We start from the raw sequence: 57671 nt of genomic DNA on the forward strand, positions 1-57671 counted from the left end.
TTCGGCAAGCCGACGGTAGTCAACAATGTCATTTCTCTCGCTTCGATCCCTGTGATCATGGATCGCGGCGCGGCGTTCTACCGGGATTTCGGCATTGGTCGTTCGCACGGCACGATCCCGATCCAGCTTGCCGGAAACATCAGACATGGCGGACTTTACGAGACCGCTTTCGGTCTGCCGCTCGGGCAATTGGTCAACGAAATCGGTGGTGGCACCATTACTGGCCGGCCGGTCAAGGCGGTTCAGGTCGGCGGCCCATTGGGCGCTTATTTCCCGGTGTCGCTGTTTGATACGCTGTTCGACTACGAAGCATTTACCGCTGCAGGCGGCCTGATCGGTCATGCCGGCATCGTCGTCTTTGACGACACCGCCGATATGCTGCGCCAGGCGCGTTTTGCCCTGGAATTCTGTGCCGTCGAAAGTTGCGGAAAGTGTACGCCATGCCGGATCGGTTCGACACGCGGTGTCGAGACGGTGGACAAGATTTCCCTTGGAATAGAAGCAGAGCGAAATACGGCGCTGCTTGAGGATCTCTGCGAAACCATGAAGTTCGGTTCGCTCTGCGCGCTAGGCGGTTTCACGCCTTATCCCGTGATGAGCGCGCTCAGGCACTTCCCGCAGGATTTTGCACCCATCCCACGTGTCGAAGCGGCGGAGTAAGACCATGGCCCTTATATCTGAAATCGACTACGGAACACCAAAATCCACCTCGACAGAGATGGTCACGCTAACCATCGACGGCCGCGAGATCACCGTGCCGGCGGGAACGTCCATCATGCGTGCTTCGAGAGAAGCGGGCATCGATGTTCCCAAACTCTGCGCCACCGATATGGTCGATGCCTTCGGTTCCTGTCGCCTCTGTCTCATCGAGGTGGAGGGCCGCAATGGCACCCCCGCCTCCTGCACCACGCCAGTGGCGGCCGGTCTTGTCGTCCACACCCAGACGGAACGCCTGAAGCAGATCCGCAAGGGTGTGATGGAGCTTTATATCTCCGACCACCCGCTCGACTGTCTCACCTGCGCCGCAAATGGCGACTGTGAATTGCAGGATATGGCTGGCGCCGTCGGCCTGCGTGACGTGCGTTACGGCTATGATGGTGACAACCATGTGAAGGCCCGTGCCGGCGATGGCGACCTCAACGCCAACTGGATGCCCAAGGACGAGAGCAACCCGTATTTCACCTACGATCCGTCAAAGTGCATCGTATGTTCCCGCTGCGTGCGCGCCTGTGAGGAAGTGCAGGGAACGTTTGCCCTGACGATCGAAGGGCGCGGCTTTGAAAGCCGTGTTTCGCCCGGCGCGCACGAGGCATTTCTTGATTCCGAATGCGTTTCCTGCGGTGCCTGCGTGCAGGCCTGTCCGACGGCGACGCTGACTGAAAAATCGGTGATCGACATCGGCCAGCCGGAACATTCGCTGGTCACCACCTGCGCTTATTGCGGTGTCGGCTGCTCGTTCAAGGCGGAGATGCGTGGCGAAGAGCTGGTTCGCATGGTGCCGTGGAAGGACGGTCAGGCAAACCGTGGCCATTCCTGCGTCAAGGGTCGCTTTGCTTATGGGTATGCCAGCCACCGCGACCGCATTCTCAACCCGATGGTCCGTGAAAAGATCAGCGACCCGTGGCGCGAAGTGACGTGGGACGAGGCATTTGCCCATGTCGCCTCCGAATTCCAGCGAATTCAGGGCAAGTATGGCCGCGAATCCATCGGCGGCATCACCTCTTCTCGCTGCACCAATGAAGAGACCTTTCTGGTCCAGAAGCTCATCCGTGCCGGTTTCGGCAACAACAATGTCGATACCTGCGCCCGCGTCTGTCATTCGCCGACGGGGTACGGGTTGGGGCAGGCGTTCGGCACCTCTGCCGGAACGCAGAATTTCGATTCCGTCGAACATTCGGATGTTGTCCTCGTCATCGGCGCCAACCCGACGGACGGGCACCCGGTGTTCGGCTCACGCTTGAAGAAGCGGCTGCGCCAGGGCGCCAAGCTGATCGTCATCGATCCGCGCCGCATCGATCTCGTTCGCACGCCGCATGTGGAGGCGTCGTTCCATTTGCCGCTGAAGCCTGGAACGAACGTCGCCGTGCTGACAGCCCTTGCCCATGTCATCGTTACCGAAGGATTGTTCGACGAGGCCTTCATCCGCGAGCGTTGCGACTGGTCGGAATTTGAGGACTGGGCCGCGTTCGTGGCCGAACCGCAGCATGGCCCGGAGGAAACAGAAAACTTTACCGGCGTTCCCGCCGAGGAGCTGCGCGGTGCCGCCAGGCTCTTCGCCAAGGGCGGCAATGGCGCAATCTATTACGGGCTTGGCGTTACCGAACACAGCCAGGGCTCCACGACCGTCATGGCGATTGCCAATCTGGCCATGGCGACCGGCAACATTGGTCGCCCCGGTGTCGGCGTCAATCCGTTGCGCGGCCAGAACAATGTGCAGGGCTCCTGCGACATGGGGTCTTTCCCGCATGAGCTTCCCGGTTATCGTCATATATCCGACGATGCCACCCGGGAAATATTCGAAAAGCTCTGGGGTGTTACCCTCAACAACGAGCCGGGGCTGCGCATCCCCAACATGCTGGATGCAGCCGTCGATGGCAGTTTCAAGGGCATCTACATTCAGGGCGAAGACATCCTCCAGTCGGACCCGGACACCAAGCATGTTTCAGCCGGTCTTGCCGCGATGGAATGTGTTGTCGTGCACGATCTGTTCCTGAACGAGACGGCGAACTACGCGCATGTCTTCCTGCCGGGTTCCACCTTCCTCGAAAAGGATGGCACGTTTACCAATGCTGAACGCCGCATCAATCGTGTGCGCAAGGTCATGTCGCCGAAAAACGGCTATTCGGATTGGGAGGTCACTCAGAAGCTGGCTCAGGCCATGGGGCTGAACTGGAACTATACGCACCCGTCGCAGATCATGGATGAAATCGCCGCGACGACACCGAGCTTTGCCGGCGTTTCCTATGACTATCTGGAGAGCAGAGGCTCGGTGCAGTGGCCGTGTAACGAAAAATTCCCGGAAGGCTCGCCGATCATGCATGTGGACGGGTTCGTGCGCGGCAAGGGCAAGTTCATCCGCACCGAATATGTTGCGACGGACGAGCGTACCGGCCCGCGCTTTCCGCTGCTGCTCACCACCGGCCGCATTCTGTCGCAGTACAATGTCGGCGCGCAGACACGGCGCACCGAAAACGTCGTCTGGCATGAGGAGGATCGTCTCGAAATCCATCCGCATGATGCCGAACAGCGTGGCGTCAAGGATGGTGACTGGATCAAGCTCGCCAGCCGCTCGGGCGATACAACGCTACGGGCGCTAATCACCGATCGCGTTGCGCCGGGGGTGGTCTATACCACCTTCCACCATCCGGGCACGCAGGCAAACGTCATCACCACCGACTACTCCGACTGGGCGACGAACTGTCCGGAATACAAGGTCACTGCAGTTCAGGTCTCGCCCTCGAACGGGCCGACCGAATGGCAGGAAGGATATGACGCGCTCAGCCGCCGTTCGCGGCGGATCGCAGGCAAGCTCGAGGCGGCCGAATAGTCGGGGCCGGGGCAATCCCGGCCTTTTGAAAACGTGAACGTCGTCCGTCAGGCGGCGCGGGGAAAACAGCCATGTTGCTTAATCACACCGACGAAAAACTGGTGAGAATGGCGAACCAGATCGCGACTTTTTTCCTTTCCCAGCCGGAGGATATCCGCGTTGAGGGGGTCGCCACGCACATTAACAAATTCTGGGAACCCCGTATGCGCAAACGGTTTTTCGAGATGTTTGATGCCGGTGCCGGGGAGTTTTTGCCGCTGGTGCTCGCAGCAGCGCTCAAGATCAAGAGGCCCGGGGTGCCCGCCGCCGATGCGGTCGGGCTTGGCAAGGATGCCACGGGAACGCCGGAGGGCAAGGGCGTTGCTGCGGGCGAGTCCTTGTCCGAACCGAGCATTCCCGAAACCACGTAAAGCCAGGCGGTAACACGCCGCAAACAGGTATTGCCGGATGGGGGACATCCGGCGATCTCGGTAACGCCCGGTCGATGCGGCCAATGGGGGCGTATCATGGTTGTCCAGACATTCACGAGGGAGGTAGTGTCGATGGCAGTAGCAGGCGTATCTGCGGGAGGGCCGGCGCAAGCCGGGGTTCTGGACCGCGAACGGATCATAGCAAAACCGGGCTTCAACCGCTGGCTGGTGCCGCCAGCGGCTCTGGCCATTCACTTGTGTATCGGCATGGCCTACGGCTTCAGCGTCTTCTGGCTGCCGCTGTCGAAGGCATTGCCGGCAACGGACCCCAGTTGCTCCAGCCTTACCCTTGTCGGGGCACTGTTCACCACGGAGTGCAACTGGCGTGTGGCCGATCTTGGCTGGATCTATACGCTCTTCTTCGTCTTGCTCGGATGCTCGGCGGCGATCTGGGGCGGTTGGTTGGAAAGGGTCGGGCCGCGCAAGGCCGGCTTCGTTTCCGCCTGCTGCTGGTGCGGCGGCATTCTGGTTGCAGCGCTTGGCGTGATGACGCACCAGCTCTGGCTGATGTGGGTCGGGGCAGGTGTCATCGGCGGCGTTGGTCTTGGCCTCGGTTACATCTCGCCGGTCTCGACATTGATCAAATGGTTTCCGGACCGGCGCGGCATGGCAACCGGCATGGCCATCATGGGCTTCGGCGGCGGTGCTATGATCGGCGCACCGCTTGCCAATCTGCTCATGAATACCTTCAAGACGGATACTTCAGTCGGTGTCTGGCAAACGTTCGTCGTCATGGCATTGATCTATTTCGTCTTCATGATGGCGGGTGCCTTCGGTTACCGCATTCCACCGGCGGGCTGGCGTCCGGAAGGCTGGACGGCCCCGGCGGCCAAAAGTGCCATGATCACCAATCGTCACGTTCATCTGCGTGATGCGCACAAGACGAAGCAGTTCTGGCTCATCTGGGCGGTTCTGTGCCTCAACGTGTCGGCGGGTATCGGCGTGATCGGCATGGCATCGCCAATGTTGCAGGAGATTTTCGCGGGTTCGTTGATCGGTCTGCCCGGCGTTGGTTTTGCGGACCTCAACATCGAGCAGAAAGCATCGATCGCCGCCATCGCGGCCGGGTTCACGGGCCTGCTGTCGCTGTTTAACATCGGTGGCCGCTTCTTCTGGGCTTCCATGTCCGACAAAATCGGCCGCAAGAACACTTACTTCTGCTTCTTCGTGCTTGGCATCATTCTTTATGCGCTGGCCCCGACGCTGGCAACGATGGGTTCCAAGGCGTTCTTCGTTCTTGCCCTCGGCATCATCCTGTCGATGTATGGCGGCGGCTTTGCAACCATTCCCGCCTATCTTGCCGACATCTTCGGCACACAGTTCGTCGGCGCGATCCATGGCCGTCTGCTGACGGCATGGGCAACGGCGGGTGTCGCCGGGCCTGTTGTCGTGAATTACATCCGCGAGGCACAGATTGCGGCCGGTGTCGCACCGGGTCCCGCACTCTATACCAGCACCATGTACATCCTGGCGGGGATGCTCGCGATCGGCCTCATCGCCAACGCGTTTGTCCGGCCGTTGCCGGAGAAATGGTTCATGTCGGATGCGGAGGTTGCGACACTTCAGGCCAAGACTGCAGCCGCCAATGCAGGGCCCACCGGTTCCTTCGGTATCGGCAGGGGTGGCTTGGACGCCAAGGCCGCACTCGCCTGGGCAGCCGTCGGCATACCACTTCTCTGGGGCGTGTGGGTCACGGTCAAAAGCAGCCTTGTGCTGTTTGGCTGATTGCAACAAACATCAGATGGTCCGGGCAGCCCTGTGGCTGCCCGGATTTGTTTTCAGGCCTTGATTGACAGGCGGGCATTCTCGAAGGGCAGGCCGTCATCGTCAGTCGACCTGCGCGAGACTTCAAGGAAGCCGTGCGAACGGTAAAACCGCATCGCCTGCTCATTGGCGGTATAGACCTCAAGCGACAATTCACCCTTGAGATCAAGCGCGTGGGCGATGAGCCTGCGCCCGATACCCTTGCCCTGTTGTGCCGGTGCGACGAACAGGCCTCCGATGAAACTGTCGAGCAGGCTGATGAAGCCGACAGGGTTACCGGCCTGCGCCGCGACGAAAGTCTCCGATAACGGCAGATAGGTATCTTCGATCAGTCTTTGCTGCTCGCGCAAACGCTGCGTGCCGATAAAGGGATGTGCCAGCAGCGAGGCATCGAGCCAGATGCGTGACAGGATTTGCGTATCCGCTGCCGCGTCAAAGGGCCGGATGTCGATAGATTTGATATTCATGGAAATTCCGCAGAATTAGACATGCCAAAGGGTCAGCTCCGTTTTCAGAGCCGGCTGAAACCGCGATGAGCGGTCAGATTTTCAACCTCTGCGCATAAATCTCCCTGCTTTCGAAACCTGTATTTACCGCTGCTGTGCAGCAGGGTCAACAAAGGGAAAGGCGGGCTTTCCTCAAGATCCTGCCGGCAGGGTCAGCGAACAGGTAAGTCCGCCATTTTCGCCGCGCTCCAGCCTGATGCTGCCGCCATGAAGCTCGACAAGTTCCTTGACGATGGTAAGACCGAAGCCGTCACCCGGAACGGTCTCGTCCATGCGTCTGCCCGGCTGGAAAGCCTCGGAAATGCGGGCATCCTCGATGCCCTGTCCATCGTCCGAGATCACGATCCAAACGTCGCGTCCGGTCTTTTTCGCGGAAATACAAACCGCGCTTTTGGCCCATTTGAATGCGTTGTCGATGATATTGCCAACGATCTCGTCCAGATCCTCAGGCGTGACCTGCAATAGAAACTCGGGGTCCACATCGACTGTAGCGACAATCCCCCGGTCGGCATGAATACGCGACATGATATCAACGATATCGTCTATCCTCGGTTTGAGGGCGGTCACCGTGGCCGTGCCGCCTGCTGCGGTCTTGCGGGCTCTTGCCAGATGGTGGCGGATGCGCTGGTCGATCCTGTCCACAAGCGCACGCATTTCGCGATCCGGGTCGTTGGTTTCGTTGAGCGCAAGGTAGAGGCTTGTCACAGGGGTTTTCAGACCATGGGCGAGATTTGCAAAGTGCAGACGTGTTTCCGCAAGCCTCTCGCTATTCTGCTCCACGAGACGGTTGATTTCGCCCGAGGCTGGACGCAGTTCCTCGACATCCGCCTCCGGCAACCTGTCGAGTGTGCCTGCCGCAATCGAGGAAATATCGGCGGTGAGTTGCCGCAGTGGTCGCAGACCATATCTGACCTGCAGGAAAATACCGCCGACGAGGCTCGCGCCCAAGAGGGTCATGGCAGGTATCAACCACAGAAGCGCGCTGCGGGCGGGTGCAACCAGCGCGAATTGCGGCGCAGTGGCAGTGATTTCGACGAGGCGCTGTCCGACCATGGTTTGAATGGATCTGAGATAGAGCTTCTCGCCGTGAAAATCGGCATTCGCGCCGGGACGAGGGCCGTGGCCCATCATTTTGCGCCATTCGAACGGGGAGGGCGGGTTGGTTATGGTTTGCCCCGCGAGCGACCGAGAGACGATAGCTACGCCCTCGCCGGTGATCTGCCAGTACCAGCCGGAGCCGCGCCTGTCGAATGGCGGGCCGTCCAGCGCGGCGTTGAGTGTCACGCCGCCGCTTGCGCTGCCGGAGAGCGCGCTCCGCAATCCCTCTATCTGCGTGTCGAGCCGTTGGTCGATCTGTTCACGCACCACGGCGGCAACGATGAGATAGAGTATGATGGAGGCGACGATCACGGTCGCGGTGACGAAAACCACGGAAAAAACCGTGAGGCGGCGCGAGATCGACGAACCCGGAATGGCCGAAAATTCCCTCATGGCTCTGCCTTCAGCATGTAACCGCGCCCGCGAACGGTCTCTATATGCCCGGCACCGATCTTGCGCCGCAGGCGGGCAATGATCACTTCGATGGAATTGGAATCCACTTCCGCATCGCCCTCATAGACCCGTTCGATGAGTTCGCGGCGGTCGACCACCACTTCCTTGCGCAGGATGAGGCAGGAGAGGACCCGCCACTCCAGCGCGGTCAGCTTCAACGGCAAGCCGTCCTGTTCGAAGGTTCCGAGCTGCGCATCGAAGATGAGCGAACCGCAGGTGATGGCGGAGGCGGCGTGGCCGGTGGCGCGGCGAACGAGTGCACGCAGCCGCAGCACCAGTTCTTCTACCTTGAACGGCTTGGTGAGAAAATCGTCTGCTCCAGCTTTGAAACTCGCCACCTTGTCCGGCCATCCGTCACGCGCGGTCAAAACGAGTACGGGCAGGTTCCGCTGCGCCGACCGCCATGATTTCAGAACCGATACGCCATCGATTTTCGGTAATCCCAGATCGAGAACGGCCACGTCGTAAAGTTCGGTAAGCCCGGCATGTTCGGCATCCTCGCCATTCTGCGCGATGTCGACGACAAAATTTTCCGCCCGCAGGCTGGCTGCGATGCGCCGGGAAAGATCGGTATCGTCTTCAACGAGAAGTATGCGCATGGTCCTGCCGTTTCGGTTTCGTGGGCGGTGTTTTAACTAGGCCCGGAAGGCTTAACTCAACCTGAACCACAAGGTTCAGGCTGCTGGTGGTGCCTGGCAGGTAAAAAGGCCCTGTCAATCAAACAGGAGACCATCATGTCCCACTCTGAAGAGAATAACGAAATCGCAGCACCGAAGGCCACTTCTGACACTCCCGTGCCGCCGCACCGGAAACATCGCCGTAAAACCGCCGCGTTCGCCTTTGCGGCCGTTGCCATGCTGGCCGTTGGAGCCGCTGCCGGAGCCGGTGCGGTGAAGCTGACACGCCCGACACCCGAGATGGCGCCGATGACACCCGTTGCCATTTCCACCGTCAAGGAAGGAAATCTCGTGACCCTGAAGGGCAAGGTCGCCGAGATTTTCGGCAACAAGTTCATCGTTCAGGATGATAGCGGCCGCGCACTCATCGATACCGGCCCCGAGGGCGATAATGGGAAGGTCGTGACTGTCGATGAAGCGGTCAGCGTTCAGGGCCGTTTCGACAGGGGTGTCCTGCGGGCAAGCTATGTCGTCCGTCAGGATGGCACTATCGAGGCACTTGGACCGGCAGGCCGTCCGCCGCATCATGGTCCTAAAGAGGATATGATGCGCGGGCCAAAAGGCGACGGCCCGATGGGCGAGATGATGCCTCACCCCAAACCCTGATATTGGGGCCTGATCTGCGCCAGACGGCGCGGGCTCGAAGACGATAACCGTCCCGAGCCCGCGCCGCCGGTTTTTTTAAGGTTTAGCCCGCACGCTTCAACTGCAGACGCGAGACACCCGCAGCGATGTTAACGCCGGTGCCGACTTCGGCGCTGAGCGGCTGAAGCGCGAAGTTCTTGGCATTGCCGCCGATCAGTGCATTGGCGCCCAAGCCCACGCCGACCGATGCGGCAGCGGAGGCACCAACATAGTTGCCGCTCAACGCACCGTCACCCACGCGGCTGGCTGCGGTGTTCAGCACGATCCAGCTCATATAGGTCTTGCCGGTTACGCCGATATCGAGACCGAGCTTGCCGATCGTGCCGGTATAACGCTCGGTCTTGCCGGAGCGCTGGCGAAACTCGCAGGCCACGCTCTTGCTGGAGCCGACCACAAGGCCGACGCCGCCGGCAATTTCGCACGACAGGGTGCCGACGCGTTCCTTCTGCGCGGTTTCCATGGGGCGCTTTGCATTGTGCTTCGTTTCGGCTGAAGCAATCGGGGCAAGGGCCAGGGTTGCAATCGCGGTTGCGAGAACGAATGTCTTCATTGTTTTTCACTCCTGTTGTTATTCGCTAGATGGATGCGCCGGGACGGCGTCTCCAGATAGGTGCAAGGCCGCTGCCGTATCGCCAGATCGGCGATGATGGGCCGCGACGCGAAACATTCTGCGATGATGACCGCATGTTCGAAGGCAGAGAGTGTTTCCACCTCGCCGGAGAGCACGATACGGCCCTCCACGGAGGTGACGGAGATCGAGCTTTTTTCCTGCCCGTCCGCATAGGCGATCACGGCTTGCAACGCGGCGCACAGGCTGATCTCCTGGGGATCGCAGCTTGACACCTGGTTTGCATCGCACGAGAGCATCATCGTGAAACCTCCTGCCTTGAACATAGATGGTTCACTTGAGAACTTTGTTGACGGCGTCCTTTGCCTGTCCGAGCTTCTCCTGCGCCTGGCCAGCCAGTTTCTCGGCCTTGCCTTCTGCCTGAAGCTTGTCGTTGCCGGTGATCTTGCCGGCTGCTTCCTTGATGGTGCCCTTGGCTTGACGGGCGATACCTTCGATACGGTTATTGTCCATGACGAACTCCTTCCATCGTTAGAGGGTGCCGCTGTTGGTAGCGGCATGATGGTAAGGTAGTTCGGAAAAATCACAGTTTGCAGAGCAATAGCTACTAGTTGAACTGGTACAAACTGACCTATTTTCGCGTTCGGCTGCGGTTATTTTTCCCTATGGCCGGTAAAACCGCGCTCGCGTGCCCAGATCACGGCGGCGGTGCGGCGGTTGACACCGATCTTGCCGTAGAGTGAGGCGATATGGTTGCGGATCGTATGCTTGGACAGGTTCAGCCTGTCGCTCATTTCCTTGTCGCTGCATCCATCGCAGATCAGTGACAGGATTTGCTCCTCGCGCTCGGTGAGATCCTTGAGGGAGGCTGAAGACGTTGTGCCGCGGGAGTTCTGCCGCAGCCCCGCCAGCCGCTCGACAACCGTCCGGCTGAACCACGATGTATCGGTCATGACGCTTTCGATCGCTTCAATCAGTTCGTTCTCGGTTCTACGCCGCTCAGTCACGTCCTGTATCGCCCAGATGACACAGAGCTGATCGTTGATCTCGGCGCGTTCGGCGGAAACGATGCATTCGGCCAAACCGCCACCGGAAAGATTCATGCGCATGTTCTCATCGCGGATGGGGATGTTGTCCTTCAGCCGCTTTTCGAGATCGCGGCGCGCGCCCGCGTCCTCCCACAGCCGCAATTCGCTGGCCGTCTTGCCCACGACTTCGGCCTCGTTGCGTCCGCACAGGACCAGAAAAGCGTCATTGACTTCCATCAGCACGAAGTCGTCCAGCCTCGAAATCGCTGCCGGGACAGGCGACAGGCGAAAGGACTTGAAGAAGCGCTCCTCGCTCTGTCGCAGGGCGTTCTGGGCTTTGCGGCGGCCGTCCAGATCGGCGAAGGTGAACAGCATGCAGGGTTCTTCGGCAACGGCGATCGTTTCGCCGGCCACGATAACCAGCCTGTCGCCGCCGGGGATGGGAATGAGCGCCTCGCGCTGACGGATGAGCCGGCCATCCTCCAGCTTTTTCAGGGCGTCCTCGCCTGTATCGCACTCGGAAAACAGTCCGAGTTCCTCGACACTGATGCCGATGATCTCTTCACGGCTGAACCCGGTCATCTCAAGGAAACCCTGATTGACGCGGATGAAACGCTTGTCCTCCAGCCGGCATATCAGTCCCGGCGCCGGATTGGCATTGAAGGCGCTCTCGAAGCGCGCCTCCGCCTCGAAACGCGGCGTTTCGTCCCGGATGATCAGGACCAGAACATCCGGTTTTGCGCCAGCATCTTCAAGAACGAGCCCGCGCACCGTGTGGACCCAGCATTCCGCTTCATCGCCGCTTGGCGATATCTCTACCGTCACATCTTCGAAGGTCTCGCCCGCCAGAAGCCGTTCAAGCGGATATTGCCCCTCGTCGAGCAGGTGGTTGTTGCGGTATCGAAGCGTGAAATTTCGCCGATAGGCAGCGGCATCCTCCCCAAGCTCAGGCATCGCTTCTATACGGTGCATCTGAAGGGCGGCCTTGTTGGCCCAGGCTATCGTTCCGTCGTTTTCGAGCAGGATCAACCCGTCGCTGAGGCCAGCTATGAGGTTTTGCAACACGAGCCGGTTGATCTTGGGAATGTTTACGTTGTCGTCCATGTTGCCCCCGGTATTTCAATGCTTTGTGCCCGCTATAACGCGCGGTTCCGCCAAGCGTTGCAGGGTAGGCGTGTCGCATGGCCTTCGCGCATGGTTTGCGATGCCGGTTGCTTGCTCTCAAGTCCATTTGAGCTACTATGCGCTGATGGCGGGGAGGCCATTCTACAGGAGGGTTCATGAATTACCGGTCTTTGAAACGGCGTATGGTGTTGAAACTTGCGGCTACGGCTGCTTCTTTTTGCATGATGGGACTGACGGCGAGCGCGCAGGGTTTTCCTGATCGAACGATTACGCTGGTCGTTCCCTTTGCGGCAGGTGGCTCAACCGATGTGGTTGCGCGCGTCATCGCACAGAAAATGGGTGATGAGCTTGGTCACCAGATCGTCGTTGAAAATGTTGCCGGTGCAGGCGGTAATCTCGGTGCCGACCGTGTCGCACGCGCAGAGCCTGACGGTTACACGATCCTGATGGGCACCGTTGCTACCCATGCCTTGAACCCGCTCATTCTCAAGACAAAGCCTTACGATCCGCAAAAGGATTTTGCCCCGGTCTCGCTTCTGGTCGTGGTTCCCAATGTGCTTGTTGTCAATCCGAAGCTGAACGTCAACAGCGTCGCGGAATTGATCGCGCTTCTGAAAGCCGAACCCGACAAATATGCCTATGCCTCGTCCGGCAATGGCACGCCGCTGCATCTTTCAGGGGAATTGTTCAAGAGCATGACCGGTGTGAGCATGCAGCACGTTCCCTATAAAGGTGCCGGCCCCGCGCTCAACGATCTTCTCGGCAACCAGATTTCGATCATGTTCGACAATCTGCCGTCGTCGTCCGGCCACATAAAATCCGGCACATTGCGGGCGCTTGGCGTAACGACTGCCGAGCGGGCGTCATCATTCCCGAATCTGCCGACCATTGCCGAAACCGTACCCGGTTATGAAACCTACACGTGGAACGCGCTGTTTGCGCCTGCCGGCACGCCGGCCGATGTGGTGGACACACTGAATGCGGCGGCCAAGAAAGCGCTTGCCGATCCGGGTGTGGCGGCCCGCATGGCCGAATTCAGCGCCAAGATCGTCGGCTCTTCGCCCGATGAGCTGAAAAGCCACGTTGCGGCCGAAATCGCCAAGTGGGAACCGGTCGTCAAGAACGCAAACGTCCAGATGGATTGACCAGATATGTTCTCGCCGCGCACCGGAGCCTGGGTGCGGCGGGAAGCGCCACTACGCAAAAAAAACGTGGCCGAAGCTTTCATTGGCATCGGCCACGTTCGTTGCCGTCACACCAGCTGATGTGTCGTTTTCGCATCACTTGCCATAAGGTTGCAATTACCCGGTTGGCAACGGCGAACAGCTCAGGTACAAATTTCTCACCGCGTCAGATCGAACATAGGGAGGCGTTGCATGACATCATCATTCATCAAGTTCCTCCCGCGTGGAATGAACCGACACTAGGTCATTTCCATTCGTGGCCCGCCCCGAGCGCGCCCCACATGCGGTTTTGTTTTCCTTCATAGCCCGATTGATCTGACGGGATCATTTTGTTTTCCGCCCGGGCTGTGCCATCCAACTTCCGTTTTTGAGGACCGGTTGCCGAACGCATGGCGCCGTGCTGGTTAAAATGTCTCGCAAGAAGCTCGATTTCCGCGCCGATGCCTATCGCCATGTGCTCGGCTTTGTTTTCCACCATTGGACCCACCGGCGGGCATTGGTGGGCTTTATTGTTGTGCTGGTGATTGCCAGCACGCTGGCCGAAGTCATGGTGCCGGTTTTCTCCGGCCAGATCGTCGATGCCATTGCCGGCGGCAACGGGGCTGACCGGGCGCTGCGCGCCTTTGTCGTCGTCGTGGCGCTGGGCTTGACCAGCGTAGTCCTGCGCTGGTTCGTGTTTAACGGCATCATCAGGCTGACGCTGAAAACCATGGCGGATGTGGCGAATAACGGTTTCTACCGGGTGCAGCGGTTCTCAACCGACTGGCACGCCAACAGCTTTGCCGGTTCAACGGTTCGAAAGATCACGCGTGGCATGTGGGCGCTTGATTCACTCAATGACGTGCTTCTTATCGCCCTGTTGCCCTCCATCGTCATGCTGGTGGGCGCCACCATCGTACTGGGCAGTTACTGGCCGATCATGGGCTTAATCGTGGGCACGGGGTCGCTGATCTATGTCGGCGTCACCGTGGTGCTCTCCATGGGCTTTGTATCGCCGGCGGCAAGACTTGCAAACGCCTGGGATACCAAGCTTGGTGGCGCGCTGGCAGATGCCGTCAGCTGCAATTCGGTGGTGAAAGCTTTTGGCGCCGAGACTCGCGAAGAGGCGCGGTTGCGCCATGTGCTGGCCAAATGGGACAACCGTACGCGAAGGACATGGAAACGCGGCACGCTGAACGGCACGATCCAGGGCTTCATGATGGTGTCCATGCAGGCCGGTATTCTGGGAACAGGCCTTGTCATGTGGCAGCAGGGACTGGCGACGCCGGGCGACATCACCTTCGTGCTGGCGATGTTCTTCGTCCTGCAGGGCTATCTGCGTGATGTCGGTCAACACATCCGTAACCTGCAACGCGCCGTCAACGACATGGAAGAGTTGGTGTTGCTCGACAAGATGCCTTTGGGTGTCGAAGACAGGCCGGATGCCAGGCCGATCAGGATAGAGAAGGGCGAAATCGTTTTTGACAACGTCACTTTTCAATATGGCGCGCATCCCAGCCCGCTCTATGAGGACTTTTCAGTCACCATCAGGTCGGGTGAGCGTGTGGGGCTGGTCGGGCATTCGGGGTCGGGAAAGACGACATTCGTCAAGCTTATCCAGCGGCTTTACGATGTGAATTCCGGCTCGATCCGCATTGACGGCCAGGACATCGCCAAGGCCAGGCAGGCAAACCTGCGCAGCCAGATCGCCATCGTGCAGCAGGAACCCATCCTGTTCCACCGCACGCTGGCGGAAAACATCGCCTATGGCCGGCCGAGCGCCTCGCGGCGTGAGATCGAGCAGGCGGCGAGGCAGGCAAGCGCCCATGACTTCATCAAGTCCCTTCCCAAGGGCTATGAGACGATGGTGGGTGAGCGCGGCGTGAAATTGTCTGGCGGGGAGCGGCAGCGTGTCGCCATTGCCCGTGCCTTCCTCGCAGATGCACCGGTGCTGATTCTGGACGAGGCGACATCGAGCCTCGACAGCGAAAGCGAAGTGCAGATCCAGGAGGCCATGGAACGCCTGATGGATGGCCGCACCACGCTGGTCATTGCGCACCGGCTTTCCACCGTGCGGGCGCTTGACCGTCTGCTGGTGTTCGACAAGGGCAAGATTGTCGAAGAGGGCGACCACCAGGCGCTGATCCGTCTGAACGACGGCATCTATCGCCGGCTATTCGAGCGGCAGGCGCTGGAACTGACCAAGGGTCTGGTGGCTTAAAAAATGAAACGCCGGGGCAATGCTCCGGCGTTTTTCTTTTGCGCGGCGGCCAACAAATGCTCACAGTCAAACACTTAGCTAATCGACGAAGTTTCCCTTGCGTTAGAGCCGTACTACATGATAGTTAGCAATATGACTAAGCATTCGCCCGAACTATCGCTGATCTTTCAGGCTCTGGCCGATCCGACGCGCCGGTCTGTTCTGACGAAGCTCGCGCAAGGGCCTGCCCGCGTCATGGAATTGTCCGCTCCCACGGGGCTGCGTCTGCCGACTGTGATGCGGCATCTTTCGGTACTGGAGGAGGCGGGGCTTATCCGCACCTCAAAGGATGGGCGGGTGCGCACCTGCGCTATCGTGCCCGAGGCTCTGGAGCCGGTGCGAACCTGGCTTGATGAACAGCGGGCCATTTGGGAGAGCCGGCTCGACCGGTTGGAGGCATTTGCAATGCAGGCTGCGAAGGAGCGCACGGAATGATGTCGAAACTCAATCAGGACGGCACCCGTGCTGAACCCCATCTTGGCGATGGCCGCTTTGCAACACTGAGCTTCGAAAGGGTGGTCGCTGTTCCATTGTCGGTCCTCTGGCAAGTGTGGACGTCGCCTGCCGCGCGGGCTGTCTGGGCAGCGCCCACGCCCGCCGTGACCGTGGAGTTTCTGGAAGCCGATACCAGAGTTGGCGGACGCGAAGTTTCGCTCTGCAAGGTCGATGGGCAGCCGGATATTCGCTGCGAATGCGGGTGGCTGGAATTGCAGCCAGCCTTGCGCAGCGTCAATTACGAGGTGGTGTCGTCCGGTGACGTGACGCAGTCTGCGGCGCTGGTGACCGCTGATTTTTCGGCGACGGAGCAGGGCAGTCGCGTTGTCGTAACCGTGCAGCTTTCCTCATTGGCTGCGGATATGCAGGCGGGTTACCGGCAGGGCTTCGGTGCCGGTCTTAACAATCTGGCCGAGGTGGCCAGACGAACAATGGTGCTGGAGCGAACGATAAGGGCGCCGCGCAACATCGTCTGGAAGGCCTGGATGAATTCCGAGACGCTGCCGCAATGGTGGGGACCGGAAGGGTTTTCGTGTCGCACGAAGAGGATCGATCTGCGAACCGGCGGCGAGTGGGTGTTCGACATGATCGGACCTGACGGCACTGTCTTCCCGAACCATCATCGATATATCGAGGTCAGGCCTGAGGAGAGGATCGGCTACACGCTGCTCTGGGGCGAAAACGGGCCGAAACATGCCGACGCCTGGGCTTCGTTCGAGGATCAGGACGGCGCGACGAAGGACGTGCTCGGCATGGTGTTCAGCACGGAAGCCGAGTTCCAGGACGCGAAGGGTTTTGGGGCTATCGAACTGGGTCAGCAGACGCTCGGCAAACTGGAACGCTTTGTTTTCGCATCGTAATCGCACCGGGACTGAACTTCAACAGGGGCCGCTTCCAACCGATGAATTCATCGCCTTTCACCGTAAGAACAAGTCGACACACGGCTCCGCTCCCGAGGTCATTCAGGTCGCGTCGGTCTAGGTTGAGCGAGACCTGAGCGTCTTGACGCTACCCGTCGCTATCCGGCCAGTTCTTCCGTAATGACTTCGAACCGCTTCAGGATAGCCGGCCCGAAGGCGGTGGACAGGGCGACGTCGGTCGCATCTCGTCCTGTCGCCATCAAGATGCGTCCGATGCGAGGCCTGTTGTGACGGGCATCGACCGTATACCAGCGGCCGCTGAGATAGACTTCGAACCAGGCGCTGAAATCCATCGGGTTGGGGTCTTTCGGCACGCCGATATCACCGAGATAGCCGGTGCAATAGCGAGCGGGGATATTCATGCAACGGCAGAGTGTGATCGCAAGATGTGCGAAATCGCGGCAAACCCCGGTCCGGTCGATGAAGCCGCCATATGCGGTCCTGAGCGGATCGGCTTTCTCGTAGTTGAAGACAATATGGGAATGCACAAAATCGAGGATCGCCTGCACACGGGGCCAGCCGAGCGGTGTTGCCGAGAAGTTTTTCCAGGCGAAGTCCGCCAGGCGGTCGGTATCGCAGTAACGGCTGCCCAGCAGAAATACTAGAACATCGTCTGGTAAATCCTTGATATCGTGCTGGAAAGCGTTTTCAGGAACGGGATCTGGCAGGCCGCCGTCATATATGTCGAACCGCGTCGAGATCGTCGTCACACCTGGCGGTGCGGTTATGCGGCTGCAGGCGTTCCCGAAGATATCCATATAACCCCAGGCCTCGATTGGCCTGTCGAAGGTCAGCACCTGTTCGGTGAGCAGGTCTGCGCGCCGGCTGGGGTGGAGATTGAGAACAAGCAGCATTGCCGTCTCATTCTCGCATTCATAAGCAATATCGAACCCGGCGCGAATCTTCATTCAGTACATCCTTTATGAGCCATCTTGATGTTGTTCACGCTGAAACGATTTCACGCCCTCGGGCGGGCGATCATGCATCATCAAGGCGCGGCATTGTAGCCGCGCCCGCCTGTGATTTCACTTTACTGGCGGTGACGCCTTGCCGAGTTTTACGGAAGGTTCCCGTCCCCAAACACGCAGCTTGCCAAGGTTCGACACGAAGCCAGCGAGGCCTTCCTCACCTGGGAGGATAATCGTGCCCTCGTCAAGATCGCCTGCGATACCGGCCTTTTCCAGCAATGGCAGCGCCGACTGGTCGTAACCTATGAACTTGCAGTGCTGGAAAGCGTCGGCCACGAAGTCACGCGCCGTCGCCTCGTTGACCAGATCGTCTATCCCCTCGGCAGAAGTCAACAGTGCAACTGCATCGAAGAGAACCGATGGCCCGCCGTCGATCATGTGATGGGCCGCAAACCAGCTCCCGTCTGAGGCGGTGACGCCACCGACCTTCGGGGCTATCAATTCGCAGACGGCTTTTTCCTTGGTAATCGCCGACATCAGGCCGTTCAGCAATTTAGGATCGACACCGTCGGTGACGAGTATACCAAGCTTGCGGCCTTCGAAGCGTTTCGGACCACGCTCAACGATGCTGAGCGCCGGCGAGGGTTCCAGATCCTGACGTGTCGGCATGGCGGCATCCGCCGGCTTCGGCATAGACTTGAAACCTAGCTTCTGCGCGACAGTGTTTGCCAGCGTTTCGTCGATGTTCAAGAGATGCGACACCATGCGTTCGCGGATCACGGCTGTTTCCACCTTGCTCAGTTCAAATGTCAGGGCTGCCGCGATATGACGCTGTTCTGGCGGGGTCTGGCTGATGTAGAATTGCCGTGCCTGGCTGTAGTGGTCGGCAAAGCTCTCGGGGCGCAGCCGCGCCTTGATCCCCTGTTCTTCTGCCGGAAAATGACGATAGCCCCGGCTCGGCGACTCTCTCGGGCCTTCACCGAACGAGTTCGGCTGGTAATTCACCCTGCCAACAGGATTGCGCATGGCCATGTGGCCATCCTGCTGGAAATGCGCGAAGGGACACTTCGGTGCATTGATCGGCAGATGGGTGAAGTTTGGCCCGCCAAGGCGTTTCAGCTGGGTGTCGAGATAGGAAAAGTTGCGACCCTGCAACAGCGGATCATTGCTGAAGTCGATACCCGGCGGCACGTTCTGCGTCATGAACGCAACCTGCTCGGTCTCGGCAAAGAAGTTGTCGGGCATACGGTCGAGCACCAGTCGTCCGACCGGCTGCGGCTTCAGGATTTCCTCGGGGATGATCTTTGTCGGATCGAGCACATCGAAATCGAAGCTGTCGGCAAACTCCTGATCGAAGAGCTGCACCTGCAATTCCCATTCCGGGAAGTTGCCGGACTGGATCGCCTGCCACAGATCGCGGCGATGGAAATCGGGATCGGCGCCATTGATCTTGACCGCCTCGTTCCAGGCGACCGATTGAAGCCCGAGCTTCGGCTTCCAGTGGAACTTGACGAAGGTCGATTCATCCTTGGCATTGACCAGACGGAAGGTATGAACGCCGAAACCCTCCATAAAGCGGAAAGACCGCGGTATCGTACGATCCGACATGGCCCACATGACCATGTGCATGCTTTCCGGCGTCAGGCTGATGAAGTCCCAGAAATTATCATGGGCCGTCTGCGCCTGCGGAAAAGCCCGGTCAGGTTCCTGCTTGGCGGCGTGGATCAGGTCGGGAAACTTGATGGCGTCCTGAATAAAGAAGACAGGAATATTATTGCCGACGAGATCCCAGTTGCCTTCCTGTGTATAGAGCTTCACTGCGAAACCGCGCACGTCGCGCGCAAGGTCAGCTGAGCCCTTGTTGCCCGCAACCGTCGAGAAACGGACGAAGGCTGGTGTCTTTTCCCCGGCGCGCTGCAGGAAATCCGCCTTTGTGTATGCGGAGAAGGACTCGTAGGTCTCGAAGAAGCCATGCGCGCCGTAACCGCGCGCATGCACGACGCGCTCGGGAATACGCTCATGGTCGAAATGAAAGATCTTTTCGCGGAAATGGAAATCATCAACGACGAGCGGCCCGCGCGGCCCGACCCTTAGAGAATTCTGGTCGTCCGCGACCGGCCCCCCTTGAGCGGTCGTCAGCACCGGCGCGTCGTTTTCGGCTGTCTGATGCAGCTCGCCGCCAGCACCGCGCTCCAGCTTCTGGTCATGGATCGTCACGGTTTCGGTCTTGTCGCTTGGTGATGTGGAGGTGGTCTTGGCCATGGTGTGGCTCCTGAATTGGAAGGGGCCTATCCGACCCGGAAATGAAAAAGCCGCCCTAAAAGGCGGCCTAAGCTTGGAAGGGTCCCCGCACGGTCCTCGGCAGAGCCTTCAGCACTTGTTGTTCGGCGAGACAGATGTCCTTGAGCGTATCGAGGAACAGGTCATGCAATGTAGTTTCCGCAGGCATGTGGGAATCCGATCAACTTTGAATGATGTAACTGGACAACCCCTGAGTGGAGACGATGTTCCTGCTCCCGGAAAAGAATTCACACTCCGGTCTGCGGTGGCATCGCAGCGATGCCAGTAACCGGTTGAATAGGCGGACGTTCCTCATCCGGCAGAGATAGTTCTGTGGCGTTTCGACGATGATGGAACTGCAAGGTCTGCAAATTCTATTTTCAGATTGGCGGAACCATGAGGCCCGACATGTTGTTTCCCTGTCGAGCCTGCACTGAAGGCTACAACGAGGAAAAATCATGAAAAAGCTTCTTTTAGCCGCCGCGCTTCTCGGCGCGTCGACCCTTGGCGCCTTCGCTCAGACGTCCACCGCTCCAGCCACCGATGGCAGCAAGCCTGCCGTCGCTACGCCAGACACCAAGAATGCGACTGCGCCTGTGGAAGGCGCAAACAGCTTTACCGAGGAACAGGCGAATAAACGCCTTATGGACGCCGGATATGCCGAAGTGACCGGTCTTACGCTCAACGACAAGGGCGTGTGGCAGGCCAAGGCCTCGAAGGACGGCAAGTCTGTAAACGTGGCGCTCGACTATCAGGGCAATATTGTCGCTAACTAATTCAATCTTTGGGAGAATCCTATGAAGACCGTTACCGGACTTTTCGACGACTACTCCGATGCCAGCGCCGCCGTTACTGCACTGGAACAACGCGGCGTCCCGTCTAAAGATATCAGCATTGTTTCCAACAATGCAGACGAACGCCATGGCAATGATTCAAAAGCTGCTGAAGGCGCAGGCACGGGTGCCGGCATCGGCGCTGCTGTCGGTGGTGTTGGCGGCCTGTTGACAGGCCTTGGCATCATGGCAATTCCCGGCGTCGGACCGGTGGTTGCGGCAGGCTGGCTTGCTGCGACGGCTGCAGGCGCTGTTGCCGGTGCAGTTGCAGGCGGTGCCGCCGGCGGCCTTATCGGCGCGCTGACGGACGCCGGCGTTTCTGAAGACCATGCCCATGTTTACGCAGAAGGCGTTCGCCGGGGTGGCACGCTCGTGACCGCGAAGGTCGAGGACAGCCTTTACACGGACGCCGAAGAAGTCCTGCGCCAGTCCAACTGGGTTGATCCGGACAAGCGGCGCGCGGCCTATGCCGAAGACGGTTGGTCACGGTTTGACGACACGCTCGATCCTTATGAGCCCACTGAAATAGAACAGGAACGTCTGCGTTACAGACGCTAAGCGTTAGAAACAGGGAAGGTCGGCATGTGCCGGCCTTCTCTTTGATAGCCTCGGGGCAGGTGAAAGTGCCGGTCATTGCAACAGCTGGATGGTCGATCCCCAAGACTGTGGCGCACCGTTTTCCCGAAACGGGAAGTGGGCTTAGCCGATATGCTGCCGTATTCAACGGCGTCGAGATCAACTCCACCTTTTATCGCCACCACCGGCCAACGACGTTCGAGCGTTGGGCAAATTCGGTGCCCGATGACTTCCGCTTCGCCGTGAAGCTGCCGCGCGAGATCACGCATGAGCGCCGGTTGCGGGAAATCGGACAAGTCTTCAAGGCATTTGTTGGGGAACTTGCGGCGCTGGATGGCAAGCTTGGACCCTTATTGTGCCAGTTGCCACCCAATCTCACATTTGATGTCTCCGACGCGGAGGCCGCGTTAGACGCTATGCGTCAGACCTTTTCCGGCATGCTCGTACTCGAACCGCGTCACACAAGTTGGGCTACGCATTCAGCGCAAGAGGTTCTGCAACGCTATGCCATTGATCGTGTGCTGGCCAATCCTGCACCGGTCTGGCCGGCCAGTGATTTCTCCGAGCCGCCCAAATATGTCCGGCTGCACGGCGCTCCCCGGATTTATTATTCCGACTACAGCGCCGCCGAAATCCTCTCGTTTAGAAAACGCCTTTCCGCCGAATCCTGGTGCGTTTTCGACAATACGGCCTCCGGTGCCGCAATAAAGAACGCGCTGGCAATGCTCGACTATTGCGCAACCACTAGACGGTGCGCAGACTGAAATCATGTTTCAGCAGTTGGCAAAAGCGCATGAAGGCGTGACGCCTTAAAGCTGCCTTCGTGCGGTGCCGATCGCGATAACAGGGCCGGTTGCCTGACCAGTTGGTGAGCCACCGAAGGGTTCCACGCTGATCGCGAAGGTCGTGCCTTCCGAAATGTTGTTACGCATATCCGCCGGGATAATGAGATCGCCATTCGTTCCGGGCTGGAAGACACCGAGCGAACGGGTCTTGCCGCCATCCATCACGAGCCACAGTTCCAGTGATTTCTCATCGGCCTTGCCGGTCGCAACCGGTATAATGTGCATCCTGCCGGTCTCTGCATCATAGGATGCAAGCAGGTTGACCTGGCTGTCCGTTGTCGAAAGTTCGGCTACCAGCGGAGCTGTGCCCTGCCATTTTTCGGGAAATGCGGCGTAAACGATTGCCGCAACGGCAGTCGCGCTCGTGACGACCGATATCCATCGCCAGAAGGATGCGGAACTCCACAGGCTGCCATTGGCGTTGCTGGTCTTGCTGCCGAACAGGCGTTCTTCAATGCGGGCGAGAATGGCCGCACTCGGCGCCTGTTCTTCATAATCCACGTTGAAGTCTGAAAATTCGCTTTCCCAACGGTGGACCAGCTGCGCGAAGACCCTGTCGTCCTGCATGCGCCGCTCGACCTCACGACGCTTTTCAAACGGCAGCACGCCGAGCACATATTCGCCAGCGAGGATTTCGTCGCGCGAATGCATGCCCTCGCTGTTTTCGCTCGTGGTCATCGCTGCATGCACTCTCTGAGTTTGAGAAGGCTTCGCCGCAGCCAGGTTCTGACCGTGTTGAGTGGCACCCGCAATTCTTTGGCGAGTTCGATATAGCTCAGCCCTTCGATATAGGCACGACGCACCGCCTGCGCATGAACCGTTTCAAGTTCCTGCATGCAATTGTCGATCCTGCGACCCTCATCGGCCAGAACGACCTGCTGCTCCGGATTGCGGATGCTGTCATCGGCAAGGTCATAGGCTTCGTCAATGTCGTCGCCCACGGGTTTGCGCGCCCTGATCGTATCGATCGCATGGTTGCGGGCGATTGCGGCGAGCCACGTCGACGGTGTGCCGGCGCTTGCTGCAAATGTGAGGGCTCTTTGCCAGATCTTGATATAGACTTCCTGAAGCGCTTCTTCGGCTTCGGTCCTGTCACGCAGGATTTTCAGGCAGATCGCATAAAGCTTCGGGCTGGTGGCTTGATAGAGGGAAACGAATGCCGAGCGGTCGCCCATGCCGACGCGGTTTATGAGCGTTGCTATCTCTGTACCCTGCATTCGAACATCCCTTCTTGCGCCTCCTATATAGGGTTGTCCTTTGTGGGAAGGCAAGGCATGCGCGAAATGAAGTTCACGTCTTCCCGGCCAAAAATTGGCCGGGTGGAAGCAGGCGGCAGGGATGGTCACTGTCATAACACACCTGCCGGATTTTGCAGTGGACCGACCAGCCGTACGGTGACGATGTAACCGATGATGGCAGCGGCTGCGGACACGAAGGTGCCCCACAGAAGATCTGCGATGGTCAATGTCGTGGACCAGCTTTTCAACGTTGCCTGATTGGTGAGATCATATGTGGCATAGGCCATGAAGCCGACGGCTGCACCATAAACCAACGCGGTCGTCCACTGGCCTGATATGAGGGCAGGACGAACCGCAAGAAAGGTCAGTCCTGCCGCGTAGATGAGATAAAAGATGATCGCCGGGGCCAGCCGGAAGTTCTCAGCCAGAAGATCGCCGATCGCCGGGCGATAAAGCCGCGACGCCATGGTGCTTAGCCAGATGAAGTCGATCACCAGAAAGGCGATGAGGGTGAAGAAGTAGGCTGAGATATAGGTCTTCATCGGTTTGTCCTTTCCAGAGTCTAGTTGATGCGGGCCCAGGTAATGCCTTTGCACAGGAGACCAGCGACGATGCAGCCCTTGGTGGTCATGCTGTTGCCATCAACCGTCACGGTTATCTTGTAGGATTTGTCGCGTTGCGGATCGAAGGCAGTGCCCGAATAGACGCCTGTTTCATCTGGCTTTATGGTCATGATCAGCCGGTCACCGGTCTTTTCCTCGGGCGTGCCCGGTTTGATCCAGGTATTGGTGGCGCATATATTGTCGCCGCAGGGCGCGATCAGCACTTTCGCGTTGCCGTCGCCGCGCGCCCAGTTTCCGTCGATGTCGGCTGCTCCGGCACCAGAGGCCGCAAGCATCGGACCCAGGACGGATGCGATTATCAAAGGATTGATTTTCATCGTCTTTCTCCGCAGTTGTTGCCCCGCCTCTTATTTGTGCTCGATCGTGTAGAAGCCAACATTGATGGTTCCCTCGGTAAAGCCGGCTTCGCAGTAGCAGAGGTAATAATCCCAGAGCCGCCTGAAGCGGTCATCGAAACCCAGCAGCGAGATTGTCTGCCAGCGCGCATGGAAACGCTGGCGCCATTCCGCCAGCGTGCGGGCATAGGACTGGCCGAAAAGCTCGGTATCGGTGAGGCTCAGACCCGCCCTGCCGATTGCTCTTTCAAGGGCTTCGTCAGATGGCAGGAAGCCTCCCGGAAAGATGTATTTCTGGATGAAGTCCGCGTTTCGCCGGTAGTTATCGAACCGGGCAGGTTCAATGGAGATGATTTGCAGTACCGCGCGCCCGCCGGGTTTCAGGCAGCGTTTCAGTGTTTCGAAATAGCTCGGCCAATAGGCCTCACCGACCGCTTCGAACATCTCGACGGAAACGATGCGGTCGAACTTGCCTTCGACATCGCGGTAGTCCTCGAGCCTGAGATCGATATGCTCAGCCTTGTCGGTTTTCTCCGCTGCCGCCTTTGCCCAATTCAACTGTGAGGGCGAAAGGGTGAGGCCGGTAACGTTGGCATCCGCCTGGGTCGCGAGGTGGATTGCAAGCGCGCCCCAGCCGCAGCCAATCTCCAATACGCTCTCACCGCCGTTCAATTGCAGTTTGTCGACGATGCGGTTGAGTTTTTTGAGTTGGGCCGACTCAAGCGTCGGCGTCGTATCGTCGAAAATCGCCGACGAATAGAGCATCGAGGAATCGAGCCATTGCCGGTAGAATTCGTTGCCGAGATCGTAATGGGCCTCGATGTTGCGGCGGCTGCCGCGCTTTGTATTGGCGTTCAGCCGGTGGCCAAGGCGATTGATGAGGCGCATGGGCAGGCTACCGCGCGTCGATCCCCCGAAAGCGTCGTTGTTCTGTGCCGCAAAACGGATCAGGGCGGTCAGATTCGGTGTGGACCAATCGTCTTCGATGTAACCCTCGGCAAAACCGATGTCGCCATTGAGGATGAGCCGCCGTAGCGCGCGCCAGCGATGGAGAACAAGCGTCGCCTCGGTGCCCTCATGTTCCCCGGATTTCTCAATCACGCCGCCACCGGGCAGCATGACGCGCAGTCTGCCTTTGGAGACGTTGTTCAAGAGCTTGGCCATGAGCCAGCCTTCGGGACCGGTGCGTTGCCGCATCTGCGTGTTTTCCAGCGATAGTTCGTTGAGATTATCAAACGGGGTCATGAAGTTTGGCCTCGATTTGCGATGGTGATGGGTGAATGAAGGAGACAGGGGCAGAAGGTGGACGCGGTCGTTTTCTCAACCGCACACCCTTGAGCCATATTTTAAGTGCTTCCCAATGGATGCCGGCAACAACCTTGAGGGTAAGAAAGGGGATGGTGACAAAAGCCTTCAGCAACGCGCCATCGGTCAGCTCGGCACGCCGCGCCAGATGCCTCGCAGTCAGGACTGGCCCCTCATCATCAAATGTATCGATAACGATCTTCAGCTTGTCGCCCGGTGGAATGACCCGGAATACATAACGGAGATCCATGTCCATGAAGGGCGAGACATAGAAGGCCTTGTCGCAGCGCTGGACGATCTCGGCCGCACCCTCGGTCTCCACCGGGATAAGGTAGGAATGCCGCTCGCCGAACGTGTTGTCGACTTCCCATAGAATGGCTTTGAGAGACCCGTTCCGGCCGTGGCAGAAAAACACGCTGAGTGGATTGAAGGCCCAGCCAAGGATGCGTGGCATGGTGAGCAGACGGATCGGACCACCATCGACGGTCATGCCTGCGGCCTTCATGGCGTTCTCGATCTGGTTGCGCAATTCCATCTTGCTCCCGTCGCCGCGGTCCCGGCGGTGAAAGGAAAACAGGTTGAAACGATCGACGGAGAACAGCCGCAGCTTACGGTCAAGCGCATCAAGTTCATCAAGGTCGAGAAGCAGCGAGTAAATGCGATAGGCGAGCCGGTGCGCTTTCGGCTTGAAGCGCGCATGCATGACATGTCCGGGAAAAAGGGCGGAGGAGAAATGAGGCGTCATGGGATCGCCTCAACGAGTTTGATCGTTCTTTTCCGCGAAGCCAAATTCAGACGGACGATCCGGCCGCTATCATCTGTAACCTTCCAGGGCCTCGACAGGCCGCCCAGATCCTCGGCGACGGCAAGCCCCGCCTGAATGCCGTCTTCATGAAAACCCGAGCCAAAATAGGCGCCGCAGAACCAGGTGTTTCGCAAACCCTGCAACGCCCACAGTTCCTGCCTCATTTGCTCGGTGCCGGCATCGAAAACAGGATGGTGGTAGGTTTCCTCGGTGATGATTTTTCCCTTTTCCGGTTCGCGTGTCGGGTTCAGCGTTACGAAAGTGTCAGGGATTGCGCCCAGAGGCTGAAGCTTGTTCATCCAGTAGGTGATGCTCGGCTGCCCCGTTTCAATGCGTGTATCGGCCACATAGTTCCAGCTTGACCAGGCGGTGCGCCTGCGGGGCATGAAACTGCTGTCCGTGTGCAGTACCGCCCTGTTTTTCGTATAGCCAAACGCGCCGAGAATGCGCCGTTCTGCCTGGGTCGCGTCAGTCAGCATCTCCAGCGCCTGATCTGCGTGTGTGGCAATCACCACATCGTCGAATCGTTCGAATTCGCCGTTAGTGTTGGCGATCTCGACCCCGTCCGCCAGGCGGTGGATGCGTGTCACGGGTGTCGAGAGCCGAATGCGATCGACGAATGGCGCAGTGAGGCGTTTCACATATTCCCGGCTGCCGCCGACAACGGTGCGCCAGACGGGCCGGTTGCGCAGCAACAGCAGGCCGTGATTGCTGCAGAACTTCACGAAATGTGCTGCCGGGTAACGGCCGACTTCCATGGCCGGGGTAGACCAGATGGCTGCTGCCATCGGGTAAAGATGATCGTTGCGAAAGGCGTCGCCATAGTTGTTTTGAGAAAGATACTCATCGAGCGACATGTCGCCCATCATCGGCAGATCGCGCGGGGCATTGCGATAAAAGCGCAAGAGGTCGGCAAGCATTGCCCAAAAGCGCGGTCTAACGGCATTTCTCTTTTGCGCCAAAAGGCCAAAGCCAGAGCCGCCGGAATATTCGAAACCGCCATCATCCAGTGAAACGGCAAAGGACATGTCGGATGCCGCGGTCGTCACTCCCAGCGTTTTGAAAAGTGCCGTCAGATTGGGATACGTCACCTCATTATAGACGATGAACCCCGTATCGACAGACACCACACCCTGTTCAGTTTTGAACGTCACGGTGTTGCTGTGGCCGCCGACGCGGTCCGCAGCCTCGAAAACCGTGACATCATGCCGTTTCGACAAAAGCCAGGCCGCAGACAGACCGGAAATGCCTGTTCCGATCACGGCGATGTTTCGCCGGCTGTCTTTTCTTTTGGCTTCGGTATCGAACATGGTTCCTCGCTATTGCATTCACAATTCAGTTTTACGGCCTGCGACAGATACGAAGGAGCGGATCGATAAGTTTCAGCGGCGCGCAAATTTTTCAGAATTTTGTCAGGCGCTTGAAACTCTTTTGCCGTCTCGCCCGTAGTTGCCACTGGAAACTTGGTCTGAAGTCCTTCGAATACAGTGAGCGGAATGGTGATGATGTCTGTTGTGGTGGCCCTTGCCGTGCTGATGTCGCTTCTGATGGCGGCAGCCTGGGCGTTGCAGCGTTACACAGGCTCGAGTGGCTGGATCGACACCGTCTGGTCTGCGAGTGTCGGGCTCGGCGGAGTGGTTGCCGTCTTGTTTTCCGATGGTGATCTCTGGCGCCGGGGAGCGGTTCTCTTTCTCGTATTGGTGTGGTCGCTTCGGCTCGCGGGACACATCGGCATGCGGACGAGGGGAGGTGGCGAAGATCCACGTTACGCGAAGCTTATAGAAGAATGGGGCAGCAATGCCTCGTTGCGGCTTTTCGCCTTTCTCCAGATCCAGGCCGTTGCCGCCTTTGTGCTGGTTCTCGCCGTCTATCTTGCCGCCAGCAATCCTCTGCCATTTCCAAGCATTATCGATTTGATAGCGTTGATCATCGCGGCTGGTGCGCTTGTCGGCGAAGCGACCTCTGATGCACAGCTTTCACAGTTCAGAAAAACCCCGGAGGCCAAAACCGGCGTCTGCGAGACTGGTCTGTGGCGTTACTCGCGTCATCCCAACTACTTTTTCGAGTGGCTTTTCTGGTGCGGCTTTCCGTTGTTGGCCATCCATGCGCAGCCGTGGTCATGGCTGTCGCTTGCTGCGCCAGCCATGATGTACTGGCTGCTCGTCCACGTCTCCGGCATTCCCCCGCTCGAAGAACACATGCTGAAATCACGCGGAGAGAAATTCCGCGCCCTGCAAAACCGCGTCAACGCCTTCTTTCCGGGGCCACGCAAGAATGAGGACACGCCATGAACATGCTCGCATTCGCCATCAACGCTGCCGAACGCGCACCGCTGAGTGACAGTATGACGCTTGCCGGCATCGACATGCTCTGCGCGCGCACCAAACGGCGACTTGCCGGCGTTCCGGCGGCGGAAGAAAACGCTTTTGTGTCTGATATGGCGAAATTTCCCGTCGCCACACACACTGACGAAGCGAACAGGCAGCACTACGAGGTGCCGGCTGAATTCTTTGCAATCGTCCTTGGCGCGCAAAGAAAATATTCCTGCTGCTTTTATCCCAATGCTCAGACAACGCTGGATGAGGCTGAAACATTGGCGCTGGAAGAGACCGTTTCCCATGCCCGATTGCAGGACGGGATGAATATTCTCGAACTCGGCTGTGGTTGGGGTTCGCTCTCCCTTTATATGGCCGGCCGGTTTCCTAATGCGCGGATTACGTCCGTTTCGAACTCGGCTTCGCAGCGCGAATATATAATCGAACGTGCAAATGAGCGTGGCCTGTCGAACATCTCGGTGGTGACCGCCGATATGAATGATTTCACAACTGACGAGCGTTTCGACCGTGTCGTATCGGTGGAAATGTTCGAGCACATGTCGAACTGGCAGGCATTGTTCGAACGCGTCCGCTCGTGGCTGACGCCCGAGGGCAAGTTTTTCCTTCACGTCTTCAATCACCGGGATCGATCCTATCGTTTCGACCATGGCAACCGGGCAGACTGGATCGCGCAGCATTTCTTCACCGGCGGCATCATGCCTGCCTTCGATCTTCCTCACCGTTTCCCGGCGCTTTTCACCGTGGAACAGGAGTGGCGCTGGTCGGGATCACATTATCGCCGGACGGCCCTCGACTGGCTTGGAAATTTCGACCGGGAGATCGACCGTATCCGACCGATCCTGCAGAGGGTCTATGGCAACGATGCGCGCTTGTGGGAACGTCGTTGGAGACTGTTCTTCCTCGCGACGGCAGGTCTTTTCGGGCACGAAGACGGCAAGGTCTGGGGCGTTGGACACTACCTCATGGCGCGCGTCTAGATCGCTGCAAACACGCGCATGCGAACCCAATCCGGCGCCGCTTCGCCCTTGGGTGAGATGCGGCGAAGGTGTCTCTTTGGTTGGTGCAGGCCGCTGACGCCCGAGAAGCGGGAACAAGGGATAAATGATCGATTTTGCATGATTTGATCGTGCAAAATTTGTTGATTTCATTCCTGTTTGCTTAACCCCGTTTTTTGAAATCTGCGAAGTTCGGCGACCTCGTCTAGCTTCCGTTCGGCTTTTGCATCAAGGAGCGGGCTCGCCCCGTAGTCCAAGCCAAGGGTCAGCATGCCTTTTCAGAAAACAAAAGACCGAGAGGAATATTCGCAGCATCTTCTTCTCCTGTGTCGAGTTGCAGCCTGGATGGGCGTGGCGCTGGCGACTGGCTGGTTCGTGTTTTTCATTCTCACGGAAAGATGGGGCATTGCGCTCAGCCTCCTCATTCTGGGGGTTGCAATCGTTCCGTGCTGGCTAACTTGTCTGATGGGCCACTTTTCCCTCGGACTCATTCTGGCACAGAGCGCCTGTATCCTGTTCGTCTGCTGGTATTCCGTCGCTATCGATGTCTCAGACGATACCATACCGAGGACGACGCATCTCTACCTGCTCGTCATCATCTTCGTCGGCTACATGAATTTTCAACGCCAGCGTTCCGCCGCCCAGTTTCTGGTCATCGCGGCAAGTCTCGTGGCCTTTGTTTATTTCTGCGCGTCGGCCGCGCGGTTTTCGTTCAGTACTCCCATGCCGCAGGATGTGCGCAGCATCAGCGCCTGGTTCAACAGCGTTTTCGCAGCGTTGATGCTGTGTGGCGGCGTCGCCGCCATGCAGGCGCAGTTTCGCAGTCATACAAAAAAAGCCCTGGAACTGCGCTCCGCGCTTTCGAATGGCCAGTTTGAACTTTTCTATCAGGCGCAGGTTCGCGCGGATGGCACGCTGCTTGGCGCAGAGGCGCTGTTGCGGTGGAACCACCCGAAACGGGGATACATCCCGCCAGCCGATTTCATCGCGCTTGCGCAGCAAACCGGTTTCATGCCGACAATCGGCGCTTGGGTCATTGCCGAAGCCTGCAAGACACTTGCGAGATGGCAGGAGAACCCGGCAACCCAGAATCTCACCTTGTCTATCAACATTACTGCCGATCATTTCGTCGACGCGGGATTTTCCGGGCAGCTTCTTGATGCCGCCTCGTCTCAGGGCATCAAGCCACAGCTTCTAAAGCTGGAGCTGACCGAGAGCGTTTTCCTATTCGACATAGAAGCAGCGATCGCGAAAATGAAGCTCCTTGATCGTTCCGGCTTCACGATTTCACTCGACGATTTCGGCACTGGCTACTCCTCACTAAGCTACCTGCGGCAATTGCCGCTCAAACAGATCAAGATTGATCGCAGCTTCGTGACGGGGGTGATCGAAAGCGGGCGTATGGCGACAATCACGCGAAATATCGTCCAGATGGGGCACGACCTTTCGCTGGAAGTTCTGGCCGAAGGCGTGGAGACCGAGGCGGAGCTGCGGATGATGCTGTCCTACGGCTGCCGATTGTTTCAGGGCTATCTTTTTGCGAGGCCGACCAGCCTCGTCGAATTCGAGCAATATGCCGCCCGTCCATCGTCCTGACCGGACGTTTTGCAATAGGCTGAGGCAGCCGGATCGAATTCAGTGGCGTGCCTGCCGGCAGATCAGGCCGTTGAACAATGCACCATTCGTCGGGTAGAGCTATCTTGCCCGTCAGGATCGCAATCGATCCGCATCATTTCGTTGGTTCGCATGATCCCAGTAGCACTACCCTCCGTCGAAACGCTGCTTTTGCTTGCCTTCTTTCTTGCCACGACACTGGTCTGGGGTATCTGGACAGTGGTGTTGATTGCACGATACGCAGGAGGCCGCTGGGCGCGCCCGATGATGCTGCCCTATGGTCTGGCGACCGCCATTGCGATTTTTACACTTTGGCAGTTCGGTAATTTCTATCTCCAGATGCGTGCCTATGACAGGGAAATGGCGTCTAGCTATCGCCCGGAGCTTGGGGAGCCGGTGCGCCTTGGCCAGATCGACATGCCCAAAGGCACGAAACTTGAACTGGCCGTGGCTGACACCAGGGAATCCTTCAACCGCGCGGTCTTCCCCTATCCCGTGCGGGTCGCGAATGTCGATGCCGTCGAGATCGCCCGCTATATCGCGATAAAAACCAACGGAAATTATGAGACCGTCGGCTTTTTTCCAGAGACGATGCGGGTGACGGGCAACGGCGTGACCCTGCAGAGCGGCTGGCGCTGCGATGCGGCACAACCGGTGGAGTTCGACCTGGATGCTGACGGGGATGTATCCGCTTTCAGCCGATGTGTCCTTGCCGACGGGAACATCGTCGACGGCATTGTCTTGCCGAAGGGCACATTTCTGCGTGCCTCCACCGGCAATGTTTATACCGACGGTTTCATCGATTCCGACAGGTGGGTTCTCGACACGCCCACGGGCCAGGCTATCCGCATTGATGATTTCGCTCTTGAGGATGTCACGCTCGCCCTTGATGGCGAAAGAAAACTCTATGAAATCCGAGGCGCGGTTTTGTCGAAGGAAGCAACGGCGGGCGCGCTCCACTTCGCAGCCGGCAGTGGAATTCGCCTCAATCCCCGGCACATCCGGACTGATTATCCCGGTGCATGGTTGATAACACCATCTCCTGCGTCCACCGGTTCTGAACCGGTGTCGCCTCGGTCAAGCGTGCTGAACAGAGGCGGAAAGCTTCTGGCCACCCTTTCCGACTAGCGCACTGGTGGACAAGCTACTCTAAACGATCTCGATGGAGGTCTCTCTTGCGATCACGTGCACGCGACCCCAGATATCGCGCATTGTTGAAAGTGCGCGTTAATGAACCCTCAGACCTACCTACCGATAAAGACCGACCGGCTGATCCTTCGTAAATTCCAGGCCGCTGATCTCGCCTCATACGCCGATTACCACACGCGCGATGACGTCTACCGTTTCCTCTATGCCGCACCGCCTTCGGATGATGCGGTGAAAACCCAATTCGCAGCGCTGCTCGAGGCTCCGTTCGAAGAGGACGGCGATACGTTGCTACTTGCCGTTACGCGCAGCGACGATGACACGTTGATCGGTGAAGTCCTGCTGAAAATCGCGAGCAAGGCGGCTTTGCAGGCGGAAGTCGGTTATGTTTTCAATCCTGATTTTTCAGGTAAGGGATATGCGACGGAAGCCGTCCGGGCCATGATAAGCCTTGGCTTCGAGACGCTCGGATATCACCGGATTTTCGCGCGGCTGGATTCCCTGAACCACGGATCGATCGGCGTTGTTGAACGCCTAGGCCTGCGGAAAGAAGCGCATTTGATCGAGAATGACCGGTTTGGCGGCGCCTGGGGGGACGAATTCATCTATGCCACCCTGAAGAGGGAGTGGGCGTCTACCCCGTGATCTTGCGCAGGTGATGATTATGTCGGGTTTGAAGGAAATTGTCGGTGTCTCAACTGGTCTTGATCCTCGGCGATCAATTATCTCCCTCCTTATCTTCGCTGGATGGTGTCGACAAGACGCGCGACACGATCCTGCTTTGCGAGGTAATGGCGGAGGCTACCTATGTCGGCCATCACAAAAAGAAGATCGCCTTCATCTTTTCCGCCATGCGCCACTTCGCCGAGGAACTGCGTGGCGAAGGATACCGGGTTCGCTACACGCGGATTGATGATCCCGACAATGCGGGCTCCTTCTCGGGTGAGGTGCAGCGGGCGTTAAACGACCTGACCCCCTCCATGATTTGCGTCACCGAGGCTGGAGAATGGCGCGTCAAGTCAGAGATCGAGCGCTTCGCCAGTGCCTTCAATATCGAGGTCGATATCCGCCCTGATCGGCGCTTTCTTGCCAGCCATGAGGAGTTCGAGCGCTGGGCGGCCGGGCGCAAAAGCCTGACGATGGAATATTTCTACCGGGAAATGCGTCGCAAGACTGGCCTGTTGATGAATGGTGAAGAGCCGGTCGGTGGACGCTGGAATTTTGACTCGGAAAACCGCAGCCCCGCCAAGCCGGATTTGCTGAGGCCAAGACATCCCGTCTTCGCACCGGACAGGACAACAAGCGATGTCATCGACACCGTCGAGCGGCTGTTTCCCGACAATTTCGGCAAGCTTGAGAACTTTGGTTTCGCCGTCACGCGCGCCGACGCCGAGCGGGCGCTCAGTGCCTTCATAAACGATTTCCTGATGAATTTCGGCGCCACGCAGGATGCCATGCTGCAAGATGACCCGTATCTCAACCACTCGCTTCTGTCTTTTTACATCAATTGCGGGCTGCTGGATGCGCTGGAGGTCTGCAGGGCGGCGGAGCGCGCCTACTACGAGGGCGCGGCACCGCTCAATGCCGTCGAGGGTTTCATTCGCCAGATCATCGGCTGGCGGGAATACATGCGTGGCATCTACTGGTTTGCCGGGCCTGACTATGTCGACAGCAATTTCTTCCAAAACGACAGGCCGCTGCCGGGCTTTTACTGGACGGGCAAAACCCACATGAACTGCATGGCGACCGTAATTACGGAAACCATCGAAAATGCCTATGCTCACCATATCCAGCGCCTGATGATCACGGGAAACTTTGCCCTTCTCGCCGGCATTGATCCGAAGGCCGTTCATCAATGGTATCTCGAGGTCTATGCGGATGCCTATGAATGGGTTGAGCTGCCGAATGTGATCGGCATGACCCAGTTCGCCGATGGCGGCTTTCTCGGAACAAAGCCCTATGCCGCAAGTGGCAACTACATCAATCGCATGTCGGACTATTGCAGTAATTGCCGCTATGATCCCAAGGAGCGTCTCGGTGACAAGGCCTGTCCATTCAACGCGCTATACTGGGATTTTCTGGCCCGCAACCGTGAAAGGCTGAAATCCAACCATCGGTTGGCGCAGCCCTACGCCACATGGTCCCGGATGAGCGAAGACGTCCGCCATGATATCAGGGCAAAGGCAGCTCTGTTTTTGAACCGCCTGAGCTGACGCGGCCCTTTCTCTGTTTTCACCGAACGGCGGGACACCCGATCAGAGCTGTCCCTGCGCATGTCTCAGTCATGACGCGGCTCGTAAACCCAGCTCCGCGTGGTGCCGACAGCGCCGCCGATCCATGCCGCAATAGTGCCAATGATGAGAGCGGCGAAGGCGAGCTATCGGAAACGACGTGAAGCCTGCCGCGTTTCTCAGCTTCCTTTAAACTATCACTTACCAGCCGTAGCTGAATGTCAGGCCGCTGCCGTTGTCTCCGTTCTGCTCTACGTTGGTTTCGGTGTTCCGCCCATACTGGAAAATGCCATAGGCATTATTATTGCCGTTTTGCTGCAGCGTTGCGGAATGGCCGTTGCCCCGCTGCCGGATAAAGCCGAGATTGCCGCGACCGTTCTGGGCGATGCCTGCCGCATTTCCCCGGCCCAGTTGCCGGATGTCTGCGTCTTTCAGATCGCGATAAAGCGAGTAGGCGCGCAGACCGGTTGAGAGCAGGTCACCATCCCCGGAATTGCCGGGCGCGAGGTCAAAGGAAATTCGGCCACCGGCATGGGCGGGAGCCGTAAACCCGAGCGGCGCAAGGCCTCCAACAAGCAGAGTGACGGTGAGAAGTTTCAACACGTTGCGGGTCATTCTGATCTCCATTCTGTCAGTGCCCTTGCCGATGATCCACTCTCGCATCCTGCAACTGAACCCGAACGGAATTGCCCATTCACATGTCGTTCAGTCGCTGCACGAGGATCAAAGAAAAGGGCGCTCAACCGGCGCCCTCTCTGGTGGAAATGTATGGTTGAAATCAGCCTAGTTGCCGCCAACCTGCTTCGTGCAGCTGAAGCGCCTGCCATCGATTTCGAGATCCAGCACTGCCTTGTACTTCGCTCCCTTCGCGCCAAGCGTTACCGAAGTCAGAAGTTGCGAACGCCCGGCAGCGGCATCAAAGCCGCCGCCCTGGTCGATGACGGAACTCCCGCTGCCTCCTGAGTTTTCGACGTGAAAGGCATAGGTACCTCCAGCACCGGTGTTGCCCTTTGCGAAGGCCTCCAGCCTGACCATGCCTGCCTGTGGTGTTGCCTTGATCTCGCAAAGCTTGCCTTCGCTCAGGTCATTTGCGGTCGACATGGCTGCGATGGCGCCGAAGGGAAGCAGTGCAACGGCAAGGATAGCCGCCAGGCGGCGTGGATGTGTGACGCTATGGGGCATGGCTAGTCTCCTTGATGATCTGTTGACTTGATCTCGACCAGTTGCACGTCAAGGCCTGCGGCGGCTTACGGGCAGGCCTGCACGAAGGCCGCTACATTGTCATTGCCGCCCTGGTTGACATTGGCGCTGCACCCACGGCCAACCTGAACGCCAGCCGCGATGTTGCCGTTGCCGTCCTGGGTCAGGATGGTGGTGTGGTTGGAGCCGAACTGGCCGATGCCCGCCACGTTGCGGTTGCCGTTCTGATAGGTGGAGCCGTAATTGTCATGCCCCTCCTGACCCACAGCCGAAAGGTTGTGACGACCATATTGATGGCCGACGATCCGGTTATAGCCGCCGTTCTGGTAGGTGCGGATCCGGTTGCCGTAACCTTCCTGTGCACCACCGGCAGAGTTCGACCAGCCATATTGTTCGATGCGCACATCGTTGGCCATGGCGGGGGCCGTGGCGGTGAAGCCAACGAAAGCGGAGAGTGCAATTGCTACGAAAGACGTACGGATCATGACTGTCTCCTCAGGCGGATAAGACCGCGGTTGAACGTCTTTGTTGTAGACGGTCCCGTTGGAACGGAAGCTGAAGAGATTATTCAGTCGTGGTTCATTGGCGGGGTATGGTCCCAGCGTCGCAACAATGGTGACGAACAGGATGCCTAAAGTTTTCTTGGCAGGATGAAACCAAATTGGCTCGCCTTTCGTACATGGGTTACGCCTTCAATGTTCAGGCGAAAAGGGAGACGAATCTGGGTCCGATGGAGCTTCAAAGCCACGCTAGCCAGCCCGCAAATGCAGGGTCTGCTGCAAGAGATGATCTGACACGAGCAACCATAACCGTTGCCTGGGTCATCATCCTCAACAAGCCATTTTATCCGCTTTACGTGTGGTATCTGGTCGATGACGGGGCTGCGGCATCGCTTGTCACCCTATTGTCGGTGCCATTCTTTCTCGCGATACCACTCCTGGCGAAAAAATCCCCTTTGGCCGCGCGCCTCGCTCTCCCTTTGGTGGGAACAATCGACACGCTGTTTGAAACCAAAATATTCGGCCATGCTTCTGGCACCGAATTTTTCTTCGCAGCCTGCATCATGCTTGCAGCCATGTCGTTCCGCGCAGACGAGAAGCTCTGGCAATATGCGACGGCAATCCTCGTCTTCATCGCTTTCTTTTTCTCGCGGACGTTTCTGGGCGCGCCGCTGCAATCCTGGTCGGCAGATGATCTTGCAACGCTTCTCAATCTGAATGCGTTCTCTGCCGCCAGCCTCATGGTCTTTATCGCCCTTAGATATGCCGGCATTTCACGGCGAACCGAAATCTGAACAAGAGCCGTGCCATCGACAGGAGGAGTTTATGCTTAGACATTGTAACCGCGTGATTGGTGCCCTGACATTTTCGCTGTTTCTGTTTGCCGGTTTTGCGGTTTCCGCAGCCCCCAAACCAGTTGCCGTGGGTCTCGATCATTACCGCGGTACCTGGCTTGAAATCGGCCGTACACCCATGTTGCTGACAGACGGATGTGTTGCAGGATATTCCACCTATCGGCAGGGAGCATCGGCAGATGAAGTGCTGATAGAGGATGGCTGTCGAGCAGGAAATCCGAAGGGTGGCCTCAAGACGGTGAACGGCGTCGGCAAGATTGAGGATTTTGGATCAACCAATGCGAAGATGCGCGTTCGCTACCCTCTTTTCATCACATTCAATTATTGGGTTTTCTACAAATCGCCTGATAAGTCCTGGTTCATCAGCGCCAACCCGTCGACCGGCGATGTGTGGATCTACGCCCGCAACATCCCGTCCAAAACGAAGCTCAATAAAATGATAACGAAAGCACGTGAGCTTGGCTACGACGTCAGCAAGCTCGAGTTCCCGGTCCAGAAATAACAGCTGATGGAGCGCATGGATGATGCAGTCGCTTGAAAATGGCTACAGGGCGATCGTCTTGGGCGCATCCGGCGGCATTGGTGGAGCCCTGTTGTCGCACTTCGAGGCCGACCCTCGTTGCGCGTTCGCCTTGCCGCTCTCGCGAAGCGTCGATGGTCTCGACATAACGAACGAAACCACAGTGCGCGAAGTTGCCGCCCGTCTGGAGGCTCAGCGCGGCTCCTTCGACCTGATATTCAACGCAACCGGTGCCTTGACGGTCGATGGTGCCGGTCCCGAAAAGTCGATAAGGGCGATCGACGAAGTCCACATGGCGAGGCAGTTTGCGGTCAATGCCATAGGCCCTGCTTTGCTCTTGAAGTATCTCACCCCGCTTCTGCGCAGAGACAGGCGAAGCATTTTCGCCTCCCTGTCCGCTCGCGTTGGCTCGATTGGCGACAACAGATTGGGCGGATGGATCTCCTACAGAGCATCCAAGGCCGCTCAAAATCAGATCATCCGAACCGCAGCCATCGAAATCGCCCGCACAAACCCACAGGCCATCATCGTGGCACTTCATCCCGGAACAGTCGAAACAGAGCTGTCCCAGCAATTTTCGAAGGGCAAAGACTTGTTCACCCCGCAGCAGTCTGCCGCGCGACTGATGGAAACAATCGATGGTCTCTCAACGGCACAAACAGGGCAGTTTTTTGCCTATGACGGTTCAAGGATCGAATGGTGATTACCGGCATTCGTTGACGCCGGCGAATTTGAAGTGAGCGAATGATGGGCCATCATACCGCTGAAACTCTTTCCTCGTCGTCTTGTGATTTGCTCACTTCTATAAGGGAGTGTCCGGCTGACGAGAGTGGAATCGGAAGGGAAAACTGGCTCTTCGTCAGCTAGGAAAAATAGCGCTAAGTGCATCATCCACGTACTTGGCTCTACCTGACCAGCATAGCCCAAGGCGGATATCTACCTGAAATCGAGACATTCATGCGTTGGACACTGAAATCCAACGCATCAGCCGAACGCTTACTTTCAAGCAAATTGAATCCCGCACTTAAAACGACGAATCTAGTTTTGTGGAAGCGTCTTCTCATAGGCGGCCAAAGCGGCGTCTAATTTTTGCCTGTCACCCCAAATAGCTCTTGAGTCATATGCGCGAAGTGGGAACTTTCCCCAATCAAGCTCTATTTCGAGTGCGTGGTCTTTAACAAAACGTTGCACCATAGTCTTTAAGCTGACCGGTTCACCGCTGCAACAATTTATCACACCCACCACTTCCGTCTGAGACGACACTGCTGCAATCTGCGCGCCCAGATCTTTTACATGGATAAAGTCATAAAGAAGTTCGCCACTGTTTAGTGGGAACGATTTCTTTCCATCATCTGTGGCTTGAAGCAGTTTGGCGAATATTGAATTATTAAGCTCGTCGTCGCCGTAAATGTAAAAGCACCTCAACCATTGATATACGGCAGAGAACTCTTTGCAATACAGTTCCTGTACAAGGCGAAGATGGTTTTTTGCTATCCCATAAGCATGGAGAGGCGATGTCGCCGTGTTCTCGGAAATTGGCCCAATATGATAGCCCACCTCATGCATGGTGCCGAGACCGACGACGTGCTTCAATCCACCTTCCAGCATGTTCCGGATGAAGTTGATGTGGCCAGGCAGATTTTTAAGATGTTTGTCGCTTGCATGACTAAAACCATCCTCCCAGGCTAAGTGAATCAAGATGTCCGGGCGCCCAACGGTTTCGAAGACGGACTTGTCTGAGTTAAGAATGTCGAGGTTAATGACTTTCGCACCCGGAACCTGTGTCGTTCCCCGTCGAGTAGTCAGAACGACATCGTGCCCTTGTTCTATCAGCCAAAGCGCAACATATCTTCCAACGTAACCTTCGCCGCCTGTTACAAGATACTTCAAAATTCACCACCTTTGCGCCTCGCGACGCCTACATTTCTCTACGTGACCATCCAGTAATCGCAAGGTATCTGGCAGTAGAATCGCCTGCGCACAACCACCCGGACGCAATAATAGGCAAAACTTCAGAAATTTTGACCTGAGACCCTGAACTTCCTCTAGAATTTGGTAGACTCCGTTACGATCAGGAGACGGACGAATGAAGCGTTCACGGTTCACAGAGAACAGATCATCGGGATATTGAAGGAGCAGGAGGCGGGAGCGAAGACGGCGGAGGTCTGCCGCAAGCACGGCATCTCGGATGCAACCTTTTACAAATACAAGGCGAGGTATGGCGGCATGGATGTGTCCGACGCTCGCAAGCTGAAGGCATTGGAGGACGAGAACGCCAAGCTGAAGAAGCTCTTGGCCGAGGCCATGCTGGACAATGCGATCCTGAAGGATGTCGCTTCAAAAAAATGGTGACGCCCGATGTGAAGCGGAATGCGGTGCATGTCTGTGCGCAGCACGGGGTGAGCCAGCGTCGGGCGTGCGAGGTTCCGTCGGTGGATCGGTCGAGCATGCGATATAGCAGTGTTCGGCCGGACGATGCGTCCATTCGGGAGGCGATGAAGAAGGTGGCATCCGAACGTCGCCGCTTCGGCTATCGGCGCATCCACGTGATGCTCGACCGGCAGGGGATCGTCATGAACATGAAGGAGCTTCGGCGTCTCTACCGCGAGGAGAAGCTGACGGTGCGCAAGTGTGGCGGCCAAATGCGGGCCTTGGGCACGAGACGTCCTCTGGCTCTGCCGTCGCGTCCGGGCGAGCGCTGGAGCCTGGACTTCGTCAGCGATGCCTTCACCGACGGCCGCCGGTTCCGTATTCTGGCGGTGGTCGACGACTTCACCCGTGAATGCCTGTGCCTGGTCGCAGACACATCCTGTCGGGCGTTCGGCTTGTCCGGGAATTGGACAGCCTCATCGCCAGACGCGGTAAACCGAGGACGATCGTCTCGGACACCGGGACGGAGATGACCAGCATGGCCATCCTCAAATGGTGCCACGAGACCAAGGTCGACTGACATTACATCGCCCCCGGCAAGCCAATGCAAAACGGCTTCGTCGAAAGCTTCAACGGCAGCTTCCGCGACGAGTGCCTCAACGAGACTCTGTTTTCGTTGCTCGCTCAAGCCCGCGCCGCAATCACGGAATGGGAGGAGGATTACAACAAGAACAGGCCTCACTCGTCGCTGGGCAACATCACACCCAGCGAATTCGCAATGAAAATGGCTATGGAAAAATGGGCCACATTGAAAACCCAGGACTCTCCCGAAAGCTGGAGGGAGATTGGGTCTCAGGTCATGATCCCCCGCCACATGTCACGGGGCAATACAGGCACGGGGACATACGGCATGCTAGTTGCAACATGCAGAAGACTATATCCAGACTGAATTGGTCTCCAAGTTGGGGCATCGAAGAGGGTATCGATGCACTCAATCAATGGATTGTCACTCAGTAGCGAAAGTAGAACAGACCAGGTGAACACTGAACCGCTCCGGGCTTGCCGGAGGCTGTTTCTGTGAAATCTTGGTGACGTAAAAAATCTACTTTCAAGGCGATTGCATCATAGGCGAAAATGAAGACGAGCCCTTTTTTGGGCACACGTATTAGTTGATACCCATCTTCAGCACTGAAAGATCACACGCCTTCTCAGCCATGCATGCGACGCGGGCACGTGTTGCATCAGCTGTATTTTCTCTCAAGTTTGCATCGTCGATGAGATCGACAATGGCCTCCGTCCAAAGCACTGAATCGTATGGCAGGAGAATTTCGTCTCCATCCCGGTTCGTTCCATATGCTTCGCTTAACGAAAAGACTGCGGCGGCGCCGAAGCGTGCCACGTCAATCCGTTTTGTTGGTGAGCGGCAGGCATTGACGTGTGAAGGGCAAAGAGGCACGAGCATGATATCGATGGGTCGGTTCGTGCTTTCCGTTAGGTACTCAGCCCAGGAGACCGGATTACGCACTGTAACGCGATCCATCTTATTCCAAATCTTCCTCGCGCGCTGGTCAGCAAAGACCTCAAACCGCGCGTTCGGCCGTTTTTGCAGGACGGTAGCGATTATCGGCTGAAGAAATCGATGTTCGCTGTAATGAACCGAGGTGGCGTGATAAGCGATCAGGACCTCGCTGCCTAAGGGGCGCGATGCTCTTTTGATATCCCACAATTGCGGAGGAGGGGCTGGTGGAACGACCAGGAATTCAACGCCGCCGAGGCTTTCACCAAGGCGTTGTGTGGAGACCCAAACAGCGTCGAGATAACGGTTTAGCTGCTTCAGGGGATAGAGACCACGATAATACAGGAAGAAACGATATGCGAGAGAGGCGTCGCGTCCTGAAATGACTGCAGGTATGTCGTCGTCGAGAAAGAGAACGACACCTGCAAGTTGGTCTTGGTTGCGCCTTATCCATCTCGTAGCGGTTGAGGAAGCGTATCGGCACAGAATGACCAGGGCACCATCGGCGTTCAGATCGTCGAAATTCTTGCCTCTTATGTCGGCCAGCTGATAGTCGAGATCAGGGCGGTCGGCGAAGCGCGCAGTAAAATAATAGTCTGCAGTCGGATTGGGATGGCGGCCAAATACGATGACATTCTTTACCGGGCGCTGACGGGTTTCTCCTGCATTCTGACGTACAGCCGGTCTTGGCAGGAGTTTTTCGTGAATAGCGTGCCGGAAAATCTTGATTATCGTCATGTTTGCGGTCCGCAGGCACGGCGTAACTTAGAGGTGTCAAATCTCATGGGTTGAGCAACCTCTTCGCCTCTGGTGTTCGATGGTGCAGCTTCCGCGGTGACGCATCCAATACATAATCTCCACCAGCCAGTGAGAGATTAGGATTATAGTGGGGATCATTCGACAGCAACGGTCCCCATTGTTCATGCATGTATTTCTCTTCGGCAGCAAAGCGCCGCTTCTTTTCAGGTGTATCGTCTGCTCGTCTGGATACTGATTCAAGGTGCGTCAGGCAAGCATGCGGGGTCCAGATAATCTTCTTGCCCTGAACGGAGACTTTCAAGCAATAATCAACATCGTTGAAGGCAACTCTCAGGGCTGCTTCATTCATGCCGCCCACATCTGCCCAAAGCTGTTTGCGGGTAAGAAGACAGGCCGCGGTGACTGCGCTAACCTCTCGCCTTTGGGAAATCAGGCCAATATCCTCGCCGCCCTGCGGATGGCGGAAGTGAAAACTGTGGCGGGCAACCGAACCTGCACCAAGCGTTACCCCGCCATGTTGGATGAAACCATCCGGGAAGAGGAGGAGAGCGCCGCAAGCTCCGACGTTTTTATCTTCCAGTTCCGTTACCATCCGCTCGAGCCATTCCGGGTGCAAGGGCTCAACGTCGTTGTTCAGAAGCAGGATCAGTTCTTGCCGCGCGGCATCCACGCCGAGATTGCAAGCCTTTGCGAAGTTGAATGGTCCCCGCATCTGGATTCGGCGGATCTGCCCACTTGCTTCGTATCTTTCGAATAGCTGGAGCGTCTTCGCATCTTGGCTGTCATTGTCAATAACGATGACGTCAAGCTCTGCATTGGATGTTTTGTTGAAGAGGCCGTCCAGACACATCGACATGAGGTCGGCGCGATCTCTTGTCGGAATAACAACGCTTACTTTGCAAAGCCTGCCTAATGGCGGCGGCGCTATCACGCGGGCGGGAGGTCTGGGCGTTGGACGATGAAGCAGCGGAGCGGGGATATGAGCGATGCTGCCGTGGCGGGCGGCTGCAATGAGAAGCTCGCCCGCCGAACTACTGGTCAGGTCTAGGTCTGTTGGCAACGCAGCCACCCGAATGGCTGCTCCATCGGGAGCGAGCCAGCCGGATTGTGCCAGAGGTGCGTTGAAAGCCGGTTTGAAAAAGGGTTTTCTGTGGCCCGATTTCGCGTCGAAGTAATCCTCGTCGCAGTAGGTCGCACTGATTTGGTCATCGTCCGCGATAGGCTTGATAAGACGGGCAATGGCGTCACTGTCGAATTCCATCCCGGCCAGCAGGCGTATCCAGATAGCATCTCTCTCATTTGCAAATGCATCTGCACTCGAAGGCGACGGAGTTTCGCAGACGTATGGATATGTCTGATTTTCGAGGGATTTTCTAGTTTTCTCGGTGAGCGGTCCATTCCCAGTGATGGAGTAGAGAACCTTTGGGGTCTTTGCTAAATCTGCCGCATCTGACCGGATTTCGGACCGGTAGTGCACATCTCGCCACTCAAGATAGGAGGGCTCGGCCATGCTATCGAGCAGCCTGACGATGCGGAATTGGAAGCCGCGAATATTACCTATCGCAAGAAGATAAAGTGCTCGCGCCACGGTTCTGGGCGAGAAAAAACTGAGGCGCGCGACAAGCTCAATGGATGAGAGTTGCCGGGCTTGGTAGGGCAATTGCTCTATCTTTGAACCCTTGCCTGTGGTGACCGAGATTGACGATAGATCGACTGGCATCCAACCGAAAAATGTCCCCCGGCCATCCATGCCGATCAACAGGGAGCGAGTGACGACTTCAGGAACGCGATCGCGCCGATGAAGATTGACCATGCAGACATAGGGCTTGCCGATCCGCCGACCCTTAATCCTGATCATTACCGGTTTGTCCGCCAGCGCAATGAACCCTTCTTGTGCGCCTCCCTTACTCGCCAGCATCCCGTCAAAAATCCATTCTCAATTTAGCGATCAACTTCAATTATGTGCGTAAGACGCCTGCCAGGAAACACCACATTATATCAGCCGTGGTTGCGGGCTTGCAATCTATTGTCGAAAAACCAACGGTAAGAAGCAACGGTACCAAGCTGCGTCAGCGCTTAAGGAAAACTCTCTCCTTTCGTTGGGAGTTTCATCCAGTTTCTGCTAGATGCAGTTATGGGTGACGATCTGAGGCAGGTTTTGACTATTTTGCACGAAGCGGGCGGTGAAGGCGTCCCTTCCTATGAGATTGGCTGGGAAGCTTGTATGACGCCGGCCATCAACGTTGCGCTGAATATGGGCTATATGCGTTATCGTGAGCATTCGGGCGAACGGTATTTCTATCTAACACCAGCTGGCTATCAGAAGATCGGAATCGTGCCATTGTCAGCCTGGACCTATTTGGCATCCCTGTTAAAGAAAATAGTGGGGCTGGGGCGAAGATAGCAGTCGTCGCCCTCTCGCCCATCATCAGTTGAAATTGTTGTAAACGCCTGCACCACCGGCAACGATACCGACCGGCTGACCTATGATCGCCAGGAATCGTGTGAAATCCACCGATGGATGACGGGACGCATAAATGACGTCGCGGGCCTTAACGTCAAAGTTCTGTCCAGTCAGCATGCTGCCGGCTTTGGTCATGTCGAAGCGATAAACAATGGGGTAGCGGCCAAGTTTGTCCGTCCGCATGCCTTTTCTTATCAGCTCGTTGAAACGCTGCTGGCCTAACAGATCCATAACGATATCGGGCTCTTCATATCGGAACACAAAGTAACCCTTCATGTCGCTGGTCTCGGCCGAGCCGCCGCCTCCAAGTGCGACAGCTTCCAAGAGATTGAGATCATTTGCCCCAAACTCCAGTCGGTTGTTGGACCTGACAGAACCCAGGACTGTAAATGTTCGTGGCTCTCGGGTTACGAAAACTTGATCTCCTGGCTGAACGTAGATGTTCTCCCTCGGGTTTTGCACCAGCGTCTTGAGCAACACGGTACCCGTCTTCGATTGGCGAGTAAGCGTGACGTAGCTTTCGTATGGCTGAGCTGTTGGCCCTCCCGCCTTTGCGAGAACTTCCATGATCGTTTCAGGAACCAGATTAAGTGGTACGACAGCCGGGCTCTTCACCGCGCCGGAGACGGTCACATTGCGAGATGCCGTTCCAGCGCTGTTGATGATGACGTCCGGCTCAACCGCCTTGCTCACTAGAGCTGCCAATATTGTTTGACGTGCCTGTTCGAGTGTCTTGCCGGCGAAAGTGACAAGTCCAACGTATGGAATAGCCGCCTTGCCGTCCGGTTGAACGACAATATCGAGCGTTGTCTGTTTAGAATCGCCTGTTGAAAAGAGACCGTCAGAGCCAGCCTCGAAGATTGTGATCTTGAGCTGATCACCAATTCCGATGACAGGACGCTTCACGCCTCCACCGATACCGAAACGGCTTTGCAACAGTTTTCCGTCAAATTTTGAGATGAGGGTCGCAGAATTAACGTCGATGTCCACAATGTCGAACACTACGTTTTGTCCCATCGACGCCTGCGTCGTAGATTGCTTCGATTGCTCAAGCACATCCGACGCTAAGGGGCCATCACCGGGAAGATTGTTGCACGACGTCAGGCTCAGCCCTACCAAAAACAAGCCAGCTTTCTTCACAATTTCCCCAATATCTAAAACCCACAAGCCGATCCCCAATAGCAAGAAAGTGTTAATGATGGCTAGCCCGCATAGCGAGCATAGAAAAAAACCTTTCGTGGAACTTGAAAATTTGACATCACGGCATCATTGCAGCAGTTGTATCCGCATTGCAGCAATTGTATCTGATCGTAGTAATTTTTGCGGCTTGTTGCTTGGTTGGTTTGTTTGAGCCACGCTAGGTTGTAAATGTTTGAATTGTTGGGCTAAGTTGAGCACGGCCACGCGCTTAAGCGGGTGGTGCCCTAAAGTGGATTAAGTATGGCAGTCGAAATTCTTGGGCGTGCGTGTGTCGCTCCCTCTGCGGGAAATGTGCTGGAACTGCTGACTCTTCTGCGGGAAGAGGTATGCGCAGTCACTTCGATACCAGGCGATCGCTGGAACAAGGCGCGCTTCTGGCATCCTGCCAGAAGCGTTCCGGGCAAAGCCTACACATTCTCTGCCGGCGTGGTCGATGATGTCTTTGAGTTCGATCCTGCATTGTTCGGCCTTTCCGCTCGCGAAGCAGCATATATGGATCCGCAGCAGCGCATTCTCCTTCAGACGGTTTGGCGGGCGATCGAAGACGCAAGGATCGATCTTGTACAGCTGAAACAAGAACGCGTCGGCGTTTATATCGGTGCGTCGTCGTTGGACAGCGGAAATCTCCAGGTGGAGGATCCCGCATCCGGCAGTCCGCATTTTATGACCGGCAACACACTTTCGATCATTTCCAACAGAATTTCGCATATCTTCGGTCTGAATGGACCGAGCATGACGATCGATACGGCATGCTCCTCGTCTCTCGTTGCGCTTCATCAGGCAAGATTGGCGCTTGAAGGCGACGAGATCGACACCGCTATCGTTGGCGGCGTCAATCTTCTTTTGCATCCCTTTTCATTCATTGGTTTTTCGCAGGCCAGAATGCTGTCGCCAGAAGGGCTTTGCCGGGCCTATGGGGAGAACGGTGAGGGATATGTCCGCGCCGAAGGCGCTGGCGCAATTGTTTTGCGGCGTGCTGATCGCGTCGCTTCGGAAGGTAGCCGAAGCCGTGCGACCCTGGTTGCCACGGGCGCGAATTCGTCCGGTCGAACCAACGGAATTTCGTTGCCGTCCAGAGAGGCGCAGGCACAGCTGTTGAGTTCGGTGTACGATGACAACGGCCTTGATCGGAATGACCTTGTCTTCGTTGAGGGGCACGGCACCGGAACGAAGGTAGGCGATCCAGCGGAGCTGTGGGCAATTGGATCCGTCCTCGCGCAGGGCAGATCAGAGCCGCTGCCAATCGGTTCGATCAAGTCCAACATCGGACATGCCGAACCTGCATCGGGAATTCTTGGTCTTATCAAAGCAATGTTGGCGCTGGAAAATGACTTTGTGCCAGCTTCCTTGCATGCTGAGGAACTCAATCGAGCGGTAGACTTCGAGGATTTGAATATCGAAGTGAACCGTGTCGCACGACCGCTTCGACGGGGTGCGAGACGGCGGCTTGCGGGCGTCAACTCATTTGGTTTCGGCGGTACCAACGTTCATGTGGTCATCTCCGACCCCCCGAATTCAACATCTGCTCAAGCGGCACAATTTAGCGGCCTTTTCGTTTTATCTGCACACACACAGTCGGCGCTTCAGTCGTTATTGCGAGACTACGATTCACGACTCTCGTCGTCTACGCGCGATCAAGTCGAGCAGCTTATTTCCGCCAGCCAAAATCACATGGCGCTCAAACATCGTTTTGCAGCTTCCGGCTCGAATGCAACGGAGATTGCCACAGCGATATCGTCTTACCTGGACGATGGGAAAGGCCATCGCGCTCAAGTTGGCGAAATACCAAGCAAGTCGATCAAGACCGCGTTTGTCTATGCGGGGAACGGGTCCCAATGGGCTGGAATGGGCTTGGATGCCTATAGAAAAAATGCGGACTTCCGGGCTCGTTTCGATGTCTACAGCGATTTATTCGTTGCGCGCGCAGGTCTTGATCTATCTGTGCTTCTTCAGTCGCCTGAATTGGAGAAGACCCTGCGTGACACGCGCGTTGCGCAGCCAATACTGTTTGCCATTCAGGCCGCTTTGACGGACTGCCTGGTTGATAACGGGGTGAAACCGGACGTGGTTCTGGGGCATTCTGTCGGCGAGGTTGCAGCCGCCTATGCGGCGGGAATTCTGTCGGCCGAGGATGCCGTAACAATCGTTACAATCCGATCCAAGCACCAACATTCCCTGGCAGGCAAAGGCACGATGGCCGCTGCTGTGATGTCAGAGGCATTTGCCGTTGCGTTCGCGCAGGAGCATGGTCTTGATAACATCACCGTCGCGGGGGTGAATGCCCACAATTCGGTGACGATTTCTGGCCCGACCGAAGAGGTCAAGCAGTTCAAGGCATTGTCCCAGGTGTCGCGTCACGCGGTACATGTTCTTGATATTGATTACCCTTTCCATCATCCGGTCATTGATGGAGAGAAGGCGGAGTTTCTTGATGAGATCCCTGCGCTTACGCCAAAGTCCGGACATACTACTTTCATATCGACGGTGACCGGATCGTTTGTGGACGGTGTGGAGCTCGACGCCGAGTATTGGTGGAGAAACGTCCGTGAACCCATTGCTTTCGAAGCGGCGGTCAGTCTCGCCATTGAAAGTGGGTGCAATGTCTTTCTTGAGCTTTCGCCACGACCCATTCTATCGAACTACGTAGTAGAAACGGCAAAGCAGGCGTCTGCATCCGTCGTGGTTTTGCCGACCCTAAAACGGCCGGGTGCCGATGTCGGCGAAGACCCGATCATTTCGACGATCCTGCGTGTCGTCGCTCATGGCGTGGACGCGCAGCCAGCTGCGACGAATCGCTATGTCGCGCCCTTCGATCTGCCAACGATTCCGTTTGAGAATGTTAGTTGCCGGCCTAACTCCACAACTGACGCGATCAATGTTTTTGGTCGGGATGGCGCTGATGGGCCATACACCTTGTTGGGTTGGCGCAGCGACCCCAATTCTTCCGTATGGAAGAACCACGTGGATGCCCAACTGTTTCCGGATCTTGCCGGGCACGTTGTTGATGGCAAGTCTATTTTGCCGGGCAGCGCCTTTATCGAAATTGCCGTTCAGGCCGCACGGAAATATTACGATGTTGCGGAAGTCGAGATCACGAACCTCGAGATATTCCGCCCACTCGAATTGCGGGAAAGCAAGCTCGTCGAGCTCTCGACCAAGCTTTCTCCCGAAACAGGTCTCGTCGAAATCGCATCACGCGAGTATCTGAGTGATGACGGCTGGACGATCCACGCCACCGCACGCAGTCGCAAGCCAACGGACCGCTTTGGCGGGGTAAGGCTCCCGCTTCCCGGATGTGAGAAGATCCGTACGATCGGCGCTGTCGAGGCCTATCAGACGGCACGGAGTTTCGGTCTCGACTACGCCGCCGGTTTTCAACTTCTCACGCAGGCGGAAGTCTACGACACAAAGCACGTCGTGGTTCAGTTGCGACCTGCTGCGGCTCCCGTCCATCCCTATTTGAGTTACGGCCTCGATCCGGTATCGACAGACGCTGCGTTCCACGGGCTTGTCGCGCTCTTTGGTCTGTTGACGGGTGAGGGTGACGGTGCACCGTATATACCGGTTCGGTTTGGTTCTGTTCGCACCGCTTCATCAGCAAAAGCGATATCGAGCGCTATCATCGAGATACAGCGTTTCAGCCCCCACAGCCTCAAAGCGAGAATTGATCTCATTGCAGAGGATGGGACACTGGTTGCTTCCCTTGATGACTGCCGGTTCCGCCGGACGTGGCTCAGGCAGCATACAACGCTGGAAACGGTTACGTTTCATTACGAAGCGGTTTCTGGAACAGGCGGTGGTTTCGGCCCGTTAAAAGCGGCGAATGCGGACCGGCGCGGTCGGCTGCCAGTCTTCGATTCTGTACCTGTCGGAGAAGCCACGCTCATCCTCAATGCGGCTGTTCAGCGGGCTTCTTTTGACATCGCTCGACTGCTTGCTGACGATGAAGGCGCAGTTGCACTCGCCATGCTCCCGGGAAGCCAAGATTTCCAGTGCTATTTGTCAAGTTGCCTCTATGCGCTTGAGGACGCAGGAATGGCGCAGTCCAGTGAAGAGGGATGGCTGTTACAGCCTTCCTGTGACCTGCCGCCTGTCGAAGAGCTTCTCAGGCAAATCAACGCTCGTTTTCCTGACCGCGTTGCCGAGGCAGTGCTCGTTAACAACGCCTATAGAGAGACGCTGGAGCGGCTATCTCTTCAGCCTTCCCAGTTGCAGTCTGGTGGCAGCACTTCGTTCTTGAGCGAAGCGACGCTGGATCATGTTCGCCACCATACAGCCTTGGCACGTGAGCGCGAATCGCTCGTGCTGGCGGCGGTCGAGAATGCGCTTTCCGATGTATTGCCCGGTGATGACTTTACTATCATTGAGACTTGCGCGGTGTCCCCTGCGTTCAGTCAACGACTGTCTGAAATGGCGGTGCTCAAAGGGGCACAGCTCATCGTTGTTGAACCTTCTGATCATCTGCGTCGGACGCTCGAAATCAACTTCGAACGCAATCCCTCCGTTTCCTGCCTGGACCTAGATGATGCAATTTCGCTTGCTCGCGCGGACCTGATCGTGAGTGCTAGCGGATATCTCTATGGAAAACTGGGCCGCAACAAGGGACTGCAAGCGGTTCTGAGGACGGCAGCTTCGACCGGTGGCCGCGTTGCTGTTGTTGAGCTCGCATCATCCGGATTTGCCGATTTTGTCTTCGGCCTGACGGACGGCTGGTTCGCAGCTAGCGTTACGCCTGAGTTTCCGATTGGGCAGTTGTCCACTGAGACACAATGGGGCGACTTGCTCGCCGAGTGCGGTTTTTCTCAACCAGAGTTCAGGCAGCACGATAATGCCGACGGCACGCTGCTGCTCGTAGAGGCTGTGGCTTCAGGCCACGTGACAGCAAACCCCGATAAGGTGATGTCCTTTGAAAACGTTGTGGAAATCACGCAACGGCAAAAGGATTGCTCGCTCGTATCTGACGACACCTTCAAGCGCCTGTACTGCACGGCAGAGAAAGCCGATGCGGTATTTGCTGAGTACTTTGCGAGCGCGCAGGGTCCCTTTGCATTCGTATTCGATACGGCGGGCCAAGGCGACGGATCTGACTGTTTGCAGGATGCGATTCAGATACTCAGCGCTTTTGCCGAAGCCGCACGCAATCATCTTCGCTCAGCGAGCTCACCTTCACCAATTAGACTGCTCGTCCTCGCTACCGGTGGCTCACCAGCCGGTTCGGTTGGGCTCGATCCGGCAGCAAGTGGGGTCTGGACTTTCGCTCGCGTCCTGCAAAACGAATATGACGAGTTGGACGTCTTCCTGCTCGACGCAGCCGATGATGGCGAGTTGCGGTCGAACGCTGTCTCCGTGTTGTTGTTTTACAAGGAGCGAGAGAGGGAGTGGGTGCAAGATCGAAGAACCGGTCTGCTCTCCGTCGTACGCGCGGTACCCGGCCACGCATCCCAAGCAATGCTGAAGACGACAGGTTTCGCAAGTGCGACGATCCGCCAACTCTCGGCGGGACGCATCGATTCCATCTCATGGGAGCAAACTGACGTTCTGGCTCCAGCTCCTGGGGAGGTCAGCATCAAGGTTGCTGCAACCGGGCTGAATTTTCGTGACGTCATGTGGTCTATGGGGTTGTTGCCGGAGGAAGCCCTCGAGGATGGCTTCGCCGGTGCTACAATCGGTATGGAAATGTCGGGCACCGTTGTTGCAGTGGGTACGGGTGTTACCGACCTTGTTCCCGGAGACGAAGTTATGGGCATAGCGTCGCAGGCGCTGTCCACCCACGTCACTGTCGCTCGAGACGGGGTCACAAAAACTCCCCCTGGTATCGACCCCGCTGCCGCCGCGACCGTTCCTGTGGCATTTTTGACCGCCTATTATGCGATGGTCGAACTCGGTCGCATTCGGAAGGGCGATACGATCCTTATCCACGGCGCAGCCGGCGGGGTCGGGCTAGCCGCCCTTCAGATTGCCAAGCTTCATGGAGCAAAGGTTATTGCGACGGCGGGTACGGTCGAGAAGAGACGATTCTTGTCGCTCCTTGGTGTCGACCACGTCTTCGATTCCCGATCCCTTACCTTTGTTGGCGATGTCTTGCGCGTGACCGACGGGCAGGGCGTGGAGCTTGTACTCAATTCCCTATTCGCAGAGGCAATGGAGCGTAGTTTCGAACTCCTCAAGCCGTTCGGTCGTTTTCTGGAGCTCGGGAAAAGAGACTATTATTCCGATCGCAAGCTTGCTCTTAGACCTTTCCGTCGGAACATTTCGTATTTCGGCATCGATGCCGACCAGCTTCTCGTGAACGCACCTGATCTTACGCGGCGTATTTTTGCGGAGGTTGGATCGCTGTTTGAACAGGGCAAGCTTGCTCCTTTGCCGTACCGATCGTTCAATTACGATGAAACCGCATCCGCGTTTCGGTTGATGCAGAATGCGGGTCATATCGGCAAAATCATCATCCGCCCCCCTGTAACTGATAGGGACGCGGTGCAGAAAGCGAGTGCTGGCCAACTCGCACTGAGCCGAGGTGTCTATCTTGTCGTCGGTGGGATTGGTGGATTTGGATTGGCCGCAGCCGACTGGCTGTCGAGCAGAGGAGCGACGCATGTTGCTCTTTGCAGCAGGCGCGGAATTCCAGACGAGGAAACACTTGCCGCCATTGTGAAATGGAATGCTGCTGGCATCGCCTCAAGTGTGCATGCCTGCGATGTCACGGACGACGCCTCACTTGGTATTCTGCTTGAAAAATTGCGCGCTCTTGGTCCGATCAAGGGTATCGTCCACGCCGCCATGGTTCTCGATGACGCGCTCATTTCCCATCTGGATCGTCAGCGCAATCGGGCGGTCATCGAGGTGAAGGCAAATGGCGCGAGTAACCTTGATCGCCTCACGCGAGAAGACGAACTGGAGCTATTTCTGCTCTTCTCGTCCGCGACGACGATGATCGGAAACCCGGGTCAGGCTAACTACGTGGCTGCGAATGGATATCTGGAAGGCCTGGCCAGATCGCGAAGGGCTGCGGGCCTGCCTGCATTGGCGGTTGGTTTCGGAGCGATTGCCGACGCAGGTTTCCTGTCGCGCAATACGGATGTAAACGATATTCTTGCGCGGCGTATCGGGAAGACGGCACTGAAGGCAAAGAGCGCTCTTGGCTTCGTTGAGCGTATTCTTGTCAACGATAGCGGGACGATAGAAGCGGCCGCGGTAATGGTTGCCGAGATCGACTGGGCGAGTGCGTCATCACTACCGTTGACGTCGCAACCGCTGTTTTCCGCTATTCCTCGTCACGCCATCTCGAATTCGGGTGGTGGCGACGGTGAACGGGTCGATCTCGCTGCACTCGTCGCTGGGAAATCGCGTGAAGAGGCTAACGCCGTTCTTCACGAGTTCCTTGCTGCCGAAATTGCTTCCATCCTTAAAGTTGCGGAAGACAGTATCAAGTCCGACAAGGCCCTTAAGGACATTGGTCTGGACAGTCTGATGGCAATGGAGCTCGGAACCAGCTTCCAGCAAAAAACAGGAATAGATATACCCTTATCGGGAATGGGAGATGGCGCGACGATCGGCGATATCGTGCAAAAGCTTCACGATAAGGTTGTATTCAGCACGGTAGCGGACCAACCCGACGGCGGATCGGAGGGAACCTCCCTTCTTACGGAGCTGACCGAAAAGCACGGCACCAATGTGAATGAACGGAAATCAGCTTAAGATGGTGGACGAAATTGACCGCAATGCCAGCGTGCCGAATGCAGCTGGTACCGACTACATGGAAGTACTTCGTAATCGGCACGAAGCCGCTGGCCAAAATCGTCTTGCCAGGGTCAATAGGCGAGCGCCGGCTCGAGTGAAGTCTCCCAAGCGCTTCGATGATCTTCCAGAATACAAAAAGATCGTTGCGCAGAAGGCCATCAGTGATCTTGCCGGGGTCGATAACCCTTTCTACCGCTCTCACGAAGGAGCTGCAGGCGCGACAACGCGCATCGACGGCAGAGAAGTCATCAACTTTGCGTCTTACGACTACCTTGCGACCAATACGCATCCGGCCGTGCATAAAGCTGCTGTCGCGGCCATCGATCAGTTCGGGATCTCCGCTTCCGCAAGCCGCCTGGTCGCGGGCGAACGTCCTCAGCATGGGCTTCTTGAACAGAAGCTTGCGTCGATTTACGAGGCAGAGGAGGCGGTTTGTTTCGTGAGCGGCTATCTCACCAACTCGACCGTGATCAGCTGCATCGTAGGGCCAAAGGATCTGGTGATCCATGATGAGCTCATTCACAACAGTGTGCTGTCCGGTATCAAACTTTCAGGCGCCACCCGCCGGTTCTTCCGACATAACGACACCGCCGATCTGGAAAACATCCTGACAAGTATCGAGGGTGAGTTTGACCGCATACTCGTCATTGTCGAAGGCGTGTACTCGATGGATGGGGACGTCGCGGCACTTCCGCAGTTGATCCGCCTCAGGGCGCAGTTCGGTTTCTGGCTCATGGTCGATGAAGCCCATGCACTCGGAGTGCTTGGAGAAAAGGGCAGGGGCACGTTCGAACATTTCGGGATCGACCCTGCAAACGTTGACATCTGGATGGGAACACTTTCCAAAACGGCCTCCAGCTGTGGTGGCTATGTGGCGGGATGCTCCCCTCTCATTCAGATTTTGAAGGCGCATGCGGGCGGCTTTGTATACAGCGTTGGCCTTGCGCCAGTGCTGGCGAGCAGTGCGCTTGCGAGTCTTTCGATCCTTGAAAGCGAAACACACCGCGTTGTTCGTTTGGGTGAAAATGGCAGGTTGTTCCTCGAACTTGCCAAGCGTGCCGGTTTGGACACGGGTCCGAGTGCGGGCTATTCCGTGGTGCCAGTTATCGTCGGAGACTCACTGCGCGCCGTGCAATTATCGAATGAGCTGTTGAAGGTGGGCGTCAATGCCCTTCCTATCATCTATCCTGCCGTGCAGGAGGGCATGGCGCGCTTGAGGTTCTTTTTGACCTGCGACCACACGAGCGATCAGATCGAAACGGCTGTTCAGCTGACCGCTGACATCCTGAACGATCTTGTAGAACGCAAGGTCGGTCTCGCAGGCCTCGACATGCAACAGGTCGCAAAAATATTCACTTAATCTATCCCGAGTTTGGAAATGGCCTATGCCTCACATCATCATCACGGGCGGCTCGAGTGGTATCGGTTTGGAAGTTGCCAGGATATATCTCGCCAAGGGCTACCGCATTTCCCTGATCGCTCGTGAAGAGGCTCGGCTTCGCTCGGCCGCTCGAGCGCTTACCGGCACAGATTTGGTCGAGGACGATTCCGTTTTTGTAGTGTCGGCAGATGTGAGCGATGAAAACGCGCTGCAACGAGCGGTCATCGCTGCGGAAGCAAGGCACGGTCCCTGCGATGTTCTGGTCGCGTCAGCCGGGCGCGTCGATCCAGAAGAGTTCGATAGGCAGCCCACCTCCGTCTTCGACGCACAATTAGCCGTCAACTTCCTGGGTTGCATTTATGCGGTTCGGGCTGTGCTAAGCGGTATGAAGCAGCGGTCTAGCGGCCGTATCATGTTGATCTCTTCTGGGGCGGCCCTGATCGGCATTCCGGGCTACAGCGCCTATTGTGCCTCGAAGTCGGCGTTAGCAGCTTTCGGCGAGACTCTCAGAAGTGAGCTTCACGGTTCCGGTGTAACAGTGAGCATGAGTTTCCCGCCGGATACGCTTACGCCGCAATATGAGCGTGAAATTCTGCTTCGCCCTAAACTTGCCCAGCGTTTGATGGGCACTGTGCCGCCGTGGCCAGTTGATAAAGTCGCCAAAAAGATCGTCTTGGGAACAGAGAAAGGAGCGCCTCAGGTCCACTTTGGTGCTTCGTTGACAATGTTGTCGTATTTCTCCGCTTTTATCAAACCGCTTTTATATTGGCGCATGCAACGGATATCTGCCTGATCATGGACCTTGACCTGTCTGAAATGGCGCCGCATGCCGACTACCCCTTTGCCATTACGGCCGCTTCCTTCGCTGTTGCTGTCATCATCGTGTATCTTACCGATCCGCTTGCCATGCCGCAGCAGGTGAGACGGGACAATCGCCTGCCACATAGTTGGCAGAGGGTTGTCATCGAGCATCTCGCCAGACTGCCGATCATCCTATTTGTGTTCTCGATTTTCTTTGCCATATCCTGGAGGCCGCTCTATTGCGGGCTTGGGACGATCAGCTTCTTCATCATATTTACTGGCATATCGCGCGTAAAATACGTTTTTATCCGAGAACCTCTGGTGTTTTCCGATATCGCCCTCGTGGTTGACGTCTTTAAATATAAGAGCATTTTTTACGCCACGAACCTCAACGTCCTGTTCTGGATCGTGGCTCTCTCCTATGTTTTCGGGGTATCTGCGCTTTTCATGATCGCGGAGCCATCGATCATACCTGGTCAGTTCACGTGGCTGTGGATTCTGGTAGGGGTGCTCGTCCCGAGCCTGGCCGTCCTACTTCTGTTCGTCAAACCCATCGGACATTATGCAGCGTCGATAGCTCAGTGGCTTTTGACGACGCTGAATGTGAAATCGAACACGACGCGCTTCGGCACCTTTGCGTCTGTCAGCTATCATTTCATGATGTGGCTCGGCATGCGACGCGATGCAATCATCGAGGAACTGGCTCAGGGTCTGCAAAGCGTCATCCACGATTTCCTAGGTCAACCGAGCCGGGAATCGCCGTTGGTGATCTTCTGGCAATCGGAATCGTTTATGGATCTTCGCAACGTCGGCTGCGACGATCTCGAATTGCCGACGATCGACATGCTGAAGGACCGCGCCGCGCAATGGGGCAGACTCACCAGTGTCTTCGAAGGCGGATATACGCTGCGGACCGAGTTCGCCGTATTGAGCGGTTTGCAGCCGGATGATGTTCATGCAGATGCGAGTTATCCTTACCTTCGTGCATCGCATTACGCCGACGTCGTTTGGCCGAACAAGCTACGCAAGGCAGGCTGGTATACGCACTTCATACACCCATATGACCGGACGTTCTTCCTTAGGCACAAGGCGATGCCGATTTTAGGTTTTCGCGACATGACGATGCTCGATGATTTCGATCACGTCCCAGCGCGCGATGGTGCTTATGTCTCCGACATGCGTCTTACTCGGAAGGTACTGGATATCGCCGACACCATCGAGAAACAGCAGTCTGCGCTGCTCTTTGTCGCCTCAATGGCCAATCATGGTCCGTGGGAGCCAGGACGCTGTGAAGGCCTTACCGACCCGGTCGAAATCTACAAGGAACTTTTGCGCAAGGCAGATGAGGCGCTGGCTTACCTCATCGAAGAGCTCGACAAATATGATCGCCCGGTCTGGCTGGCATTTTATGGTGACCATGCGCCGCTTCTGAAAAAATATGCAGATCCTTTTCCTGATCCAAGAACGGACTATTTCATTGTCCCGCTTGGGAAAGCAAAAGAGGACAAGCACGTCACAACGCGCTCGAGGTTGGAGGCGCCCTGGACCCTGTTCGAGACGCTGCTGTGGCACGCGCATCT

The 57671-nt window shown here is 57.0% G+C and carries 50 protein-coding genes and 2 pseudogenes (2 of these 52 running past the window's edge); 27 read left to right on the top strand and 25 right to left on the bottom strand.

Annotation, left to right across the window (positions count from 1 at the left end; all coding sequences use genetic code 11):
• From J5276_RS23580 to J5276_RS23595, 4 genes are all read left to right on the top strand, one after another.
• On the top strand, positions 1-660 hold the 3' portion of the coding sequence (locus tag J5276_RS23580; protein ID WP_065660324.1) for an NADH-quinone oxidoreductase subunit NuoF. Its footprint begins 897 nt before the window's first position; only the last 660 of its 1557 coding nucleotides appear in the window; its start codon lies off the left edge, out of view; its stop codon occupies positions 658-660.
• Between the two features lie 4 nt (positions 661-664).
• A complete protein-coding gene (gene fdhF / locus J5276_RS23585) occupies positions 665-3547 on the top strand; it encodes a formate dehydrogenase subunit alpha (protein ID WP_111803983.1) in 2883 nt (960 codons plus the stop codon).
• Between the two features lie 71 nt (positions 3548-3618).
• Entirely contained in the window at positions 3619-3957 is a 339-nt protein-coding gene (locus J5276_RS23590) for a formate dehydrogenase subunit delta (RefSeq protein WP_111796641.1), read from the top strand.
• Between the two features lie 132 nt (positions 3958-4089).
• Positions 4090-5742 carry an OFA family MFS transporter gene (locus tag J5276_RS23595; protein WP_174012437.1) on the top strand — a complete coding sequence of 551 codons (1653 nt, stop codon included), beginning with the start codon at positions 4090-4092 and terminating at the stop codon, positions 5740-5742.
• A 53-nt stretch (positions 5743-5795) separates the two neighbouring features.
• Here J5276_RS23595 and J5276_RS23600 read toward each other — a convergent pair whose 3' ends face one another.
• From J5276_RS23600 to J5276_RS23610, 3 genes are all read right to left on the bottom strand, one after another.
• The gene (locus J5276_RS23600; protein ID WP_111796640.1) at positions 5796-6248 is read right to left on the bottom strand and encodes a GNAT family N-acetyltransferase; all 453 of its coding nucleotides are present in this window, start codon (positions 6246-6248) and stop codon (positions 5796-5798) included.
• 171 nt (positions 6249-6419) lie between these two features.
• Positions 6420-7778: a HAMP domain-containing sensor histidine kinase gene (locus J5276_RS23605; RefSeq protein WP_111796639.1), complete on the bottom strand. Its 1359-nt coding sequence runs from the start codon at positions 7776-7778 to the stop codon at positions 6420-6422.
• Positions 7775-8437 carry a response regulator transcription factor gene (locus tag J5276_RS23610; RefSeq protein WP_065705589.1) on the bottom strand — a complete coding sequence of 221 codons (663 nt, stop codon included), beginning with the start codon at positions 8435-8437 and terminating at the stop codon, positions 7775-7777. The genes J5276_RS23605 and J5276_RS23610 overlap by 4 nt, the downstream gene beginning before the upstream one ends.
• Positions 8438-8572: 135 nt before the next feature.
• On the opposite strand from J5276_RS23610, the gene J5276_RS23615 reads away from it, so the two are divergent.
• A complete protein-coding gene (locus tag J5276_RS23615) occupies positions 8573-9121 on the top strand; it encodes a hypothetical protein (RefSeq protein WP_111796638.1) in 549 nt (182 codons plus the stop codon).
• Positions 9122-9203: 82 nt separating this feature from the next.
• On the opposite strand, the gene J5276_RS23620 is transcribed toward J5276_RS23615, so the two are convergent.
• From J5276_RS23620 to J5276_RS23635, 4 genes are all read right to left on the bottom strand, one after another.
• On the bottom strand, positions 9204-9710 hold the full coding sequence (locus tag J5276_RS23620) for a DUF992 domain-containing protein (protein ID WP_004431368.1): 507 nt from the start codon (positions 9708-9710) through the stop codon (positions 9204-9206).
• Positions 9707-10030 carry a BON domain-containing protein gene (locus J5276_RS23625; protein WP_004431370.1) on the bottom strand — a complete coding sequence of 108 codons (324 nt, stop codon included), beginning with the start codon at positions 10028-10030 and terminating at the stop codon, positions 9707-9709. Before J5276_RS23625 ends, J5276_RS23620 begins: the two co-directional genes overlap by 4 nt.
• Positions 10031-10061: 31 nt before the next feature.
• Positions 10062-10241, bottom strand: a complete 180-nt coding sequence (locus J5276_RS23630; protein ID WP_004431371.1) for a CsbD family protein — start codon at positions 10239-10241, stop codon at positions 10062-10064.
• A 140-nt stretch (positions 10242-10381) separates the two neighbouring features.
• Positions 10382-11860, bottom strand: a complete 1479-nt coding sequence (locus J5276_RS23635; RefSeq protein WP_111796637.1) for a PAS domain S-box protein — start codon at positions 11858-11860, stop codon at positions 10382-10384.
• Positions 11861-12036: 176 nt separating this feature from the next.
• On the opposite strand from J5276_RS23635, the gene J5276_RS23640 reads away from it, so the two are divergent.
• Positions 12037-13026, top strand: a complete 990-nt coding sequence (locus tag J5276_RS23640; protein ID WP_111796636.1) for a tripartite tricarboxylate transporter substrate binding protein — start codon at positions 12037-12039, stop codon at positions 13024-13026.
• A gap of 283 nt (positions 13027-13309) precedes the next feature.
• Here J5276_RS23640 and J5276_RS23645 read toward each other — a convergent pair whose 3' ends face one another.
• Positions 13310-13543 carry a hypothetical protein gene (locus tag J5276_RS23645; RefSeq protein ID WP_162163082.1) on the bottom strand — a complete coding sequence of 78 codons (234 nt, stop codon included), beginning with the start codon at positions 13541-13543 and terminating at the stop codon, positions 13310-13312.
• On the opposite strand from J5276_RS23645, the gene J5276_RS23650 reads away from it, so the two are divergent.
• From J5276_RS23650 to J5276_RS23660, 3 genes are all read left to right on the top strand, one after another.
• Positions 13475-15265: an ABC transporter ATP-binding protein gene (locus J5276_RS23650; protein WP_111796635.1), complete on the top strand. Its 1791-nt coding sequence runs from the start codon at positions 13475-13477 to the stop codon at positions 15263-15265. The two genes, J5276_RS23645 and J5276_RS23650, sit on opposite strands and share 69 nt — an antisense overlap.
• A gap of 132 nt (positions 15266-15397) precedes the next feature.
• Positions 15398-15739 (top strand): helix-turn-helix transcriptional regulator, encoded by a 342-nt coding sequence (locus J5276_RS23655; protein WP_019566735.1) that lies wholly within the window; start codon positions 15398-15400, stop codon positions 15737-15739.
• Complete coding sequence (locus tag J5276_RS23660) at positions 15736-16659, top strand: SRPBCC family protein (RefSeq protein ID WP_174012441.1); 924 nt, start codon at positions 15736-15738, stop codon at positions 16657-16659. The genes J5276_RS23655 and J5276_RS23660 overlap by 4 nt, the downstream gene beginning before the upstream one ends.
• Positions 16660-16817: 158 nt before the next feature.
• Here J5276_RS23660 and J5276_RS23665 read toward each other — a convergent pair whose 3' ends face one another.
• The 3 genes and pseudogenes from J5276_RS23665 to J5276_RS30810 all read right to left on the bottom strand — a co-directional run.
• Positions 16818-17627, bottom strand: coding sequence for a transglutaminase family protein (locus tag J5276_RS23665; RefSeq protein ID WP_004431379.1), 810 nt, complete (start codon positions 17625-17627; stop codon positions 16818-16820).
• A 117-nt stretch (positions 17628-17744) separates the two neighbouring features.
• Positions 17745-19889: a catalase C gene (gene catE, locus J5276_RS23670; protein ID WP_112154261.1), complete on the bottom strand. Its 2145-nt coding sequence runs from the start codon at positions 19887-19889 to the stop codon at positions 17745-17747.
• Between the two features lie 85 nt (positions 19890-19974).
• A pseudogene (locus J5276_RS30810) lies at positions 19975-20076 on the bottom strand (DUF892 family protein); the annotation flags it as partial.
• A 289-nt stretch (positions 20077-20365) separates the two neighbouring features.
• Here J5276_RS30810 and J5276_RS23675 point away from each other — a divergent pair.
• The 3 genes from J5276_RS23675 (at position 20366) to J5276_RS23685 (ending at position 22080) form a co-directional block, all read left to right on the top strand.
• On the top strand, positions 20366-20683 hold the full coding sequence (locus J5276_RS23675; RefSeq protein WP_111796632.1) for a PepSY domain-containing protein: 318 nt from the start codon (positions 20366-20368) through the stop codon (positions 20681-20683).
• 21 nt (positions 20684-20704) lie between these two features.
• Entirely contained in the window at positions 20705-21298 is a 594-nt protein-coding gene (locus J5276_RS23680; RefSeq protein ID WP_019566741.1) for a general stress protein, read from the top strand.
• 65 nt (positions 21299-21363) lie between these two features.
• The gene (locus J5276_RS23685; protein ID WP_111796695.1) at positions 21364-22080 is read left to right on the top strand and encodes a DUF72 domain-containing protein; all 717 of its coding nucleotides are present in this window, start codon (positions 21364-21366) and stop codon (positions 22078-22080) included.
• Positions 22081-22125: 45 nt separating this feature from the next.
• On the opposite strand, the gene J5276_RS23690 is transcribed toward J5276_RS23685, so the two are convergent.
• From J5276_RS23690 to J5276_RS23720, 7 genes are all read right to left on the bottom strand, one after another.
• Positions 22126-22839 carry an anti-sigma factor domain-containing protein gene (locus tag J5276_RS23690; RefSeq protein WP_013761042.1) on the bottom strand — a complete coding sequence of 238 codons (714 nt, stop codon included), beginning with the start codon at positions 22837-22839 and terminating at the stop codon, positions 22126-22128.
• Positions 22836-23378 carry a sigma-70 family RNA polymerase sigma factor gene (locus J5276_RS23695; RefSeq protein WP_004431393.1) on the bottom strand — a complete coding sequence of 181 codons (543 nt, stop codon included), beginning with the start codon at positions 23376-23378 and terminating at the stop codon, positions 22836-22838. Before J5276_RS23695 ends, J5276_RS23690 begins: the two co-directional genes overlap by 4 nt.
• 131 nt (positions 23379-23509) lie before the next feature.
• A complete protein-coding gene (locus J5276_RS23700; protein ID WP_013761040.1) occupies positions 23510-23941 on the bottom strand; it encodes a DUF2177 family protein in 432 nt (143 codons plus the stop codon).
• A 20-nt stretch (positions 23942-23961) separates the two neighbouring features.
• On the bottom strand, positions 23962-24339 hold the full coding sequence (locus tag J5276_RS23705; RefSeq protein WP_019566744.1) for a DUF2147 domain-containing protein: 378 nt from the start codon (positions 24337-24339) through the stop codon (positions 23962-23964).
• Positions 24340-24369: 30 nt separating this feature from the next.
• On the bottom strand, positions 24370-25602 hold the full coding sequence (locus J5276_RS23710; protein WP_174012443.1) for a cyclopropane-fatty-acyl-phospholipid synthase family protein: 1233 nt from the start codon (positions 25600-25602) through the stop codon (positions 24370-24372).
• Entirely contained in the window at positions 25589-26407 is an 819-nt protein-coding gene (locus J5276_RS23715) for a DUF1365 domain-containing protein (RefSeq protein WP_111796630.1), read from the bottom strand. The genes J5276_RS23710 and J5276_RS23715 overlap by 14 nt, the downstream gene beginning before the upstream one ends.
• Positions 26404-27777, bottom strand: a complete 1374-nt coding sequence (locus J5276_RS23720) for an NAD(P)/FAD-dependent oxidoreductase (RefSeq protein ID WP_111796629.1) — start codon at positions 27775-27777, stop codon at positions 26404-26406. Before J5276_RS23720 ends, J5276_RS23715 begins: the two co-directional genes overlap by 4 nt.
• A gap of 192 nt (positions 27778-27969) precedes the next feature.
• Here J5276_RS23720 and J5276_RS23725 point away from each other — a divergent pair, with 192 nt between their 5' ends.
• From J5276_RS23725 to phrB, 6 genes are all read left to right on the top strand, one after another.
• Entirely contained in the window at positions 27970-28758 is a 789-nt protein-coding gene (locus J5276_RS23725; protein ID WP_111796694.1) for a DUF1295 domain-containing protein, read from the top strand.
• Complete coding sequence (locus J5276_RS23730; protein ID WP_111796628.1) at positions 28755-29780, top strand: cyclopropane-fatty-acyl-phospholipid synthase family protein; 1026 nt, start codon at positions 28755-28757, stop codon at positions 29778-29780. The genes J5276_RS23725 and J5276_RS23730 overlap by 4 nt, the downstream gene beginning before the upstream one ends.
• A gap of 288 nt (positions 29781-30068) precedes the next feature.
• Positions 30069-31394, top strand: a complete 1326-nt coding sequence (locus J5276_RS23735; protein WP_111796627.1) for a bifunctional diguanylate cyclase/phosphodiesterase — start codon at positions 30069-30071, stop codon at positions 31392-31394.
• 150 nt (positions 31395-31544) lie between these two features.
• On the top strand, positions 31545-32540 hold the full coding sequence (locus tag J5276_RS23740) for a hypothetical protein (RefSeq protein ID WP_174012444.1): 996 nt from the start codon (positions 31545-31547) through the stop codon (positions 32538-32540).
• Positions 32541-32642: 102 nt separating this feature from the next.
• Positions 32643-33203: a GNAT family N-acetyltransferase gene (locus tag J5276_RS23745; protein WP_111796625.1), complete on the top strand. Its 561-nt coding sequence runs from the start codon at positions 32643-32645 to the stop codon at positions 33201-33203.
• Positions 33204-33247: 44 nt separating this feature from the next.
• Positions 33248-34771 carry a (6-4)DNA photolyase gene (phrB, locus tag J5276_RS23750; RefSeq protein WP_111796624.1) on the top strand — a complete coding sequence of 508 codons (1524 nt, stop codon included), beginning with the start codon at positions 33248-33250 and terminating at the stop codon, positions 34769-34771.
• A 219-nt stretch (positions 34772-34990) separates the two neighbouring features.
• On the opposite strand, the gene J5276_RS23755 is transcribed toward phrB, so the two are convergent.
• From J5276_RS23755 to J5276_RS23765, 3 genes are all read right to left on the bottom strand, one after another.
• Positions 34991-35404 carry a cryptic curlin major subunit gene (locus tag J5276_RS23755; protein ID WP_019566754.1) on the bottom strand — a complete coding sequence of 138 codons (414 nt, stop codon included), beginning with the start codon at positions 35402-35404 and terminating at the stop codon, positions 34991-34993.
• A gap of 168 nt (positions 35405-35572) precedes the next feature.
• A complete protein-coding gene (gene csgH / locus J5276_RS23760; RefSeq protein WP_111796623.1) occupies positions 35573-35971 on the bottom strand; it encodes a curli-like amyloid fiber formation chaperone CsgH in 399 nt (132 codons plus the stop codon).
• Positions 35972-36036: 65 nt separating this feature from the next.
• Positions 36037-36474: a curlin gene (locus J5276_RS23765; RefSeq protein ID WP_111796622.1), complete on the bottom strand. Its 438-nt coding sequence runs from the start codon at positions 36472-36474 to the stop codon at positions 36037-36039.
• 245 nt (positions 36475-36719) lie between these two features.
• Here J5276_RS23765 and J5276_RS23770 point away from each other — a divergent pair, with 245 nt between their 5' ends.
• From J5276_RS23770 to J5276_RS23780, 3 genes are read left to right on the top strand one after another with little or no spacing between them, the layout of a single operon-like run.
• Positions 36720-37283 (top strand): hypothetical protein, encoded by a 564-nt coding sequence (locus J5276_RS23770; RefSeq protein WP_111801995.1) that lies wholly within the window; start codon positions 36720-36722, stop codon positions 37281-37283.
• Between the two features lie 31 nt (positions 37284-37314).
• Positions 37315-37845, top strand: coding sequence for a lipocalin family protein (locus J5276_RS23775; RefSeq protein WP_174012446.1), 531 nt, complete (start codon positions 37315-37317; stop codon positions 37843-37845).
• 19 nt (positions 37846-37864) lie between these two features.
• The gene (locus J5276_RS23780) at positions 37865-38566 is read left to right on the top strand and encodes an SDR family oxidoreductase (protein ID WP_162694932.1); all 702 of its coding nucleotides are present in this window, start codon (positions 37865-37867) and stop codon (positions 38564-38566) included.
• A gap of 335 nt (positions 38567-38901) precedes the next feature.
• Here the strand turns inward: J5276_RS23780 and J5276_RS23785 are convergent, their stop codons facing one another.
• Positions 38902-39753: an NAD(P)-dependent oxidoreductase gene (locus J5276_RS23785; RefSeq protein WP_209159669.1), complete on the bottom strand. Its 852-nt coding sequence runs from the start codon at positions 39751-39753 to the stop codon at positions 38902-38904.
• Positions 39754-39949: 196 nt separating this feature from the next.
• On the opposite strand from J5276_RS23785, the pseudogene J5276_RS23790 reads away from it, so the two are divergent.
• Positions 39950-41182: pseudogene (locus tag J5276_RS23790) on the top strand (IS3 family transposase).
• A gap of 216 nt (positions 41183-41398) precedes the next feature.
• Here the strand turns inward: J5276_RS23790 and J5276_RS23795 are convergent.
• Both J5276_RS23795 and J5276_RS23800 read right to left on the bottom strand, forming a co-directional pair.
• The gene (locus tag J5276_RS23795; protein ID WP_111796539.1) at positions 41399-42487 is read right to left on the bottom strand and encodes a hypothetical protein; all 1089 of its coding nucleotides are present in this window, start codon (positions 42485-42487) and stop codon (positions 41399-41401) included.
• A 43-nt stretch (positions 42488-42530) separates the two neighbouring features.
• On the bottom strand, positions 42531-44426 hold the full coding sequence (locus tag J5276_RS23800; protein ID WP_111796540.1) for a glycosyltransferase: 1896 nt from the start codon (positions 44424-44426) through the stop codon (positions 42531-42533).
• 216 nt (positions 44427-44642) lie between these two features.
• Here J5276_RS23800 and J5276_RS23805 point away from each other — a divergent pair, with 216 nt between their 5' ends.
• On the top strand, positions 44643-44912 hold the full coding sequence (locus J5276_RS23805; RefSeq protein WP_111796541.1) for a hypothetical protein: 270 nt from the start codon (positions 44643-44645) through the stop codon (positions 44910-44912).
• 24 nt (positions 44913-44936) lie between these two features.
• Here J5276_RS23805 and J5276_RS23810 read toward each other — a convergent pair whose 3' ends face one another.
• Positions 44937-46112 (bottom strand): polysaccharide biosynthesis/export family protein, encoded by a 1176-nt coding sequence (locus J5276_RS23810; protein WP_065661953.1) that lies wholly within the window; start codon positions 46110-46112, stop codon positions 44937-44939.
• 300 nt (positions 46113-46412) lie between these two features.
• Here J5276_RS23810 and J5276_RS23815 point away from each other — a divergent pair, with 300 nt between their 5' ends.
• The 4 genes in view from J5276_RS23815 to J5276_RS23830 are tightly spaced (at most 25 nt apart) and all read left to right on the top strand, a layout consistent with a single transcriptional unit that may run on beyond the window.
• Complete coding sequence (locus J5276_RS23815; RefSeq protein ID WP_174012448.1) at positions 46413-53867, top strand: type I polyketide synthase; 7455 nt, start codon at positions 46413-46415, stop codon at positions 53865-53867.
• A gap of 1 nt (position 53868) precedes the next feature.
• Positions 53869-55269 (top strand): aminotransferase class I/II-fold pyridoxal phosphate-dependent enzyme, encoded by a 1401-nt coding sequence (locus J5276_RS23820; RefSeq protein WP_111796543.1) that lies wholly within the window; start codon positions 53869-53871, stop codon positions 55267-55269.
• Between the two features lie 25 nt (positions 55270-55294).
• On the top strand, positions 55295-56083 hold the full coding sequence (locus J5276_RS23825; RefSeq protein ID WP_111796544.1) for an SDR family NAD(P)-dependent oxidoreductase: 789 nt from the start codon (positions 55295-55297) through the stop codon (positions 56081-56083).
• Positions 56084-56085: 2 nt separating this feature from the next.
• Positions 56086-57671 carry the 5' portion of a sulfatase-like hydrolase/transferase gene (locus tag J5276_RS23830; protein ID WP_236761588.1) on the top strand. 22 nt of this gene lie beyond the right edge of the window, so 1586 of the gene's 1608 nt are visible here — the first part of the coding sequence; its start codon is at positions 56086-56088; its stop codon lies beyond the right edge, outside the window.

Source organism: Agrobacterium sp. S7/73, assembly GCF_019355535.1.
GTDB lineage: Bacteria > Pseudomonadota > Alphaproteobacteria > Rhizobiales > Rhizobiaceae > Agrobacterium > Agrobacterium tumefaciens.

Excerpts from the sequence above, each read along its gene's own strand:
- J5276_RS23640 (WP_111796636.1), top strand. The coding sequence starts at position 12,037 with ATGAATTACCGGTCTTTGAAACGGCGTATGGTGTTGAAACTTGCGGCT.
- J5276_RS23675 (WP_111796632.1), top strand. The coding sequence starts at position 20,366 with ATGAAAAAGCTTCTTTTAGCCGCCGCGCTTCTCGGCGCGTCGACCCTT.
- J5276_RS23605 (WP_111796639.1), bottom strand. The coding sequence starts at position 7,778 with ATGAGGGAATTTTCGGCCATTCCGGGTTCGTCGATCTCGCGCCGCCTC.
- J5276_RS23650 (WP_111796635.1), top strand. The coding sequence starts at position 13,475 with ATGTCTCGCAAGAAGCTCGATTTCCGCGCCGATGCCTATCGCCATGTG.
- J5276_RS23610 (WP_065705589.1), bottom strand. The coding sequence starts at position 8,437 with ATGCGCATACTTCTCGTTGAAGACGATACCGATCTTTCCCGGCGCATC.
- fdhF (WP_111803983.1), top strand. The coding sequence starts at position 665 with ATGGCCCTTATATCTGAAATCGACTACGGAACACCAAAATCCACCTCG.
- J5276_RS23715 (WP_111796630.1), bottom strand. The coding sequence starts at position 26,407 with ATGACGCCTCATTTCTCCTCCGCCCTTTTTCCCGGACATGTCATGCAT.
- J5276_RS23645 (WP_162163082.1), bottom strand. The coding sequence starts at position 13,543 with ATGGTGGAAAACAAAGCCGAGCACATGGCGATAGGCATCGGCGCGGAA.
- J5276_RS23815 (WP_174012448.1), top strand. The coding sequence starts at position 46,413 with ATGGCAGTCGAAATTCTTGGGCGTGCGTGTGTCGCTCCCTCTGCGGGA.
- J5276_RS23665 (WP_004431379.1), bottom strand. The coding sequence starts at position 17,627 with ATGAAGATTCGCGCCGGGTTCGATATTGCTTATGAATGCGAGAATGAG.
- J5276_RS23800 (WP_111796540.1), bottom strand. The coding sequence starts at position 44,426 with ATGCTGGCGAGTAAGGGAGGCGCACAAGAAGGGTTCATTGCGCTGGCG.
- catE (WP_112154261.1), bottom strand. The coding sequence starts at position 19,889 with ATGGCCAAGACCACCTCCACATCACCAAGCGACAAGACCGAAACCGTG.
- J5276_RS23625 (WP_004431370.1), bottom strand. The coding sequence starts at position 10,030 with ATGATGCTCTCGTGCGATGCAAACCAGGTGTCAAGCTGCGATCCCCAG.
- J5276_RS23775 (WP_174012446.1), top strand. The coding sequence starts at position 37,315 with ATGCTTAGACATTGTAACCGCGTGATTGGTGCCCTGACATTTTCGCTG.
- J5276_RS23595 (WP_174012437.1), top strand. The coding sequence starts at position 4,090 with ATGGCAGTAGCAGGCGTATCTGCGGGAGGGCCGGCGCAAGCCGGGGTT.
- J5276_RS23755 (WP_019566754.1), bottom strand. The coding sequence starts at position 35,404 with ATGACCCGCAACGTGTTGAAACTTCTCACCGTCACTCTGCTTGTTGGA.
- J5276_RS23680 (WP_019566741.1), top strand. The coding sequence starts at position 20,705 with ATGAAGACCGTTACCGGACTTTTCGACGACTACTCCGATGCCAGCGCC.
- J5276_RS23805 (WP_111796541.1), top strand. The coding sequence starts at position 44,643 with ATGGGTGACGATCTGAGGCAGGTTTTGACTATTTTGCACGAAGCGGGC.
- J5276_RS23590 (WP_111796641.1), top strand. The coding sequence starts at position 3,619 with ATGTTGCTTAATCACACCGACGAAAAACTGGTGAGAATGGCGAACCAG.
- J5276_RS23620 (WP_004431368.1), bottom strand. The coding sequence starts at position 9,710 with ATGAAGACATTCGTTCTCGCAACCGCGATTGCAACCCTGGCCCTTGCC.
- J5276_RS23740 (WP_174012444.1), top strand. The coding sequence starts at position 31,545 with ATGATCCCAGTAGCACTACCCTCCGTCGAAACGCTGCTTTTGCTTGCC.
- J5276_RS23720 (WP_111796629.1), bottom strand. The coding sequence starts at position 27,777 with ATGTTCGATACCGAAGCCAAAAGAAAAGACAGCCGGCGAAACATCGCC.
- J5276_RS23660 (WP_174012441.1), top strand. The coding sequence starts at position 15,736 with ATGATGTCGAAACTCAATCAGGACGGCACCCGTGCTGAACCCCATCTT.
- csgH (WP_111796623.1), bottom strand. The coding sequence starts at position 35,971 with ATGCCCCATAGCGTCACACATCCACGCCGCCTGGCGGCTATCCTTGCC.
- J5276_RS23780 (WP_162694932.1), top strand. The coding sequence starts at position 37,865 with ATGATGCAGTCGCTTGAAAATGGCTACAGGGCGATCGTCTTGGGCGCA.
- J5276_RS23635 (WP_111796637.1), bottom strand. The coding sequence starts at position 11,860 with ATGGACGACAACGTAAACATTCCCAAGATCAACCGGCTCGTGTTGCAA.
- J5276_RS23710 (WP_174012443.1), bottom strand. The coding sequence starts at position 25,602 with ATGACCCCGTTTGATAATCTCAACGAACTATCGCTGGAAAACACGCAG.
- J5276_RS23765 (WP_111796622.1), bottom strand. The coding sequence starts at position 36,474 with ATGATCCGTACGTCTTTCGTAGCAATTGCACTCTCCGCTTTCGTTGGC.
- J5276_RS23820 (WP_111796543.1), top strand. The coding sequence starts at position 53,869 with ATGGTGGACGAAATTGACCGCAATGCCAGCGTGCCGAATGCAGCTGGT.
- J5276_RS23770 (WP_111801995.1), top strand. The coding sequence starts at position 36,720 with ATGGAGCTTCAAAGCCACGCTAGCCAGCCCGCAAATGCAGGGTCTGCT.
- J5276_RS23735 (WP_111796627.1), top strand. The coding sequence starts at position 30,069 with ATGCCTTTTCAGAAAACAAAAGACCGAGAGGAATATTCGCAGCATCTT.
- J5276_RS23695 (WP_004431393.1), bottom strand. The coding sequence starts at position 23,378 with ATGCAGGGTACAGAGATAGCAACGCTCATAAACCGCGTCGGCATGGGC.
- J5276_RS23725 (WP_111796694.1), top strand. The coding sequence starts at position 27,970 with ATGATGTCTGTTGTGGTGGCCCTTGCCGTGCTGATGTCGCTTCTGATG.
- J5276_RS23795 (WP_111796539.1), bottom strand. The coding sequence starts at position 42,487 with ATGACGATAATCAAGATTTTCCGGCACGCTATTCACGAAAAACTCCTG.
- J5276_RS23630 (WP_004431371.1), bottom strand. The coding sequence starts at position 10,241 with ATGGACAATAACCGTATCGAAGGTATCGCCCGTCAAGCCAAGGGCACC.
- J5276_RS23600 (WP_111796640.1), bottom strand. The coding sequence starts at position 6,248 with ATGAATATCAAATCTATCGACATCCGGCCCTTTGACGCGGCAGCGGAT.
- J5276_RS23730 (WP_111796628.1), top strand. The coding sequence starts at position 28,755 with ATGAACATGCTCGCATTCGCCATCAACGCTGCCGAACGCGCACCGCTG.
- J5276_RS23825 (WP_111796544.1), top strand. The coding sequence starts at position 55,295 with ATGCCTCACATCATCATCACGGGCGGCTCGAGTGGTATCGGTTTGGAA.
- J5276_RS23690 (WP_013761042.1), bottom strand. The coding sequence starts at position 22,839 with ATGACCACGAGCGAAAACAGCGAGGGCATGCATTCGCGCGACGAAATC.
- J5276_RS23705 (WP_019566744.1), bottom strand. The coding sequence starts at position 24,339 with ATGAAAATCAATCCTTTGATAATCGCATCCGTCCTGGGTCCGATGCTT.
- J5276_RS23745 (WP_111796625.1), top strand. The coding sequence starts at position 32,643 with ATGAACCCTCAGACCTACCTACCGATAAAGACCGACCGGCTGATCCTT.
- J5276_RS23655 (WP_019566735.1), top strand. The coding sequence starts at position 15,398 with ATGACTAAGCATTCGCCCGAACTATCGCTGATCTTTCAGGCTCTGGCC.
- J5276_RS23615 (WP_111796638.1), top strand. The coding sequence starts at position 8,573 with ATGTCCCACTCTGAAGAGAATAACGAAATCGCAGCACCGAAGGCCACT.
- J5276_RS23700 (WP_013761040.1), bottom strand. The coding sequence starts at position 23,941 with ATGAAGACCTATATCTCAGCCTACTTCTTCACCCTCATCGCCTTTCTG.